Origin of the sequence: Bradyrhizobium sp. S69, from assembly GCF_009766005.1 — a bacterium.
In the GTDB taxonomy this organism is placed as follows: Bacteria; Pseudomonadota; Alphaproteobacteria; order Rhizobiales; family Xanthobacteraceae; genus Bradyrhizobium.
Genome location: NZ_LMUK01000009.1, coordinates 1 through 57,671, shown reverse-complemented (window position 1 = coordinate 57,671; position 57,671 = coordinate 1). Strand labels below are relative to the sequence as shown.

Annotated in this window: 46 protein-coding genes and 1 pseudogene (1 of these 47 running past the window's edge); 27 read left to right on the top strand and 20 right to left on the bottom strand. The window is 62.7% G+C overall.

Translation table 11 applies throughout. The features are described from left to right. On the bottom strand, nt 1-944 hold the 5' portion of the coding sequence (locus GSQ88_RS02315; protein WP_159005770.1) for a LacI family DNA-binding transcriptional regulator. It extends 7 nt beyond the left edge of the window; the window shows 944 of its 951 coding nt (coding positions 1-944); its start codon is at nt 942-944; the stop codon falls past the left edge of the window. Between the two features lie 170 nt (nt 945-1,114). On the opposite strand from GSQ88_RS02315, the gene GSQ88_RS02310 reads away from it, so the two are divergent. From GSQ88_RS02310 to GSQ88_RS02295, 4 genes are all read left to right on the top strand, one after another. Beyond that, the gene (locus GSQ88_RS02310; RefSeq protein ID WP_159005769.1) at nt 1,115-1,984 is read left to right on the top strand and encodes a phytanoyl-CoA dioxygenase family protein; all 870 of its coding nucleotides are present in this window, start codon (nt 1,115-1,117) and stop codon (nt 1,982-1,984) included. An 84-nt stretch (nt 1,985-2,068) separates the two neighbouring features. Next, a complete protein-coding gene (locus GSQ88_RS02305; protein WP_159005768.1) occupies nt 2,069-3,418 on the top strand; it encodes an MFS transporter in 1,350 nt (449 codons plus the stop codon). A gap of 166 nt (nt 3,419-3,584) precedes the next feature. Beyond that, on the top strand, nt 3,585-4,739 hold the full coding sequence (locus GSQ88_RS02300; protein WP_174247896.1) for an iron-containing alcohol dehydrogenase: 1,155 nt from the start codon (nt 3,585-3,587) through the stop codon (nt 4,737-4,739). A gap of 15 nt (nt 4,740-4,754) precedes the next feature. Continuing rightward, nucleotides 4,755-6,305, top strand: coding sequence for an AMP-binding protein (locus tag GSQ88_RS02295; RefSeq protein ID WP_159005767.1), 1,551 nt, complete (start codon nt 4,755-4,757; stop codon nt 6,303-6,305). A 241-nt stretch (nt 6,306-6,546) separates the two neighbouring features. Here GSQ88_RS02295 and GSQ88_RS02290 read toward each other — a convergent pair whose 3' ends face one another. Continuing rightward, the gene (locus GSQ88_RS02290) at nt 6,547-8,916 is read right to left on the bottom strand and encodes a PAS domain S-box protein (RefSeq protein WP_159005766.1); all 2,370 of its coding nucleotides are present in this window, start codon (nt 8,914-8,916) and stop codon (nt 6,547-6,549) included. Nucleotides 8,917-10,047: 1,131 nt separating this feature from the next. On the opposite strand from GSQ88_RS02290, the gene GSQ88_RS02285 reads away from it, so the two are divergent. The 7 genes from GSQ88_RS02285 to GSQ88_RS02255 all read left to right on the top strand — a co-directional run bounded on the left by GSQ88_RS02285 (nt 10,048) and on the right by GSQ88_RS02255 (nt 20,129). Continuing rightward, the gene (locus GSQ88_RS02285) at nt 10,048-11,640 is read left to right on the top strand and encodes an ABC transporter substrate-binding protein (RefSeq protein ID WP_159005765.1); all 1,593 of its coding nucleotides are present in this window, start codon (nt 10,048-10,050) and stop codon (nt 11,638-11,640) included. A 42-nt stretch (nt 11,641-11,682) separates the two neighbouring features. Continuing rightward, entirely contained in the window at nt 11,683-12,630 is a 948-nt protein-coding gene (locus GSQ88_RS02280; protein WP_159005764.1) for an ABC transporter permease, read from the top strand. Nucleotides 12,631-12,642: 12 nt separating this feature from the next. Next, nucleotides 12,643-13,536: an ABC transporter permease gene (locus GSQ88_RS02275; protein ID WP_159005763.1), complete on the top strand. Its 894-nt coding sequence runs from the start codon at nt 12,643-12,645 to the stop codon at nt 13,534-13,536. Then, nucleotides 13,536-14,546 carry an ABC transporter ATP-binding protein gene (locus tag GSQ88_RS02270; RefSeq protein ID WP_159005762.1) on the top strand — a complete coding sequence of 337 codons (1,011 nt, stop codon included), beginning with the start codon at nt 13,536-13,538 and terminating at the stop codon, nt 14,544-14,546. Before GSQ88_RS02275 ends, GSQ88_RS02270 begins: the two co-directional genes overlap by 1 nt. After that, nucleotides 14,543-15,535, top strand: coding sequence for an ABC transporter ATP-binding protein (locus GSQ88_RS02265; protein WP_159005761.1), 993 nt, complete (start codon nt 14,543-14,545; stop codon nt 15,533-15,535). Before GSQ88_RS02270 ends, GSQ88_RS02265 begins: the two co-directional genes overlap by 4 nt. Before the next feature lie 663 nt (nt 15,536-16,198). Continuing rightward, entirely contained in the window at nt 16,199-18,241 is a 2,043-nt protein-coding gene (locus GSQ88_RS02260; protein ID WP_159005760.1) for a TonB-dependent siderophore receptor, read from the top strand. A 298-nt stretch (nt 18,242-18,539) separates the two neighbouring features. Beyond that, nucleotides 18,540-20,129, top strand: a complete 1,590-nt coding sequence (locus GSQ88_RS02255) for an ABC transporter substrate-binding protein (protein WP_159005759.1) — start codon at nt 18,540-18,542, stop codon at nt 20,127-20,129. A gap of 173 nt (nt 20,130-20,302) precedes the next feature. Here GSQ88_RS02255 and GSQ88_RS36120 read toward each other — a convergent pair whose 3' ends face one another. From GSQ88_RS36120 to GSQ88_RS02245, 3 genes and pseudogenes are all read right to left on the bottom strand, one after another. Further along, on the bottom strand, nt 20,303-20,536 hold the full coding sequence (locus GSQ88_RS36120; RefSeq protein ID WP_502706687.1) for a hypothetical protein: 234 nt from the start codon (nt 20,534-20,536) through the stop codon (nt 20,303-20,305). Nucleotides 20,537-20,549: 13 nt separating this feature from the next. Continuing rightward, a pseudogene (locus GSQ88_RS36115) lies at nt 20,550-20,735 on the bottom strand (DUF3551 domain-containing protein); the annotation flags it as partial. Between the two features lie 149 nt (nt 20,736-20,884). Continuing rightward, entirely contained in the window at nt 20,885-21,541 is a 657-nt protein-coding gene (locus tag GSQ88_RS02245) for a glutathione S-transferase family protein (protein WP_159005757.1), read from the bottom strand. A 456-nt stretch (nt 21,542-21,997) separates the two neighbouring features. On the opposite strand from GSQ88_RS02245, the gene GSQ88_RS02240 reads away from it, so the two are divergent. Next, complete coding sequence (locus GSQ88_RS02240) at nt 21,998-23,230, top strand: ABC transporter substrate-binding protein (protein WP_159005756.1); 1,233 nt, start codon at nt 21,998-22,000, stop codon at nt 23,228-23,230. Between the two features lie 347 nt (nt 23,231-23,577). Here GSQ88_RS02240 and GSQ88_RS02235 read toward each other — a convergent pair whose 3' ends face one another. Then, on the bottom strand, nt 23,578-24,366 hold the full coding sequence (locus GSQ88_RS02235; protein WP_159005755.1) for a helix-turn-helix domain-containing protein: 789 nt from the start codon (nt 24,364-24,366) through the stop codon (nt 23,578-23,580). Nucleotides 24,367-24,555: 189 nt separating this feature from the next. Between GSQ88_RS02235 and GSQ88_RS02230 the strand changes: the two genes are divergently transcribed. Together GSQ88_RS02230 and GSQ88_RS02225 are read left to right on the top strand one after the other, a co-directional pair. Further along, the gene (locus GSQ88_RS02230; RefSeq protein WP_159005754.1) at nt 24,556-26,880 is read left to right on the top strand and encodes a marine proteobacterial sortase target protein; all 2,325 of its coding nucleotides are present in this window, start codon (nt 24,556-24,558) and stop codon (nt 26,878-26,880) included. A 200-nt stretch (nt 26,881-27,080) separates the two neighbouring features. Beyond that, nucleotides 27,081-27,650: a class GN sortase gene (locus GSQ88_RS02225; protein ID WP_159005753.1), complete on the top strand. Its 570-nt coding sequence runs from the start codon at nt 27,081-27,083 to the stop codon at nt 27,648-27,650. 18 nt (nt 27,651-27,668) lie between these two features. On the opposite strand, the gene GSQ88_RS02220 is transcribed toward GSQ88_RS02225, so the two are convergent. Next, nucleotides 27,669-28,682 carry a helix-turn-helix domain-containing protein gene (locus GSQ88_RS02220; RefSeq protein WP_159005752.1) on the bottom strand — a complete coding sequence of 338 codons (1,014 nt, stop codon included), beginning with the start codon at nt 28,680-28,682 and terminating at the stop codon, nt 27,669-27,671. Between the two features lie 166 nt (nt 28,683-28,848). Between GSQ88_RS02220 and GSQ88_RS02215 the strand changes: the two genes are divergently transcribed. After that, on the top strand, nt 28,849-29,574 hold the full coding sequence (locus GSQ88_RS02215) for an alpha/beta fold hydrolase (protein WP_159005751.1): 726 nt from the start codon (nt 28,849-28,851) through the stop codon (nt 29,572-29,574). Between the two features lie 265 nt (nt 29,575-29,839). Here the strand turns inward: GSQ88_RS02215 and GSQ88_RS02210 are convergent, their stop codons facing one another. The 7 genes from GSQ88_RS02210 to urtA all read right to left on the bottom strand — a co-directional run bounded on the left by GSQ88_RS02210 (nt 29,840) and on the right by urtA (nt 36,722). After that, entirely contained in the window at nt 29,840-30,181 is a 342-nt protein-coding gene (locus tag GSQ88_RS02210; RefSeq protein WP_159005750.1) for an FmdB family zinc ribbon protein, read from the bottom strand. Nucleotides 30,182-30,347: 166 nt separating this feature from the next. Beyond that, a complete protein-coding gene (gene fmdA, locus GSQ88_RS02205) occupies nt 30,348-31,577 on the bottom strand; it encodes a formamidase (RefSeq protein WP_159005749.1) in 1,230 nt (409 codons plus the stop codon). Nucleotides 31,578-31,654: 77 nt separating this feature from the next. Beyond that, nucleotides 31,655-32,344, bottom strand: coding sequence for an urea ABC transporter ATP-binding subunit UrtE (gene urtE, locus GSQ88_RS02200; RefSeq protein ID WP_159005748.1), 690 nt, complete (start codon nt 32,342-32,344; stop codon nt 31,655-31,657). A 76-nt stretch (nt 32,345-32,420) separates the two neighbouring features. Then, nucleotides 32,421-33,176, bottom strand: coding sequence for an urea ABC transporter ATP-binding protein UrtD (urtD, locus tag GSQ88_RS02195; RefSeq protein WP_159005747.1), 756 nt, complete (start codon nt 33,174-33,176; stop codon nt 32,421-32,423). A 10-nt stretch (nt 33,177-33,186) separates the two neighbouring features. Then, nucleotides 33,187-34,329, bottom strand: coding sequence for an urea ABC transporter permease subunit UrtC (gene urtC / locus GSQ88_RS02190; protein WP_159005746.1), 1,143 nt, complete (start codon nt 34,327-34,329; stop codon nt 33,187-33,189). A gap of 17 nt (nt 34,330-34,346) precedes the next feature. Next, nucleotides 34,347-35,273, bottom strand: coding sequence for an urea ABC transporter permease subunit UrtB (gene urtB / locus GSQ88_RS02185; RefSeq protein WP_159005745.1), 927 nt, complete (start codon nt 35,271-35,273; stop codon nt 34,347-34,349). A 186-nt stretch (nt 35,274-35,459) separates the two neighbouring features. Further along, nucleotides 35,460-36,722, bottom strand: coding sequence for an urea ABC transporter substrate-binding protein (gene urtA, locus GSQ88_RS02180; RefSeq protein WP_159005744.1), 1,263 nt, complete (start codon nt 36,720-36,722; stop codon nt 35,460-35,462). A 167-nt stretch (nt 36,723-36,889) separates the two neighbouring features. Between urtA and GSQ88_RS02175 the strand changes: the two genes are divergently transcribed. Then, a complete protein-coding gene (locus GSQ88_RS02175; RefSeq protein WP_159005743.1) occupies nt 36,890-40,264 on the top strand; it encodes a hybrid sensor histidine kinase/response regulator in 3,375 nt (1,124 codons plus the stop codon). Continuing rightward, entirely contained in the window at nt 40,254-41,183 is a 930-nt protein-coding gene (locus tag GSQ88_RS02170) for a response regulator (RefSeq protein WP_159005742.1), read from the top strand. The genes GSQ88_RS02175 and GSQ88_RS02170 overlap by 11 nt, the downstream gene beginning before the upstream one ends. Before the next feature lie 252 nt (nt 41,184-41,435). On the opposite strand, the gene GSQ88_RS02165 is transcribed toward GSQ88_RS02170, so the two are convergent. Continuing rightward, entirely contained in the window at nt 41,436-42,200 is a 765-nt protein-coding gene (locus GSQ88_RS02165; protein WP_159005741.1) for a S1 family peptidase, read from the bottom strand. Nucleotides 42,201-42,355: 155 nt separating this feature from the next. Between GSQ88_RS02165 and GSQ88_RS02160 the strand changes: the two genes are divergently transcribed. Then, on the top strand, nt 42,356-43,303 hold the full coding sequence (locus GSQ88_RS02160) for an AAA family ATPase (protein WP_159005740.1): 948 nt from the start codon (nt 42,356-42,358) through the stop codon (nt 43,301-43,303). A 5-nt stretch (nt 43,304-43,308) separates the two neighbouring features. Then, entirely contained in the window at nt 43,309-44,676 is a 1,368-nt protein-coding gene (locus GSQ88_RS02155; protein WP_159005739.1) for a vWA domain-containing protein, read from the top strand. A 185-nt stretch (nt 44,677-44,861) separates the two neighbouring features. Here GSQ88_RS02155 and GSQ88_RS02150 read toward each other — a convergent pair whose 3' ends face one another. From GSQ88_RS02150 to GSQ88_RS02140, 3 genes are read right to left on the bottom strand one after another with little or no spacing between them, the layout of a single operon-like run. After that, on the bottom strand, nt 44,862-47,090 hold the full coding sequence (locus tag GSQ88_RS02150) for a xanthine dehydrogenase family protein molybdopterin-binding subunit (protein WP_159005738.1): 2,229 nt from the start codon (nt 47,088-47,090) through the stop codon (nt 44,862-44,864). Beyond that, entirely contained in the window at nt 47,087-47,584 is a 498-nt protein-coding gene (locus GSQ88_RS02145; protein WP_159005737.1) for a (2Fe-2S)-binding protein, read from the bottom strand. The genes GSQ88_RS02150 and GSQ88_RS02145 overlap by 4 nt, the downstream gene beginning before the upstream one ends. Continuing rightward, nucleotides 47,581-48,966, bottom strand: coding sequence for a cytochrome c (locus tag GSQ88_RS02140; protein WP_159005736.1), 1,386 nt, complete (start codon nt 48,964-48,966; stop codon nt 47,581-47,583). Before GSQ88_RS02140 ends, GSQ88_RS02145 begins: the two co-directional genes overlap by 4 nt. Nucleotides 48,967-49,255: 289 nt before the next feature. Here GSQ88_RS02140 and GSQ88_RS02135 point away from each other — a divergent pair, with 289 nt between their 5' ends. From GSQ88_RS02135 to GSQ88_RS02120, 4 genes are read left to right on the top strand one after another with little or no spacing between them, the layout of a single operon-like run. After that, a complete protein-coding gene (locus GSQ88_RS02135) occupies nt 49,256-49,981 on the top strand; it encodes a gluconate 2-dehydrogenase subunit 3 family protein (protein ID WP_159005735.1) in 726 nt (241 codons plus the stop codon). Nucleotides 49,982-49,991: 10 nt separating this feature from the next. Then, the gene (locus GSQ88_RS02130; RefSeq protein ID WP_159005734.1) at nt 49,992-51,767 is read left to right on the top strand and encodes a GMC family oxidoreductase; all 1,776 of its coding nucleotides are present in this window, start codon (nt 49,992-49,994) and stop codon (nt 51,765-51,767) included. After that, nucleotides 51,764-52,138 carry a c-type cytochrome gene (locus GSQ88_RS02125; RefSeq protein ID WP_159005733.1) on the top strand — a complete coding sequence of 125 codons (375 nt, stop codon included), beginning with the start codon at nt 51,764-51,766 and terminating at the stop codon, nt 52,136-52,138. Before GSQ88_RS02130 ends, GSQ88_RS02125 begins: the two co-directional genes overlap by 4 nt. Before the next feature lie 2 nt (nt 52,139-52,140). Next, on the top strand, nt 52,141-52,599 hold the full coding sequence (locus tag GSQ88_RS02120; protein ID WP_159005732.1) for a DoxX family protein: 459 nt from the start codon (nt 52,141-52,143) through the stop codon (nt 52,597-52,599). An 8-nt stretch (nt 52,600-52,607) separates the two neighbouring features. Here the strand turns inward: GSQ88_RS02120 and GSQ88_RS02115 are convergent, their stop codons facing one another. Further along, the gene (locus GSQ88_RS02115) at nt 52,608-52,877 is read right to left on the bottom strand and encodes a phosphopantetheine-binding protein (RefSeq protein ID WP_159005731.1); all 270 of its coding nucleotides are present in this window, start codon (nt 52,875-52,877) and stop codon (nt 52,608-52,610) included. Nucleotides 52,878-53,228: 351 nt separating this feature from the next. On the opposite strand from GSQ88_RS02115, the gene GSQ88_RS02110 reads away from it, so the two are divergent. From GSQ88_RS02110 to GSQ88_RS02100, 3 genes are read left to right on the top strand one after another with little or no spacing between them, the layout of a single operon-like run. Beyond that, complete coding sequence (locus GSQ88_RS02110; RefSeq protein WP_159005730.1) at nt 53,229-54,458, top strand: acyl-CoA dehydrogenase family protein; 1,230 nt, start codon at nt 53,229-53,231, stop codon at nt 54,456-54,458. A 40-nt stretch (nt 54,459-54,498) separates the two neighbouring features. Then, a complete protein-coding gene (locus tag GSQ88_RS02105) occupies nt 54,499-55,443 on the top strand; it encodes an amino acid--[acyl-carrier-protein] ligase (RefSeq protein ID WP_159005729.1) in 945 nt (314 codons plus the stop codon). 21 nt (nt 55,444-55,464) lie between these two features. Further along, nucleotides 55,465-56,349 carry an acyl-CoA acyltransferase gene (locus tag GSQ88_RS02100; RefSeq protein ID WP_502706677.1) on the top strand — a complete coding sequence of 295 codons (885 nt, stop codon included), beginning with the start codon at nt 55,465-55,467 and terminating at the stop codon, nt 56,347-56,349. A gap of 172 nt (nt 56,350-56,521) precedes the next feature. Here the strand turns inward: GSQ88_RS02100 and GSQ88_RS02095 are convergent, their stop codons facing one another. After that, on the bottom strand, nt 56,522-57,397 hold the full coding sequence (locus GSQ88_RS02095; RefSeq protein ID WP_349628198.1) for a branched-chain amino acid aminotransferase: 876 nt from the start codon (nt 57,395-57,397) through the stop codon (nt 56,522-56,524). Between GSQ88_RS02095 and GSQ88_RS35480 the strand changes: the two genes are divergently transcribed. Continuing rightward, nucleotides 57,324-57,506: a hypothetical protein gene (locus GSQ88_RS35480; protein ID WP_246735028.1), complete on the top strand. Its 183-nt coding sequence runs from the start codon at nt 57,324-57,326 to the stop codon at nt 57,504-57,506. The genes GSQ88_RS02095 and GSQ88_RS35480 overlap by 74 nt on opposite strands. Nucleotides 57,507-57,671: the final 165 nt, after the last annotated feature.

Here is a 57,671-nt window from a genome sequence, read left to right as displayed (position 1 = left end):
CTATCGCGCAGCACCAATTCAAAGCCGAGATCGACATGGCGCGGCCCGTCGCGGGTCAGCATCAATTTTGCGGCGGTGCGGCCGATGGCGTCGCCGTGCACGCGCAGGGTGGAAAGGCTCGGCGCGATCAGCCGGCCCATTTCGAGATCGCCGAGACCAATCACGGCAACCGGCTGTACCGAGGCCGGGCCATTTCGCAATAGCCCGGCGCCGCGCAGCGCCGACATGAAGCCGATGGCAAGCGCGTCATTGGCAGCGAACACCGCGTCGACGCCCGGCAAATCCGGCAGCGCAACCAGGCTACCCGAGGCGTGGCGATCCAGGAACAGCCGGCGCGGCGGCTGGAGGCCGGCCTGCCGCGCGGTGTCGCTGAATCCATTCCAGCGCTGCGTCGCGCGCGGATCGTCGCCGCCGATGAACGCCAGGCTCTGCCGGCCCTGCGCCACCAGATAGCGCGCGACGGTGCAACCGGCCTCATAATTATCGAAGCCGGCAACCGCATCGATCGGAGCTTCCGGCATCTCCCAGGTCTCCACGATCGGAATGCCGGCGCGGCGCAGCAGGTGTGCGCCATCTTCCGTCGCGGGCGAGCCCACCATGATGATCGCTTCCGGGCGGCGCGACAGCAGCGCGGCCAGCACGCGATTTTCCCGCATCGGCTCGTAATGCGTCTGCGCCAGCAGCACGGTGTAGCCTAGCGGTTCCAACTCGTCGGACAGGCCCTGCACGGTGTCGGCGAAGATCGAATTGGCGATCGTCGGCACCAATACGCCGACCGAACGGGTGCGCGCGCCGCTCGCCAGCGCGCCCGCGAGCTGGTTCGGCACATAGCCGAGTTCCCGCATCGCGGCCTCGACCCGGGTCCGGGTTTCCGGAGCGACAAGATTGGGCAGCCGCACCACCCTGCTCACGGTGATGGACGACACCCCCGCCAGTTTGGCCACGGCGGATAGCGTTGGCGCGGAATGCGGTTCCACAGAGTGCGGCGCGGCGGTCTCAACTGTGCTCATGCAGCATAAATAGGAACGCAGGTCAGGATTGCACGATCTAGCTTGATCACACTTATGACAGCGCTATCATAGTTAATGGCAGCGCGATCATGGGAACCCGAGGAATGATTTCAGAGCAGGATGTGCAGGCCTACCAGCGCGACGGCGTGATCGTGGTGCCAGAGGTGCTGGATCGGCAAACCCTAGCCGAAGTGCGCTCGGTGATCGCGGAACTGGTGGCGGGATCGGCCGGCACGCTGGAACACACCGAAATCTATGATCTTGAGCCGGGCCATACCGCAGGCGAACCCCGGGTCCGCCGCATCAAGGCTCCGCACAAGGTGCACGCGATCTTCGACGACATCGTGCGCCGCCCCGCGGTGCTCGACATTCTGACTAAATTGATCGGTCCCGGCCTGCGGCTGCACGGCTCCAAGCTCAACATGAAGTCGGCGCGCTATGGCTCGCCGGTGGAATGGCATCAGGACTGGGCGTTCTATCCACACACCAATGACGATTTGCTCGCGATCGGGGTGCTGCTGGACGATTGCGACCTCAGCAACGGCCCGATGCTGGTGACGCCGGTCACCCACACCGGCGAAGTCTGGAATCATCACGGCGATGACGGCTGCTTCGCGGGGCTGATCGATCCTGATCTCATCAGGAACGAAATCGATCGCGCAATGCCGTGCATCGGCCGGGCCGGCAGCATGTCGTTCCATCACGTCCGCGCGTTGCACGGATCGGCCACCAACACCTCGGACCGTCCGCGCAATTTGCTGCTCTATGAAGTCGCGGCGAGCGACGCCTGGCCGCTGATGGGCGTGAAGGATTTCGACGAATTCAACAGCCGCTTGTTGTCGGGCGATCCAGTCGTGGCGCCGCGCATGACCGATGTCCCGGTGCGCCTGCCGCTGCCGCCGGCGAAGCGGCAGGGATCGATCTACGAGACGCAGTCCGCGGCGAAGAAATCCTACTTCACCCGCGCCGCCTGATGACGATGCGTCCGTGCGTGGCACGGGCGGTGACGATCGCGAACAGAACAATAATGACAAGAAGAATCACCCGGGGAAGCGCTGATGGAGAAGACCGCCGATAATTCCATGCTGCCGCGCCTGCGCGTGATCCTGGCGGCCAGCATCGGGTCCGCGCTCGAATGGTACGACTTCTTCCTGTACGGCACCGCCGCGGCGCTGGTGTTCGGCGATCTGTTCTTTCCGAAAAGCGATCCGCTGATCGGCACGCTGCTGTCGTTCCTGACCTTCGGCGTCGGCTTCGTGGTGCGCCCGCTCGGCGGCATCCTGTTCGGCATCATGGGCGACCGGTTCGGGCGCAAGCCGGTGCTGGTGGCGACGCTCCTGATGATCGGCATCGGCACCACCGCGATCGGCTTTTTGCCGACCTACGCCGAGGTCGGATATTGGGCGCCGTTGCTGCTGGTCACGATGCGCGTGGTGCAGGGACTGGGCGCCGGGGCCGAATATGGCGGCGCGGTGATCTTCCTGGTCGAGAACGCGCCGTCGGGCCACCGCGGTTTCTGGGGCGGCTTCGCGCCGATGGGCGTCTCGATCGGCAATCTGCTGGCCGCTGCCGCGTTCGCGCTGGTGGGCATGCTGCCGCGCGAGGATCTGATGTCGTGGGGCTGGCGGCTGCCGTTCCTGGCGAGCTTCCTCTTGATCATCGTCGGCATCTACGTGCGCCTGCGGGTGGCGGAAACCCCGGTCTTCACCGAAGCGGTGCTGGCGCGCGGCAAGGTCGAGCGCAATCCTGCCATGCAGGCCTTGCGCCGGCATCCGCGCAATTTCCTGGTCGTGCTGGGCGCCCGGATGGCCGAGAATGGTCTCGGCTATTTCTTTCCAGTGTTCGGCCTCAGCTATGTGATTACGACGCTGGGCGTACCTAAATCCGAGGCGCTGAGCGCGCTGATGCTCGCTTTCGTCATCGAGCTGTTCGCGATCCTGGGTTTCGCGGCGCTCTCCGACCGCATCGGCCGGCGGCCGGTCTACATGTTCGGCGCGCTGACCGGCATCGCCTTTGCTTATCCGTTCTTCTGGATGGTGGCGACCCGCGAATGGATATGGATCGCGGCTGCCTTCATCATCGCGCGCGCGGTGGTGACGGCGGCGATGTTCGGCCCGCAAGCCGCCTACTTTGCCGAACTGTTCCCGCCGCAGCGGCGATTTGCCGGCTTTGCCTTCGCGCGCGAACTGGGCTCGATCCTGGCCGGCGGCCCGGCGCCGTTCGTCGCGACCGCGCTGGTGGCATGGTCCGGGAACTGGTGGCCGGTCGCCTGCTACGCGGCGCTGCTGTCGGCGATCACCGCGGTCGCGATCTGGTGCGGTCCGGAGACCTATAGGGAGAACATCACGATCGACAACAGTTCCGACGGCGCGCTGCATCCGGCTGTCGCGATGCCGCTGCAAGCGTAGGTGATGGCGCGGCAACCGCGCATCCCGCCATCGCCCCGAGCGATCGAGCCGCGGCCTTCCTGATATCCAGACGGGGCGCGATTTTTTGGTTCCCCTCGCTGCGCTTCCTCCGCTACATTCCCTCGCAAGGCCGCAAAGGCCAACCCGTCCGGGGAGGACAGAATTCGTGCGCAAGGGACGCGTGGTATTCGGCGCCATGGACGAGGTGGTGTTCGGCGTGGCCGCCGCCACCGCGATCCCGGCGCAAATGGACCGCCTGGGCACGACGCGGGCGTTTCTGATGGTCAGCGGCACGCTGAACCGCGAAACCGACGAGATCGCGAATATCCGTGACAGCCTTGGACCGCGCTGCGCCGGAACCTTCGACGCGATGCCGCCGCACACACCGCGCGAAGCCGTGATCGCCGCGGCCGAGCAGGCCCGCGCCGCCGGCGCCGATCTGATCGTGACCGTCGGCGGTGGCTCGATCACCGACGGCGCCAAGGCGGTGCAACTTTGCCTGGCCAACAACATCCGAACCATCGATGGCATCGACGACATCCGCACCCGCAAAGGCGTCGCGCCGCCGATGCGTGAACCCTCGGTGCGCCAGATCAGCGTGCCCACGACCATTGCCGGGGGCGAGTTCGGCGCGGCCGCCGGCGTCACCAATCTGCGCATCCGGGTCAAGGAGATGCTGCGCCACGACCTGACGATACCGCGCGCGGTGATCCTCGATCCGGCCATCACGCTGCACACGCCGCAATGGCTGTTTCTATCGACCGGCATCCGCGCCGTCGATCATTGCGTCGAAGCCCTGTGCTCGCAGGAGGCGCATCCTTATGCCGATGCGCAGGCGCAGAAGGGACTTTCGATGCTGGCGCAGGCGCTGCCGCGGGTAAAGGCCGACCCGCACGATCTCAGCGCCCGGATGGATTGCCAGATCGGCACCTGGCTCTCGATGGGGGCGTCGGCCGCGGGCGTGCCGATGGGGGCAAGCCATGGCATCGGCTATGTGCTCGGCGCCGCGTTCGACGTGCCGCACGGATATACATCCTGCGTGATGCTGCCCGCGGTGATGCGCTGGAACAGCCCGGTCAACGCCGAACGGCAGGCGCTGGTCTCGACCGCGATGGGACAGCCCGGCAAGAATGCCGCCGACGTGCTGGATGATTTCATCCGCGGCCTCGGCATGCCGCGCAGCCTGCGGGATGTCCGCGTCGGCCCCGAGCATTTCGAGGCGATTGCCGAGCAGGCGATGAGAACGCCATGGGTTCCGCGCAACCCGCGCAAGATCGACGGCCCGGCGCAGGTTCGCGAGATCCTGCTGCTGGCCGCCTAGAATAACGGAGAGACGATGTACACCGGCAAGCACGCTCACCTTCGTCCGCTTCAGCCCGCCTTCATCATGGCGAATACCGGCGAGACCGTGACCTATGCCGAGTTGGAGGCGCGCAGCAACCGGCTGGCGCATTTGTTTCGCCAACGGGGGCTGAAGCGGCTCGACCATTTTGCGATCTTCATGGAGAACAACAGCCGCTACCTGGAAGCCTGCGGCGCCGGCGAGCGATCCGGTTTGTATTATACCTGCGTGAATTCGTACCTCACCGGCGGCGAGCTTGCCTACATCATCGCCAATAGCGAATCGCGCATCCTCATTACATCGGCGGCGAAACTCGAGGTCGCGCGCGAGGCGCTCATGCAATGCCCGAAAGTGGAGCTCTGCATCGTCGTCGACGGCGCGAGCGAGGGCGAGCGCATCATCGGCTTGCAGGAAGCGACCGCCGGACTGCCCGGCACGCCGATCGCCGATGAGAGCATCGGCACCGCCATGCTGTATTCGTCGGGCACCACCGGGCGACCCAAGGGCATCCTGCGTCCGCTGCAGGAACAGCCGCCGTCGGAGCAGATGCCGCTGTTCAATTTTCTGCAAAAGCTCTGGCACTACCGCGAGGGCATGATCTACCTCTCGCCGGCGCCGCTGTATCATTCGGCGCCGCAGGCCGCGGTCAACCTCGCGATCCGGATCGGAGGCACCGTGATCATCATGGAGAGCTTCGATCCCGAGCGTTATTTGGAGCTGGTCGAGAAATGGCGCATCACCCACAGCCAGTTGGTGCCGACCATGTTCTCGCGGATGCTGAAGCTGCCGGAGGCGGTACGACAGCGCTACGATTTGTCTTCGCTCGAAATCGCCATTCATGCCGCGGCGCCCTGCCCCGCGATGGTCAAGGATGACATCATCAAATGGTGGGGGCCGATCGTGCATGAATATTACGGCGCGACCGAAGGCCTCGGCTTCACCGCCTGCGACAGCGCCGAATGGCTCGCGCACCGCGGCACCGTCGGCAAGGTGCTGTTCGGCGAACTGCATATCCTCGATGAGAATATGCAGCCGAGTCCTAAGGGCGCGCCGGGCACGGTGTGGTTCAAGACTGCCTCGCCGTTCGAATATTTCAACGATCCGGACAAGACCAGCGAGGCCCGCTCGTCCGACGGCAGCATGAGCACGGTTGGCGATGTCGGCTATGTCGACGACGACGGCTTTCTCCATTTGACCGATCGCGCGACCTTCATGATCATCTCGGGCGGGGTGAACATCTATCCGCAGGAATGCGAGAACCTCTTGGTCACCCATCCCAAGATCGCCGACGCCGCAGTGTTCGGCGTTCCCAATGCCGATCTCGGCGAGGAAGTGAAAGCGGTGGTGCAGCCGATGCCGGGGATTTCGCCGGGCCCGGATCTCGCCGAGGAGCTGATCGCGTTTTGCAGCCAGGCGCTGTCGCGCCAGAAGGTGCCGCGCTCGATCGACTTCGAAGCGGAGTTGCCACGACTGCCAACCGGCAAGCTCTACAAGCGCCTGTTGCGCGACCGCTATTGGGGCAACAAGACGTCGCGCATCGTGTGAGGCGAAGCGATAGAGCGGATGTTTTGAGGGCCGCGAAGCTGTCTCAGACGTCATCCTGAGGATGACGGAAGCAGGCAATTCGTCATCCTGAGGTGCGCGCACTTTCTTGCGCGCCTCGAAGGATGGCCGCACGCACAGCGCTGAACACCATCCTTCGAGGCTCGCAAGGGCTCGCACCTCAGGATGACGTTTGAGATAGCGTCACCGGCTCTGATGTCAGCGACTTTCTTGTAACGGGACTTCACTCCGCCGGGCGTCGTTCGGAGATGGCCTTGCGAAGGGTTCTCGAAAGCGCTTCGACCGAATAGGGTTTCTGGATCAGCTCGAAGCCGCGATGGGCGTTTTCCGCGAGCACGCTGCTGTAGCCGCTGGTCAGAACCACCGGGAGGCCGGGGTATCGCTCGCGAATCACGGTGGCGAGTTCGACGCCGTTCATTCCGGGCATGATGACGTCGGAGAACACCAGATCGAAGGCGAGTTCGTTCTCCGTGAGGACCGCGAGCGCCTCCCTGGCATTGACGGCCCATTTGACCACGTAACCCAGATCCTTGAGTAATTCGGTCGAGAACTGCCCAACCTCCACATTGTCCTCGACCACCAGGACATGATGGCCGCGTCCACTCATGGCCGCTTCGGCGCGGGTATCGGCGACTTCCACGCCACCGACCGCGCTCTCGGCCTGCGGCAAATAGATGGTGAAGGTCGAACCCTTGCCCACCACGCTGGTCACCTTGATTTCGCCGCCCGACTGCTTGGCAAATCCGAGCGCCTGGCTGAGGCCGAGGCCTGTGCCTTTGCCGACGCCCTTGGTGGTGAAGAAGGGTTCAAAGATCGCATCAAGCTGATCGGCCGCGATGCCCGATCCATTATCCGTCACCGAGATGGCGACGAAGCGGTCGATCAGGCTCACCTCTCCGTGCAGCGTGGCAACGGCCTCGACCGCGGTAACGCGGATCGACAGATAGCCCTCATCCGCCATCGCGTCGCGGGCATTGACCGCGAGGTTGACCACCGCGGTCTCGAATTGGGCGACGTCGGCCATCGCGAAACACTCGGGCTCGCACAGATCGAGCTCGATCTGAATCCGGCCGCCCATCAGCGGGCGGATCAGCTGCGCGATGCTTTCGACCTGCGCGCCGACATTGAACACCTGCGGCGTCAGCGGCTGGCGGCGCGCGAACGCCAGCAATTGCCCGGTCAGTTTCGAGGCGCGGTCGACGGTGTCCGAAATCGCGTCGATGTAACGGCGGCGGCGATCCTCGCTCAGTTCGCGGCGGCGCAGGAAATCGGTGGCCGAGCGGATGATCGTCAACAGATTGTTGAAATCGTGCGCCACGCCTCCGGTGAGCTGGCCGACCGCATCCATCTTTTGCGATTGCCGAAGCGCTTCTTCGGAGCGCCGCCGTTCGGTGATGTCGACCGCTTCGGGCAGTACGGCGGAGACCACGCCGTATTGGTCAAACACCGGACGCATCGTGAAATCGAAAAACCGATCGCCCGCCGGCAGATGCAGCCGCATTTCGGCGTGGACGCTCTCGCCGGTCAAAACCGCTGCAAAGGCACCGTGAACGATGTCGCGCGCGCCCTCGGTGGCCGAGAACCATGGCGTATCCCAGAACGGCTTTCCCGCCACATCCGACAGGCGGGCACTGACGCTCGCCAGCATGGTCTTGTTGGCGTAGACGACGTTGCCCGCGAGATCGAGCAAGCCCTGATACTGGTTGCTGGTCTCGATGATCGTGCGCATCTGCGCTTCATTGGACTGCAGCTGCGCGGTGCGTTCCCGGATGCGCTGCTCCAGCGTTTCGTTGAGACGGCGAAGCTCGACTTCGGCCTGCTTGGCCACCGTCACATCATGCGCGACCCCGATGAAGCCGATATGTTTTCCGGCGGGGTCCCAGCGCGGTTGCGATTCCGACCGCATCCACCGCCATTGCCCGTCGGCCCGCCGATAGCGCGCTTCCAGCGCAAACGGCTTGAGCGACGCTTCGCCGGCGATGCTTTCCTGGACCACACGCGCTCCGTCATCCGGATGCAATATTTTTCGCCAATCGAACGCCAACGCCGCTTCGTAAGCGACACCGAGAAACTCCAGATAGGCCTGGTTGGCGAAAGCGCGGGTGCCATCGGTCTTGCTGACCCACATCGGAACCGGCGCGCTATTGGCGATCAGCCGGAACCGCTCCTCGCTTTCGCGCAGCGTTTCCTTGGCGACCACGAGATCGGTGATGTCGATATGGGCGCCGACAAACCGCAGCGGCTTTCCGTCCGGGCTTCGTTCGATCCGCGCGTCGGTGGCGAGCCATCGCACCTGCCCGTCGCTCGGCCTGACGATGCGGTACTGATAGGAAACCTGTTCCGCGCCGCCGCTTACCGCATCCAGCAAAACCTGTACTGTGCGGTCGCGATCTTGCGGATGCAGCCGCGCAATCCAATCCTCGTGGCTATCCTCAGCATCGGCGGCCAGACCGTGGATCGCCCGGTATTCCGGCGAGCGCGGTTCGTTTCGAAAGCCGTCCCGCAGATCGATCACAACCCCGGCGACCTTGGCCAACCGTGGCAGACCGGCCGGTTCGCCCTCGCCATCCCTGTCTTGACCGGAATCCGCCATCGGCGCACCCCCTTAAGGTTCCGAGATTATCCAATCGTCGGGGCCCATCATGCCTGACGTTGCTCGCGGCAGAAAGGTGGTTGCTTGACTTCACCCTCCCCTGGAGGGGGAGGGTCGGCTCACATGGAGCGCAGCGAAATGTGAGACGGGGTGGGGTGGCGACGCTACGGAACGAGGTCTCGCCTAACACCACTCGCGGCTTCGCCACCCCACCCCGCTCGCTACGCGAGCGACCCTCCCCCTCCAGGGTAGGGTAAAGAAAACACAACTCCGCGATCTCGCGACAGCATTCGCCCGAGTTTTGCAAATTCATCGGCCCTCAAAAAGAAGAGGGCGCACGCGACCCTCAAGAGAGGGCGCGGGGAAGACCGGGTGCGCGCTGCACCCGCGGTCTCATGTGCAAAGGTAGACAAAAAAACGCACATGAGCATACAGGTTCAGCGGAAACACTCCGGCCTTCCCTGCGCAATGGTTTTACAGCTTATTCCGTGCTCTCCCCGGCGAGACCAGGCTTGTTTGTCACCGTCGCTCCAAGAAGCGTGAGCTTCTCAAGAGCTTGACACCGGCCATTGGGGCGTCAGGACCACACGACTTTGCCGTCCGCGAACGCTTGCGATCGTCTTTCGCAAACTCCGCGTCCACCGCATCCCACCGCGCGTTTCGTGACGTGCGCAACGCCCCTCTTGTCGGGTGGGACGCACGCAATACGCAACTGAGTTGGGTCAAAAACAAAGCGAAATATTTTTGCGCGGAGGGCTGGACAGGATTCGGCGCGCGAAGGTGATTTGCCCGTCGGGCAGCGGATCCGTTAGCGCAACCGTCATCCTGAGGTGCTCGCCGTCTTCGGCGAGCCTCGAAGGATGGCTGCACGCACTGCGCGGAACAACATCCTTCGAGGCTCGCAAGGGCTCGCACCTCAGGATGACGTGAGCGGTTGTTGCGAGCCTGGCTGTAGCCACAAGCTCAGTGCTCGCGGCTAACTCGCCAAAACGTCGCACCTTGCGGGATCGTCGCCTTCATCCGAAGTGTGCATGCCGGCCGCCGTCCTTGCTGGTTGCCTGCACGCCTTGCCATGCTATCCTTGTGCCATCTACGGCCCGCGATGAGGCCGGGATGCTGAGGGAGGGAATCATGCGGAGCGTGCGAACGCTTGTCGCCGCCATGTTGTCGTTGCTGGCGGCTTTGGGTCCCGCGCTCGCGGCCGAGAAGCAGGGCGGCATCCTGCGGCTCTATCATCGCGACAGCCCGGGCAGCGCCTCGATCCACGAAGGCGCGACCTACTCGATGAACGTTCCGTTCATGCCGGTCTTCAACAACCTCGTCATCTACAATCAGACCATCGCGCAAAACAGCATGGACGACATCGTCCCTGATCTTGCCGACAGCTGGGCCTGGAGCAGCGACAACAAGACCCTGACCTTCAAGCTTCATCAGGGCGTCATTTGGCATGACGGCAAGCCGTTCACGTCGGCCGACGTCAAATGCACGTTCGATATGCTGATGGGCAAGTCGCCGCAGAAATTCCGGCAGAACCCGCGCAAATCTTGGTACGATCAGGTCAACGAGGTCACCACGAACGGCGATTTCGAGGCGTCGTTTCATCTCAAGCGGCCGCAGCCGGCCTTGCTGGCGCTGCTCGCCTCGGGCTACACGCCGGTCTATCCGTGCCATGTGTCGCCGGCCGACATGCGCACCCACCCGATCGGCACCGGTCCGTTCAAATTCGTCGAGTTCAAGGCCAATGAATCGATCAAGCTGGTGCGCAACGAGAACTACTTCAAGAAGGGCCTGCCGCATCTCGACGGCATCGAGTTCACCATCACGCCGAACCGTTCGACCGCGATCCTGGGTTTTGTCTCCGGCCAGTTCGACATGACATTCCCGACCGAAGTGTCGATCCCGCTCTTGAAGGACGTCAAGTCGCAGGCGCCGAACGCGGTATGCGTGGTCGAGCCGAACAACGTCTCCACCAACATCATCATCAATTCGTCCTCGCCGCCATTCGACAATCTCGACATCCGCCGCGCGCTGGCGCTGTCGCTGGATCGCAAGGCGTTCATCTCGATCATGTTCGAGGGCCAGGGCGATATCGGCGGCACCATGGAGCCGGCGCCGCAGGGCCTGTGGGCGATGCCGAAGGAAATGCTGGAGGCGATCCCGGGTTATGGTCCCGACGTCAACGCCAACCGCGACGAGGCGCGCAAGCTGATGCAGAAGGCGGGCTACGGCCCCGACAAGCACCTCGCCGTCAAGGTATCGACCCGCAACATTCCGGTTTACCGCGATCCGGCCGTGATCCTGATCGATCAGATCAAGAGCATCTACATCGATGCCGAACTCGATGTGGTCGACACCGCGCAGTGGTTCCCGAAAGTCGCGCGCAAGGACTACGCGCTCGGCCTCAATCTCACCGGCAACGCGGTCGACGATCCCGACCAGTCGTTCTACGAGAATTATTCCTGCGGCTCGGAGCGCAACTACACCAACTACTGCAACAAGGACATCGAAAAGCTGTTCGACCAGCAATCGATCGAAACCGACGTCGCCAAGCGCAAGAAGCTGGTCTGGGAGATCGACCAGAAGCTGCAGGACGACGTCGCCCGCCCCATCATCTTCCACGCCCGGACCGGCACCTGCTGGCAGCCTTATGTCAAAGGCGTCACCGTCATGGTGAACAGCTCGTACAATGGTTATCGTTACGAGGATGTGTGGCTCGACAAGTAACGTCCCGCCACCGAAAGCCAGCCGACCAGGGGAGACAACAAGGTGTTTGCTTACATCGTGCGGCGCCTGGTCCTGATGCTGGTGACGCTATTCGGCATCTCCGTCATCATCTTCGTGCTGCTGCGCATCGTTCCGGGCAATATCGTCGACATCCTGTTCGCCGCCGCCGGATATGTCGATCCGGCCGACAAGGCGCATCTGGAGCACGATCTGGGGCTCGATCAATCCATCGTCATGCAATATCTGCACTGGATCGGCGGCCTCGCGCGCGGCGATCTCGGTTATTCCTATGTGTCCGAGAAGCCCGCGCTTGACGAAATCCTGCCGCGGATTCCGATCACGGCGCGGCTCGCGGGCCTCGCTCTGATGTTCTCCGCCTCGATCGGCATTCCCTTGGGTGTCATCAGCGCGGTGCACCAGGGCACGCGGCTGGATTATGCCTTGCGCGTGGTCAGCCTGAGTGGGTTGTCGCTGCCCTCGTTCTGGCTCGGACTGCTGATCCTGATGGCGTCGGTCTCGCTGTTCGGCACCATGCCGATCTTCAATCCCCATCCGAAGACCTGGAGCGAGGCGATCGCGATCTATTGCGTGCCGGCGATGGCCGTGGGCTTTCGCAGCGCCGCGTTGACCATGCGCATCACGCGCTCCTCGATGCTCGAAATCCTGCGCCAGGACTATATCCGCACCGCGCGCGCCAAGGGCGCCTCCGAGGCGTCTATCAACTACCGCCATGCCCTCAAGAACGCCATTCTTCCCGTCATCACCGTGATCGGTATCGAGGCGGCCTTCCTGATCGGCGGCCTGATCGTCACCGAGACCGTGTTCAATATTCCCGGCATCGCCCGCTACCTGGTCGAGGCGCTGCGCTGGCGCGACTATCCGATCGTGCAGAACCTCGTGATGCTGATCGCGGTGGTCGTGGTGTTCACCAACTTCACGGTCGACATGCTCTACGCCGCGATCGATCCGCGCATCCGCTACACCGATTAGGAGAGCCGACGTTTGGCCGTGGTCAATTACGATAGCGAACTGAGGCGCGCCGGCGCCCAAGCGACCCATGGCTGGCGCCGGCTGGTGTTTTTGGCGCAACGTCATTTGCTCGGCACGATCGGCCTTTGCATCATGCTGCTGTTCGTCTGCACCGCGATCTTCGCCAACCTGATCTGCCGCTTCGATCCGCTCAGCATCGATTCGGCGCATCGGCTGGCGGCTCCCGGCATGCTGCACTGGATGGGAACCGATTCGTTCGGCCGCGATGTCTGGAGCCGGATCGTCCATGGCGCGCGGATCTCGCTGGCCGTCGGCATCGGCTCGACCGCGCTCGGATCGTCGATCGGGGTGATGATCGGTCTGGCATCGGGCTATCTCTCCGGCTGGGTCGATTTGGTGTTCCAGCGGGTGACCGATATCCTGCAAGCGCTGCCGCTATTGGTGCTGGCGTTGGTGATGACGGCGGCGCTGGGGCCGTCGCTGCCGAATGTGATGCTGGCGATTGCGATCCCGCTGATTCCGACGGTTGCCCGCGTGATCCGCGCCAACACGCTGGCGCTGCGCGAGCTGCCGTTTATCGAGGCCGCCAAGTCGATCGGCATGAGCGAGACGCGGATTGCGCTTCGTCACGTATTGCCGAACACGATCGCGCCGCTGATCGTGCTGGCGACCGCCCAACTCGGCTCGACCATCCTCACCGAAGCCTCGCTGTCGTTTCTCGGCCTTGGCATCCCCGAACCGTACCCGTCGTGGGGACGCATGCTGTCGGAATCGGCGGTGGAATATGTCCGCACCGCGCCGTGGCTGGTGATTTTCCCGGGCATCGCCATCAGCCTTGCGGTGTTCGGCACCAATCTGTTCGGCGACGCGCTGCGCGACATCCTCGATCCCAGGCAGCGCGGCTGATGACCGAAGCTGTGGCGCAAGACATCGTTCTCGACGTCAAGAACCTGCACACGGTGTTCTTCACCAATTCGGGACTGTTCAGGGCGGTCGACGACGTCTCGTTCCAGGTCCGCCGCGGCGAGACCCTGGCGATCGTCGGCGAATCCGGCTGCGGCAAGAGCGTGACGGCGCTTTCGATCATGCGGCTGGTGCCCGACCCACCCGGCCGGGTGGTCGGCGGCTCGGTGACGCTGGAAGGCACCGACCTGCTCGAACTCGACGAGGCCGAGATGCGCAAAATTCGCGGCAATCGCATCTCGATGATCTTCCAGGAGCCGATGACCTCGCTCAACCCGGTGATGCGGATCGGCGACCAGATCACCGAAGCGGTCCGCCTGCATCGGCCGATCAGCGCCAGGGAGGCCTGGAAGCAGGCCGTCGATATGCTGCGGCTGGTGCGGATTCCCGAACCGGAACGGCGGGCGCAGGAATATCCGCACCAGATGTCCGGCGGCATGCGTCAGCGCGCCATGATCGCGATGGCGCTGGCGTGCCGGCCGGCGCTGTTGATCGCGGACGAACCGACCACCGCGCTCGACGTCACGATCCAGGCACAGATATTGGCGCTGATCGTCGATCTGCAGACCAGGCTCGGCACCGGCCTGGTCCTGATCACCCACGACCTCGGTGTGGTGGCGCAGACCGCGCAGCGCGTCATCGTGATGTATGCCGGCAGGAAGGTCGAGGAAGCCACCGTCGAGGATTTGTTTAGACATCCAAGACATCCCTATACGCGTGGCCTGATGGCCTCGATGCCCGCGGTGATCGGGCTCGACGCAAACAACGATGCGCGGCTGACCGAGATTCCCGGCATGGTGCCGTCGTTGACCAACCTGCCGACGGGCTGCGCCTTTGCACCGCGCTGCGGGCTCGCGGTCGAGCGTTGCCGCGCCGAATATCCGCCGTTGCAGGATTTCGATGGCCATCTCGCGGCGTGCTGGCGCGCGGGAGAACTGGTGGCGGCGCCATGACCGACGTAAGTCCGTTGCTCGAGGTCACCGATCTGGTCAAGCATTACGCGGTGCGCGGCGGCGTGTTGCGCCGTCGTATCGGCACCGTGCATGCCGTCGACGGCGTCAGCTTCTCGCTGTCGACCGGCGAAACGCTTGGACTCGTCGGCGAATCCGGCTGCGGCAAATCCACCGTCGCGCGCAGCGTGCTGCGGCTGATCGAACCCTCCAGCGGCGCCATCAGGCTGGATGGCACCGACATCACGCGGCTCGGCAAGACCGCACTGCGCCCGCACCGGCGATCGATGCAGATCGTATTCCAGGACCCGTTCGCCTCGCTCAACCCGCGCATGACCGCCGGCGACATCGTCGGCGAGCCGCTCGAGGTGCATGGCCTCGCAACCGGCCAGCGAAAACGCGACCGCGTCGGCGAATTGTTCGAGCAGGTGGGGTTGCGGCCCGACCAGATGAAAAACTATCCGCATCAATTTTCCGGTGGCCAGCGGCAACGCATCTGCATCGCGCGCGCGTTGTCGCTGGGGCCGAAGCTGATCGTGTGCGACGAGCCGGTCTCGGCGCTCGATGTTTCGATCCAGGCCCAGGTGATCAATCTGTTGATCGACCTGCAACGCCGGCACGGCTTCTCCTATCTGTTCATCGCGCATGATCTCGCGGTGGTGGCCCATATCAGCCACCGCGTCGCCGTGATGTATCTCGGGCGCATTGTCGAGATCGCCGAGAAGCGCGAACTGTTCGCCAACCCGCGCCATCCCTACACCCAGGCGCTGTTGGCATCGGTGCCGGTGGCCGATCCGAAGGCCAAGCGCGTCGCGCCGCTGATCGACGGCGACGTGCCGAGCCCGATCAACCCGCCCTCCGGCTGCGCCTTCCACACCCGCTGCCGCCACGTGATGGACCGCTGCAAGGTCGAGCGGCCGGTGCTGGCGGAAACCGCCACGCAGCATCAGGTGGCGTGCTGGCTGAATGAGGGCACGGGGCGCGAGGCGTAGGAGCGGTCTTGTTGCACCCCTCACTCACTCCGATCGAAACCGCGCCGTCATCCTGAGGTGCGCGTCGTCTTCGACGCGCCTCGAAGGATGGTGTTCAGCTCGGTGCTTGCGGCCATCCTTCGAGGCTCGCAAGAGCTCGCACCTCACGGGTGAACGCAATTGCGTTCACCCCGGGGACGACGATGCCACTGTTGCCTTCATCGAAATGACGCTGCGTTCAACGAGGCAACGCTTAGACCCGTTCTAACAATTCAAGTCTCGATAGCTTCTAAGCCTATCTCGATAGCTTCTAAAGCCATCCGCATGTCAGCGACAAACCCGATGAGTTAGACGTTCCCCCGAAACAATGTTGATACATTTTGGGGAATATCGGTGGGGACTTCGAAGGAATGGCCGAGGCTCGTGTGCCTCGGCGCTGTCGGCACGCTTGCTCTGAACATTTGCAGCGCGGAAAGTTTTGCGCAAACAGCCGGCGGCGCGGCGCCGGCCGGCGCCGGTTCAAACGAACTGCCTCCGGTGGTGGTGCAAAGCCTCGCACCGAAACGGGTCCAACGCAGTGCGCCGCGGACAAACGCAGCCAATTCGCGCCATGCGAGCGGCCCCAAGCCAGGACGACAGACGTCGGCCGCGTCCAGTGGTGCTGCGGCCGCGGGCGCCACGGCGATGACGGGATCGCCGATCCAGGGTTACGTGGCGCCGACCAGCGCCGGCGCGACCAAGACCAATACGCCCTTGATGCAGACGCCGGCATCGGTGTCGGTCGTAACCCATCAGCAAATCGTCGACCAGAACGCACAAAGCGTCTCGCAGGCCTTGCGATATACGCCGGGCGTGGTGGCGGAGCAGCGCGGCATCAACGAGGATTCGCTGGAATATCTCTACAGCCGCGGCTTCCAGGCCAGCACCTTTCTCGATGGCCTGCCGATCGCCCCGCCGACATCGACCGGAACCGGCGTCGGCTTCAACTTCGCAACCCGCGATCCCTACTTCATCGATCGCATCGAGAGCATCCGCGGGCCGCTGTCTGTTCTGTTTGGCCAGGTTCCTCCCGGCGGATTCTTCAATCTCGTCAGCAAGCAGCCGACCGACACGCCGTATCATGAGGTGTTCGTCCAGACCGGCAGTTACGGGCGCGCGCAAGGCGGCTTCGATTTCAGCGGACCGCTCACGGACGACAAGCAATGGCTCTATCGCCTGACCGGCATCGGGCTCAACACCGGCACCCAGACCGATTATGTCGATCAGCAGCGCGTCGCGATTTCTCCGGCGATTACCTGGCGGCCAGATCAGGACACCAAGCTCACCATCATCGCGAACTACCAGAACGACCCGAAAGCCGGCGCCTATAATTTCGTGCCGGCGGTCGGAACGGTGTTGCCCGGGCCGGTGAAAATCGGCCCCTCCTTCGACACCGGTAACCCCGGCTTCGATCAATTCAAGAAGCAGGACACCTCGGTCGGCTATTCGTTCGAACATCAGATCGACAACATCTGGCAGGTCAAGCAGAACGTCCGCTATTCCTACGATCAGATCTACATCCAGAACGCCGCCGACGGTGCTGCGAGCACCAACGGCGGCACCGCGATCGAGCGCGCGCCCTACATCAATTCGGGAACGCTCGGCACCTTCGCGATCGACAATCAGGCGATCGCGAACTTCAATACCGGCTGGTTGAAGCACCAGGTTGTTTTCGGTGTCGACTACCAGAACTACCAGTACAATCACCAGTTCCTGGAAGGCTATAATACCGCGCCCAATCCGCCGGCGCTGAGCCTGACAAATCCGGTCTACCAGACGATCGCACTGCCCGATTTCCTGTTGGGGTCGTCGACGAGACAGAGCACCGATCAGACCGGTCTGTATGCGCAGGATCAAATCGGCATCGGCAAGCTGACCATCGTCGGCGGCCTGCGCGAGGACTGGTCCGCCTCGCATATCGTTCCCTACAAGACCGGTGCGACCGCGACTGACCAGGACAGCAATTCGCTGACGGGGCGGATCGGTGCGATCTACAATTTCGACAGTGGCGTAGCGCCCTATGTCAGTTATGCGACCTCGTTCCAGCCCCAGCTCGGCACCAACGCCGCGGGCGTGGCGTTTAGCCCGACCGAAGGCGAGCAGACCGAGGTCGGCGTCAAATACCAGCCGCTCGGCACCAAAAACCTGTTCACGATCTCCGCTTTCGACCTGACCCAGACCAATGTCGTCGTCAGCCTCGGCGGCGGCGCATCGGCCCAGATTGGCGCGGTGCGATCACGCGGTGTCGAGCTCGAGGCGCGGACCTATCTGACCGATAATCTGCAGATGATCGCCGCCTACACCTTCGACAAGGCCGAGAACGTTGACGGCATTCCATCGACCGTCGGCCTCGTGCCCAACGGCATTCCGCGCAACATGGCATCGACCTGGTTATCCTACGACATGCCGACCAATATCGCGCCCGGCCTCAAGATCAGCGGCGGCGTGCGCTATCTCGACGCGACCTGGGATACAGCCAATGCCTTCAAGGTGCCGCCGTTCACGCTGGTCGATCTCGGCGTGCAGTATGATCTCGGACGGCAATTCGCCAACCTCAAGGGCTATTCGACGGGCATCTCGGTGTCCAACCTGTTCGACAAGGAATACATCGCCTCCTGCCTCAGCGCGGCCTATTGCATCTACGGCCAGGGCCGCCTCGTGCTCGCAAACCTGAAGTATCGCTGGTGAACGTCGCGGCTCGCCGGCATCGAGGTCCACGATGCCTCGGCGGGCGTGAAAACGAGGGCGTAGCAAAAGCGGTCTAATTTCACTCAAAAGCGCACCGTCATCCTGAGGTGCGCGTCGTCTTCGACGCGCCTCGAAGGATGGTGTTCAGCATCGTGCATGCGGCCATCCTTCGAGGCTCGCCAAGAAGCTCGCACCTCAGGATGACGGCGAAGCCGTTGCCGGGGAACCGTCACCCTTTCCCGGGCACGGGAATTGCAATACCTATGGCAATAGCTTTTGACATCGTTAGGAGCGCGCCATGACCCTTTCTGCTCGACGTGTTCTGTATTTGGCCGCGGGCGCGCTCGCGGCCGGGCTGGCCGTCTCCGCGCCGGCGGGTGCCAAGACCATCACCGCGGTGATGCATTCCGACTTGCGGATCATCGATCCCGAATTCACCACCGCCTACATCACGCGCGATCATGGCTACATGGTCTACGACACGCTGCTGGCCATGGATGCGAACTTCCGGATCCAGCCACAGATGGCGGACTGGAAGATCTCCGACGACAAGCTCATCTATACGTTCACGCTGCGCGACGGACTGAAATGGCATGACGGCACGCCGGTCACGGCGGAAGACTGCGTGGCGTCGCTGCAGCGCTGGGCCAGGAACGATAGCATGGGCCAGAAGCTGATGGATTTTACCGCCAGCCTCGAAGCCACCGATACCAAGACCATCACCTTGAAGCTGAAGCAGCCCTACGGGCTGGTGCTGGAGTCGATCGGGAAGCCTTCATCCTATGCGCCGTTCATGATGCCCAAGCGATTGGCGGAAACCCCACCCGGCCAGCAAATCAAGGAACAGATCGGCTCGGGCCCCTTCAAGTTTGTGCAAGCCGAATTCCAGCCGGGCGTGAAGGCGGTTTATGAGAAGAACAGGGACTACGTTCCACGCTCGGAGCCCCCGAGCTGGACCGCCGGCGGCAAGGTCGTGAAGGTCGACCGCGTCGAATGGATCACGATGGCGGACGCCCAGACCGCGGCGAACGCGCTGCAATCTGGCGATATCGATTTCATGGAAGCTCCGGCTTTCGATATCTTGCCGATGCTGGAGGCCGACAAGGACATCAAGGTCGATACCCTGAGCAAGCTCGGCTTCCAGACCGGCGGGCGAATGAATTTCCTCTATCCGCCGTTCGACAACGTCAAGATACGCCGCGCCGCGTTCATCGCCTTGAACCAGAAGGACGTTCTCGACGCGCTGGTCGGCAATCCCGAATACTACCGGATTTGCGGTGCCGTGTTCATCTGCGACACACCGTTTGCCACCGATGTCGGCTCGGAGACGCTGGTGAAGGGTGACGGGATGGCGGAGGCAAAGAAGCTGCTCGCCGAATCCGGCTATGACGGCACGCCCGTCGTGATCCTGGCGCCCGGCGATGCGGTGCCGCTGAAGGCGCAGCCGGTCGTTGCGGCGCAATTGCTGCGCCAGGCCGGCTTCAAGGTGGATCTGCAGGCAACCGACTGGCAGACCGTGGTCTCCCGCCGCGCCAGCCAGAAGCCGCCGAAGGAAGGCGGCTGGAATATGTTCTTCACCAATTTCACCGGCGCCGACGCGGCGAACCCGATCGCCAGTGTTTACGTCGGCGGCAGAGGCCGGAACGGCGGCTGGTTCGGCTGGCCGGAAGACGCCCGGATCGAACAGTTGAAAGACGCTTTTGCGCGCTCATCGTCACCGGAGGAGCAGAAGAAAATCGCGGCCGATATCCAGAAGGAAATCTACGATCAAGTGCTTGTCATCCCGCTCGGACAATTTCTCCAGCCCAGCGCGTGGCGGAAATCGCTCACCGGCATGCTCGGCGGACCGGCAACGCCGATCTTCTGGAATATCGACAAGGCCGAGTGAAACGACGCTCGATGCGGCCGATTGCATCTACGGCCAGCGCCGACTGGTGCCTGCCAACCTGAAGTACGGCTGGTGAGGGTGCCTGGGCGGCCCGACTGAAAACCGTCTTATTGCACCGAAAACGTAAACGTCATCCTGAGGTGCGCGCTCTTGCGCGCCTCGAAGGATGCTGTTCAGCATCGTGCATCCGTACATCCTTCGAGGCTCGCCAATAAGGCTCGCACCTCACGGGTGAACGCAATTGCGTTCATCCCGGGGATGACGTCCGAGATAGCGTCACCGCGCGTGGTGATGCCGCCGGCCATGCCGGTGATGCGCTCCGTCATGCCGGTGAGGCATGCGCGCGTAGCTTTGAAGTGGTTGGCCGTCCCGAGGGGCTGCGAATGCAAATCGGGGATTTTGGCCACAATACGAGTTCGTTCCTGACGCCGTGGCCTGGCACTGCGCGTAGCTGGTGAACTCGCACAACCCCGGCAAGCCGTAGTCTCTGCCTTGCAGGCAGTAGGCATAATCGTAGGGATCATAGGGATCGTATGGTTGAGCGGATGCCGGCAATGCCGTGAGTGCGACGCCCACAAACGCCGCGGCTCCAATGAGCTTGAACATTTTATTTTTTCTCCTTTTGGCGGCAATCCACGGCGCGCTCCCCTCGGGTGTTATTGTCGAGCGCACCGGCCTGCCACGAGAGGCGGCATATCAAAAGCCGCCCCGGCGGGGTGTCACAAGGCCGTGTGCTGAGCTGGCAGCGCAGTACCTCAGTCTCGAACGCGCGGCGAGACGTTTTGTTCGATCCCGGCTTGCTGTTCGGCGGCGACCGCGCGCCGGTAGCCGTCGCGGGCTTGCAGGCGTTGCCAGTAGGCTGCGACATTCGGCCCGAAATCCTTGGCCAGCCCGATATTGTCGGCCAGCCGCAAGGCATAGCCGATCGCGATATCGGCCGCGGTAAACCTGCCGGCGCATAACGTCTCCGCCTTGACGGTCGCCGCTTCGACCGCGCGCAGCCGGCCGAAAAACCATTTGGCGTAATCGCCGGCGACTTGCGGATTGCGCCGCTCCTCCGGCTCGAGCTGGCTGTAGCGCAGCACCAGTGTCTGCGGAAAGGTCAACGTCGCATCGCTGAAATACATCCAGTTCAGGAACGCGCCGAAATCAGCCTCGTCGGCGCCGACCATCAGCGGCGTCGGTCCATGACGGGTGCCGAGATAATGACAGATGCCGGTGGACTCCGTCATCCGGGTCTCGCCGTCGATCAGAAAAGGAATGGTGCCGAGCGGATTGAGCGCCAGATAGGACTTGGCGAATACCCGCGGCGGGAACGGCAGCATTTTCAGCTCGTAAGGAAGACGCAGCTCTTCCAGCATCCAAAGCGGCCGAAACGAGCGTGCTGCATCGCAATGATAGAGCGTGATCATCGGATATTCCTTCTGGCAGAATGCGCCGCCTTAGCCGTACTTGAAGCCGCGCTTGAAGCCGTCCTTGGCCGCATCACCGGCCGATGGCGCGGATCAAGCCACGTTGCTGCCCCTCAAGGCAAGGCGTCCTAAAAGCAAGACGTCCCAAAAGCAAGGTGCCCCAAAAGCAAGGCGGGTAATCTTAACGCGGCTCCAGCCGGCTATGCCCAAAAGTCCAGCTAGCCAGCCCGCCCCGAGTTGGGCATGTTGCGCGGCACAGGCCCGATCAGGGACCAAGCGGCGCCAGACCGCTGACAGGAGGAGTATTACCAGTTCGCGCCAGCACTGGATCAGACGCCTTGGCCGCCGGACGCCGGATCATCGGCCGCCGAATTCTCGGGCCGCCATCCGGTACGCCGGCCCACCATTCATCCCGAATATCCAATCTCGATCTCCGTTCAACGAAGGGTACATTCCATGACCAACAAGCTTGCCTCCAGGCTGATTTCGGCTGCCTCTGCCGCAGCCGTCATCGCGCTGACCAGCCACGGCGCGCTAGCGCAAAAGGTTTACGACACCGGCGCCTCCGATACCGAAATCAAGCTCGGCAATATCGAGGCCTATAGCGGCCCGGCTTCCGCCTACGGCGTGATCGGCAAGACCGAGGATGCCTATTTCAAGATGGTCAACGATGCCGGCGGGGTGAACGGCCGCAAGATCAACTTCGTCAGCTACGACGATGCCTACAGTCCGCCGAAGACCGTCGAGCAGACCCGCAAGCTGATCGAAAGCGACGAAGTGTTCCTGATCTTCAATGCGCTGGGCACGCCGACCCAATCGGCGGTGCAGAAATATCAGAACACCAAGAAGGTCCCGCAACTGTTCGTCGCCACCGGCGCCAGCAAGTGGAACGATCCGAAAGATTTTCCCTGGACCATGGGCTTTCAGCCGAGCTACCGCGTCGAGGCCCGGATCTTCGCCAAGTACGTCTTGAAGAACAAGCCGGGCGCCAAGGTCGCGGTGTTCTACCAGAACGACGATTTCGGCAAGGACTACGTGGCAGGCATCAAGGACATCTTCGGCGACCAGGCCTCCAAGCTGATCATCGCGGAAGAAAGCTATGAGACCAGCGAGCCCTCGATCGATTCCCACATCGTCAAGCTCAAGGACACCGGCGCCGACGTGTTCATCAACATCTCGACGCCGAAATTCGCGGCCCAAGCCATCAAGAAGATGGCCGAGATCGGCTGGAAGCCGATGCACCTGATGACCGACGTTTCGATCTCGATCGGCGCGGTGATGAAGCCTGCCGGCTTTGAGGCCTCGGAAGGCGTGCTGTCGGCCGGCTACCTCAAGGACGCGTCCGATCCGCAGTGGAAGAACGACGAGGGCATGAAGAAGTTCTTGGCGTTCGCCGACAAGTACATGCCCGGTTCGAACATTGCCGACGCCAACATGGTCTATGGCTATGCCGCCGCCCAAACCATGATCCAGGTGCTCAAGCAGTCCGGCGATACCCTGACCCGGGAAAACGTCATGAAGCAGGCGGCCAGCCTGAAGAACTTCGCGCCCGATACCCTGGTCCCCGGCATCACCATCACCACCAGCCCCACCGACTTCGCGCCGGTCGAACAGCTCAAGATGATGCAGTTCAAAAACGGCCAGTGGGAATTGTTCGGCGACATCATCAGCGCCGAAACGGGGGGTTAGGATTATTCTCCCTCTCCCCGCTTGCGACCGCTTGCGGGGAGAGGGAGCGCATATGTCGTCCCTGCCTAGCGCGCAATTGCGCGTAAGGCGCCGGGACACACCGGAACCGTCATCCCCGGGATGAACGCAATTGCGTTCACCCGTGAGGTGCGCGCTCTTTCTTGCGCGCCTCGAAGGATGGCCGCAAGCACGATGCTGAACACCATCCTTCGAGGCTCGCACCGGACAGCGCAAGTGCGCTGCCGGGAGAGCTCGCACCTTGGATGACGGCGTCCATTGTTTCACGGCCTCTCAGGATGACGGCCGAGATAGTTTCACAGGCTCGTTCGCAGGGACGACCCGCTGAGCTACCCCGGCAACAAAATCGCGAACGGCTCGTCGATGGTACGGCGCAGATACTCGCGATAGAGCGCGTAATTGACGTCGCCGGATGAAATCCGCCCGACGGTCGGAGACGGGATCATCCTGGCCGGCAACAACACGATCGGGGCTGCGATCGGCGTCAGCACCGAACCGCGTCCGGCCAACAGCGTGGTGATGATGCCGTACATCTCGCCCGAGATGGTCGGACGCGATACCGTGATCAGGCGATGCTGACCGTGCTGGTTGGTGACCAGATAGATAAAGCCGGATTGGTGCGGCACCGCGACCGAACCGAACTGCGTGTAGGCCGCGTCGGTTCGCTCGCCTTCGCGGAATACCAGCGACGAGGCCGCTTCATCCCAGCTGATCTCGGTGCGATAGACGTAGATCGACTCTTTGTCGCCGAACGACGGCCGCAGCGTCACATAGCCGCCTTCCAGATGCGTCACCGCGCGGCGCGAATACGCCCCCAGACTGTCCGGCGCGACGTCGCCGCTGACGGCGATGACAGGCGCGGCCAAATCCCGTGTCTTGTCCGGTGTCTTTTCCTGGGCCTTGCGCAGCGAAACCCCCAGCGCCTGTTCGAGCCGCACGGTGGTTGCCAAGGTGAACGGGCGGCGGCCGCCGAGCACTTTTTCCAGCGTGGAAAGACTGAGCTTGGCCTGCTCGGCCAGCGCTTGCCGGGAGATGCGGCGGCGCGCGATTTCCTCGCGAATGGTCTCGGCCACCTGCTGGCTTTGCTCGTCAGAAAGCGGCTTGTCCGTCGTCTGCATGGTCACCCCTGCTAACTCTTCCCGTAGTGTAGCAGACGCACATCTCCGCACAAAGCCGCACAAAGCCGCCATCGGCCGCGGCGTTCCAAGCCGGACAACGCCGGAACTAGGCCGATCATTCCGCTCGCGCCACGACGGCCGTTCCGCACAAATCGACGCGACGAAGATGTCCTTCGGGGAGTGACGAAAATGACCACCTGCGACGAGACGACTTGCGACGAGAGTGAGACTTACCGGCACGCCAACCTCGCAGCCTTGTCTCTGCGGGCCCTGAATCTCGGGCCCTCTAACCTGGCGAGCCTGACACGGCTGCTGCTGTTCGTGGTGATGCAATGCCTCACCGTGATCCTGATTGGGTTTGCCGCGCTGTTTGTCAGCTTCGAGCCGGTGTGGTCACAGGAAGCGCCACAGGTGTTCGCGCGACCGGGCGATGCGCACACCGGCACGCTGCTGCTCAAGACCGACGACGGCTATGCCGATGCTATCAGGCTCGGCGTCGATGTCGACCTCACGGTGTCGGGGCCGACCATCCGCGCCCGCGTCACGCAGATTTTTCGCAACCCGACGCAAAGTTGGGTCGAGGCGACTTACGTCTATCCGCTGCCCGACGGCGGCGCCGTCGATACGCTCAAGATGGTGGTCGGCGACCGCGTCATTGTCGGCGACATCAAGGAGCGGCAGCAGGCCAAAGTGATTTACGAACAGGCGCGCGCCAGCGGTCGCAAGGCGGCGCTGACCGAACAGGAACGGCCGAATATGTTCACCAATTCGGTCGCCAATATCGGTCCCGGCGAAACCGTGCTGGTGCAGATCGAGTACCAGGAGCCGGTGCATCAATCCGGCAATGAATTCTCGTTGCGGGTGCCGCTGGTGGTCGGGCCGCGCTACACGCCGGCGCCCGTGGTGCAGAGCGTCGATCTGCGCGCCGACGGCGGCGGCTGGGGTGCGACCGTCTCGGATCCGGTGCCGGATCGCGACCGCATTACGTCGCAGGTGCTGGACCCCGCGCTGCATGCGCCGGTCAATCCGACCACGATCACCGTGCATTTGCAGGCCGGCTTTCCGCTTGGCGACGTCAAGAGCCCGTTCCATGCCGTCAAGATCGATAGCCCCGATGCGGCCACGCGAACCATCACGCTCGCCGACGGTCCGGTGCCGGCCGATCGCGACTTCGAATTGACCTGGAAGCCGGCGGCGGAACAGGCGCCATCGGTCGGGCTGTTCCGCGAGCATGTCGGCGATGCCGACTATGTGCTGGCTTTTGTCACGCCGCCCGCGGTCGAGCAGGCCGAACAGAAACCGCTGCCCCGCGAGGTGGTCTTCGTGATCGACAATTCCGGCTCGATGGGCGGCACCTCTATCACGCAGGCCAAGGCCAGCCTGATCTACGGCCTCGGCCGCCTGCAAGCCGGTGACCGCTTCAACGTGATCCGCTTCGATCACACCATGGACGTGCTATTCGCGGATTCGGTGCCGGCCGATGCCGCGCATATCGCCGAGGCCACCGCGTTCGTCACGGCTTTGCAGGCGCAAGGCGGCACCGAAATGGTGCCGGCGATGCGCGCGGCGCTGACCGATCATTCCGGCGCCGATAGCAATACGCTGCGCCAGGTGGTGTTCCTGACCGATGGCGATATCGGCAATGAAGAGCAATTGTTCGAAACCATTAATGCGATGCGCGGCCGCTCGCGGGTGTTCATGGTCGGGATCGGCTCGGCGCCCAACACCTATCTGATGACGCGCGCCGCCGAACTCGGACGCGGCGCCTTCACCCATATCGGTTCGGTCGACCAGGTCGAGGAGCGCATGCGCGGCCTGTTCGCCAAGCTGGAGAATCCCGCGGTGACGAATCTTGTCGCCAAATTCTCCGACGCCGCCGCGGACTTTACGCCGGCTGCGATCCCCGACCTCTATCGCGGCGAGCCGCTGGTGCTGGCCGCAAAACTCGACAAACTCAAAGGCTCGGTCGAGTTCAAGGGGCGCATCGGCGACCGGCCCTGGGTCGTGACCCTTCCGCTGGCCAATGCGGCCGAAGGCAAGGGCCTCTCCAAACTATGGGCGCGTCGCAAGATCAGCGACGCCGAGATCGCGCGCACCACGCGCCAGGTCAGCCCCGAGGATGCCGACAAGACCATTCTGGCGCTCGCGTTGCAGCACCAATTGGTGACCCGGCTGACCAGCCTCGTCGCAGTCGACACCACGCCGAGCCGTCCCGAAGGCGAGCCGCTGAAGCTGACCGATCTGCCGCTCAATCTGCCGGCGGGCTGGGATTTTGCCAAAGTATTCGGCGACCGCCCGCAATTGCCTGCACCGTTGAAAGAGCGCCGCGCCGACGCCGGCGATGTCAAAGGCCAGACCGCGATGAAACGCGCGCTGCCCGCGCCGATGCCCGACGCGGTCAAGTTGCCGAAGACCGCGACCGACGCTGAACTCAGGATGATCGCGGGCTCGATCCTCTTGATGCTGGGCCTGATGTGGCTGCTGTTGAACCGGCGTCAGCGGTTTGCGAACTGACGTCGCGCGAGATGGAGGAGGCGCCCCACCCTCCTCCTGCAAAGCGCGCGCGGCCCTCCGTCCCCCAAGGGCCGCGCGCGCGAGTTTTTGTCGAATGACCTCTCCACCGTCATTGCGAGGAGCGAAGCGACGAAGCAATCCAGCTCTTCCTTGTTGCCCTGGATTGCTTCGCTTCGCTCGCAATGACGAAAGTGAATCACATGCCCCGTTTCATCACTCCCCTCCTGCTCACGCTCATCGGCCTCCTGCTGCTCGGCCAGGGCGCTTACATCCACGCCAAGGCGTTGCTCGCGCAGGTTCTGCTGGAGCGGGCGTTTGATGCGACCATCGCAACCGGTCATCCGACAAAACCCTGGTCGTGGGCGGATACCTGGCCGGTTGCGCGCATCGAGGTGAAGCGCATCGGCGCCAGCGCCATCGTGCTATCGGGCTCTAGCGGACAGGCGCTTGCTTTCGGCCCCGGCCATGTCGAACTGACACCCGATGCCGGCGAACGCGGCGTCGCGGTCTATTCCGCCCACCGCGATACGCATTTTCGCTTTCTGCGCAACGTCGCCATCGGCGACGAGATCGACGTCACGCGCAGCGATGGCCGGATGTTCCGCTATCGCGCGGACTCTAGTTCGGTGGTGCGCTTCGATGCCTCTGATATCGATCCGCTGGCCGACGGCTACGGGCTGGTGCTGTCGACCTGCTGGCCGTTCGATGCGCTGACGTCGGGCCCCGAACGCTATCTGCTGCACGCCACCATGATCGAACCCGATCGATGAGCCTTGTGAATCACAGCGCTAGTGTGCTGGCGCAGCCGGCCGATGGCGCCATTCGCCGGGTGTGCATCCAAAGCGTTGCTTGAAGCGCCGCGTGAAGTGCGACAAATCGGAAAAACCCCAGTCGAACGCAATCGCTCCCGCGGTCCGCCCCGCCAACGCCGGACGTGTCAGATCGGCCGCCGCGCCATCGAGGCGGCGATCGATCACGTAAGCGGCAAACGTGCTGCCGGTTCGCTCGAACAGCTTGTGAACATATCGTTCGCTGATCCCGACCACGGCGGCAACCGTCGACGGTGAGAGACTGGGCTGCCGGAGTCGGTCGTGAACCGCACGCTGCAACGCCAGCACCGTCGCGTCGGCAAAGTTCGCCGCCTCCGCCGTGCGGGCCCGGCTCTGTCGCGACAGGCTCAAGGCCACGAGGTCGAGCATGACGTCGAACAGCCGGACGCTGTCGCTCTCGGACGCGGTCTGCGCGGTTGAGTTCAACGTCCGCGCCGTCTCCGCGATGAGATGGCCGACGAACGGATCATCGGAAAGGCGCGTCGCCGCGAAATCGAACGAACCCGGCAGGCGGTCGTGCAGGTCCTGATACGGTACCCAGAACGAAGCCACCTTGAACGATGCCGCCCCGTCGTGATGTAGCGCGAACAACTGCCCGCTGTCGAATATCCCGACCTGCCCCGGCGACAGCACCACATCGCGCCCCGCCTGCTGGATATGGCTGCGGCCCGCCAGCTTCAAATTGAGATAATAGCAACGGCTGCGGGATGCGGCGATGTCGGCAGGCGTACGCCGGACGATGTGCTGCGGAAACGACACCCGATTGAGCGCACCCTGGCCAAGCCGGACCGATTCGACCTTGGCCCGAAAGCGCGCCGCGGCCGGTGGCTCCGGCGTCAGATTCATGAACGCCTGGCATATCGCCTCGCGATAATAGGCGAACTGTTCGACCGGCCTGGCTTCATTGGTCTCCCAGACGAACTGGCGGGGTCGTTCCGGAGGCGCGCTGCCGGTGTGAAGGCCGTGTCCCATCGAGTGCACTCCCAGACCAATCTTGTTCAGCCTCGGCCAAGCGCGGGCTTGGCGCCAATCCTAGGATGCGATCAGGCAATCGACGGACCGCCCCCAATTTAAGGGAATCCGGGCAAGCGCGCCTGCCTGACAACCATCTAACCACAACCGACCAAGGGGCTTCAACATGTCCACCTACGTCCTCGTCCACGGCGCCTGGCATACCGGCGCGGAATTGGAGCCGGTCGCGACTGTGATCCGGGCTGCCGGCCATACCGTCTTCACCCCCACCCTGAGGGGCAACCGCCCCGGCGACGCCAAGACCAGCGGGCTTGACGAAGCGATCCAGTCGATCGTCGATTATCTCGCCGAGAACAACCTGAAAGACGTCGTGCTGGTCGGGCATAGCTATGGCGGGATGGTCATCACCGGCGTGGCCGATCGCGCCGCCGAGCGGATACGCCGTCTCGTCTACTGGAATGCGTTCGTCCCCGACAATGGCGAGTGCCTCAACGATATGGTGCCGCCGCAATATGTCGGGCTGTTCGACGCCGTCTTTGCCGAGCGCGGCGACGGCTCGGTGGTGCTGCCGTTTCCGATCTGGCGCGAAGCCTTCATCAACGATGCGGATCTGGAAACCGCGCAGCGGGCCTATGACATTCTCAATCCGCACCCGATGAAGACGTTTACCGACAAGATATCGCTGCGCACCAATCCTGCCGAAATGACGATGCCGAAGTCCTACATCAACTGCACCGAGGACACCGCACTGCCGCATGGCCTGCCCTGGCATCCGCGGCTGTCGCAGAAGCTCGGACTGTTTCGCCTGGTCCAGGTGCCGGGCAGCCACGAATTGTGCTTCTCAAATCCGGCACGCCTCGCGCAAGCCATGATCGAGGCCGGCCGGGATTGAGGACCAAAGCCCGGTGAGATGAGATTAGATCAAGCGATAGCAGCAACGGGAGCGCGCTGCCTCTCCCACCCAACTCGGGTTTACCCGAGTTGGGCATCATATCGATCGAAGTCGGATATATCCGACTTCGATCGGGAGAGGGTTGGGGTGAGGGGTTACGGCCTCTCGTTAAGTGCCCCTCACCCGATTTGCTGCGCAAATCGACCTCTCCCCGGCGGGGAGAGGTGGTCCACGACGCTGCGCCGGACCTATTCCCAATCACCCGCTAGTGGCTGATCATCCACGGTCGCGCGGTTGGAAAACTCTTGGCGCCGCTTTTGGTCTTGGTCACCAGACGCGCCGGCTTGCCGCTCGAACAGCAGCCGCAGCCCGGGCCATGCGACGCCTTGTATTGATCGACCGTCTTCGGCGCGTTGGAGCTGCGTTCGTTGGTGGCGTGCGCCTTGCGCTTGTCGGACGACATGCAGAAAAAATTCGGCGCGGTCAGGATCGCGCGCGGCGCTTCGCTGGCGCATTGTGGACAATCCTGCGGCTCGTCGCATTCCGCCATCGGGCGCATATCGGTGAACGGACCGCACTCGTTACAGAGATAATCGTAAACAGGCATTTTATTCTCCCCAGCGCTTCGATCTCTTTATTTTGAGCATGATCTCCGGGCAAACCCTTCGCGTTTGTCCCGAGGAAAACCGGTGTCCACTTTTCCGGATCATGCTCTACATGCGAGTGGATGTGGGGCGGCAAATACGCACCGCCCCACGCCCCGTCGCAGGGAGCTACTTGTCCTGTGAGAGCGGCATCTGGATGTCGCCCTTGATGTGTTTGATCGGACCGCCCGACGACGGCATGATGTCGAAGTCGAATATCTCCGTCGGCAGCCACAACGTCGCGCAGGCGTTCGGGACGTCGACCACGCCCGAGATGTGGCCCTGGCACGGCGCGGTGCCGAGGATCGAGTAAGCCTGGGCGCCGGAATAGCCGAACTTCTTGAGATATTCGATCGCGTTCAGGCAGGCCTGGCGATAGGCAATGTGCACATCGAGATAATGCTGCTTGCCTTGCTCGTCGACCGAGATGCCCTCGAAGATCAGATAGTCCTTGTAGTTCGGCGTGATCGGCGACGGCTTGAACACGGGATTCTTGATGCCGTATTTGGCGACGCCGCCCTTGATGAGGTCGACCTTGATGTGCAGCCAGCCCGCCATTTCGATGGCGCCGCAGAAGGTGATTTCGCCGTCGCCCTGGCTGAAATGCAGGTCGCCCATCGAGAGACCGGCGCCAGGCACATAGACCGGGAAGTAGATCTTCGAGCCGCGCGACAGATCCTTGATGTCGCAGTTGCCGCCATGTTCGCGCGGCGGCACCGTGCGGGCGCCTTCGGCGCCGATCTTGGCCTTGGCGTCGCCCTTGGCCTGGCCGGCATGCGCGGTCGGGGCGAATGGCGGGTTGGCCAATCCGGGCACCCGGGTCGGATCGGTCGCGATGAGCGCGGCCTCGCGCTCGTTCCAGGTCGCCAGCATCTTCGGATCCGGCAGACAGCCGATCAGGCCCGGATGGATCAGGCCGGCGAAATTCACGCCGGGGATATGGCGCGACGAGGTGTAGAGGCCCTTGATGTCCCAGATCGATTTCTGCGCCAGCGGGAAATGATCGGTCAGGAAGCCGCCGCCATTTTGCTTGGAGAAGAAGCCATTAAAGCCCCAGAGGCTTTCCTTCAGCGGACCGACATCGAGCAGATCGACCACCAGGAGATCGCCGGGCTCCGCGCCCTTGACGCCGATCGGGCCGGACAGGAAGTGCACGATCGATAGATCGATGTCGCGCACGTCATCGGCCGAATCGTTGTTCTTGATGAAGCCGCCGGTCCAGTCGACGGTCTCGATGATGAAGTCGTCGCCCGGACTGACCCACTCCACGATCGGGATATCGGGATGCCAGCGGTTGTGGATCTTGTCGTTTTCATAAGCCGACTGCGTGAGATCGACCTTGATCAGTGTATCTGGCATCAATTAGCTCCCCTTGTTTACGCGTTTTGGCAGGACTTCAAAGATTAGACTTCAGAGATAGGACTTCAGGTTAGGACTTAGACCGACAAATATTTCGAGATCTGCGCCGCATCGACGCTGGCCCGCGGATCGTCGCGCACGATCTCGCCATTCTCGATGACGAGCACGCGATCGGCGATATCGAGCGCGAAGCTGAGAACCTGCTCGGAGACCACGATCGATAGCCCGCGCTGGTCGCGAATCCGCTTCAAGGTGCGCGCCATCTCCTGGATGATCGACGGCTGAATGCCTTCGGTCGGCTCATCCAGCAACAGCACCTTGGGCTTGGTGGCGAGCGCACGCGCGATCGCCAGCTGCTGTTGCTGACCGCCGGACAGATTGCCGCCGCGGCGCCCCTTCATCTCCAGCAGCACCGGAAACAGCTCGTAGATGTCGCCCGGCACTTCGCTGTCACCCGATGTGACAAGGCCGGTCTCGATATTTTCCTTCACCGTCATGGTCGAAAAGATCATGCGGCCCTGCGGGACGTAAGCGAGACCCTTGGAGACCCGCTCGAAGCTCTTCAGCTTGCTGATCTCCGCGCCTTCCATGGTCACCGAGCCGCTCTTGGTCGGCACGATGCCCATCAGCGACTTCATCAGCGTGGTCTTGCCCATGCCGTTGCGGCCCATGATCGCAACGATTTCGTTGGGCGCGACCGCGACGTTGAGGCCATGCAGCACCTCGCTCTGGCCGTAGGCGACATGCAGATCCGAGATAGCCAGCATTAACGTGCTCCTTGTCCTGTAGCGCTAGGGCATGATCTCCGCGCAAACGCTTCGCGTTTGTCGCAGGGATCCTGCCTTAGTGCCCGAGATAGACTTCGATGACTTTCGGATCGTTCTTGACGTGATCCATGGTGCCTTCCGACAGGATCTGGCCCTGATGCAGCACCGTGACCTTGTGAGCGATGTCCTCGACGAATTTCATGTCGTGTTCGATCACCAGCACCGATCGGTTCTTGATGATGGTGTTGAGCAATTCGGCGGTCTTGACCCGCTCGCTGACGCTCATGCCGGCGACAGGCTCGTCGAGCATCAACAATTCCGGATCCTGGATCAGCAGCATGCCGATCTCGAGCCATTGCTTCTGGCCATGGCTGAGCAGTTCGGCCTTTACGTTGAGTTTGTCCTTCAGGAAGATCATCTCGGCGACTTCATGGACGCGGTCACGAACCGTGGCGTCGCGCGTGAAGGTCAACGCGCCGAACACGGTGCGGCCGCGCGGAAATGATATTTCGAGATTCTCGAACACCGTGAGATCGTCGTAGATCGACGGCGTCTGGAATTTGCGGCCGACCCCGGCCTGCACGATCTGGTTCTCCTTCATCTTCGTGAGGTCCTTGTCACGGAAATGAATCGAGCCGGAGGTGGCTTTGGTCTTGCCGCAGATCAGGTCGAGCACCGTGGTCTTGCCGGCGCCGTTGGGCCCGATGATGACGCGGATCTCGTTTTCCTCGACATAGAACGACAGGTCGTTGACGGCCTTGAATCCGTCGAAAGAAACCGTCAGCGCCTCGACTGAGAGCAGGAATTCCTTGGGTTGATGACCGATGATCATGATTGTCTCCTCACTCGGCCGGCGCGCCGTCGGCGACGGAGCTGTCGATGGACGCGACCCAGCCTGGCTTGCGCGAGCCGACCAAGCGATCGATGCGCGGCTGCACATAATCGGCCCAGATGCCGGCGATACCGTCCGGGAAGGCCAGAACGACCGCAATGAACAGGCCGCCGAGCCCGAACAGCCACAACTCCGGAAAGGATTCCGACAGGCTGGTCTTGGCGAAGTTGACCAGCAGCGTGCCGTAGACTGCGCCGAGGATGGAGAGGCGTCCACCCACCGCGGTGTAGATCACCATCTCGATCGACGGCACGATGCCGACAAAGGAGGGCGACATGAAGCCGACATTGAGCGCGAACATGGCGCCACCGATCGCGGAAAACACCGCGGCGACGGTGAAGGCGAAGATCTTGAAGTTGGCGACGCTATAGCCGGAGAACCGGACCCGATCCTCCTTGTCGCGCATCGCGATCAGGATGCGCCCAAGCTTCGAATGCCGGATGAACTGGGCGATGAAGATGCAGGCGAACAAACAACCTACTTCAAAGAAATACAGCACGATCTTGGCGTGATCCGGCCGGATGTCCCATCCCTTCAGGGTGCGCAGGTCGGTCATGCCATTGATGCCGCCGGTGTAACCTTGTTGTCCCACGATCAGGATGGTCAGGATGGCCGCGACCGCCTGGGTGATGATGGCAAAGTAGGTGCCGCCGACCCGGCGCTTGAACATCGCGGCACCGATGATCAGGGCAAAGATACCGGGCACCAGGATGATGGCGGCGATGGTGAAGGTGAGACTGTGAAACGGCCGCCAGAAGTACGGCAGCGAAGTGATCTGATTCCAGTCCATGAAATCGGGAATGCCGGGGGTCGACTGGATCTTGGTGTTTTCGACCGAAGATGCCTCGAGCTTGAGGAACATCGCCATGCAGTAACCGCCGAGGCCGAAGAACACGCCCTGCCCCAGGCTGAGAATGCCGCCATAGCCCCAGCAGATCACCAGGCCCAATGCGACGAAGGCGTAGGTCAGATATTTGGCGACCAGGTTGAGCCGGAAGACATCGAGGCAGAGCGGCAGGATCACCACGAGGAAAGCGGCGAGGACCAGAATTCCGATAAGCTCCGATCGATTGACAAAGCGATTGGCGGTCATGGCTTCAGCCCCTTTTGTTATTTTCGGACCTTGAGGGCGAACAGACCCTGCGGCCGCAGCATCAGAATTCCGACAACGGCGAGCAGTGTGATGACTTTCGCCATCGATCCCGACAGGAAGAACTCCAGCGTCGATTGGGTCTGCGAAATGCTGAAGGCGGATGCGATGGTGCCAAGCAGGCTGGCGGCGCCGCCGAACACCACCACCAGGAAGGTGTCGACGATGTAGAGCTGGCCGGAGGTCGGCCCGGTCGAGCCGATCATGGTGAAGGCGCTGCCGGCGATACCGGCGATGCCGCAGCCGAGGCCGAAGGTGTAACGGTCGACCTTTTCGGTGTTGATGCCGACCGCGCCGGCCATGATGCGGTTCTGCACCACGGCGCGGACCTGACGGCCCCAGCGCGATTTGTACATGAGATAGCCAACCACGGCCGTGATCAGCAATGTCAGCGTCATCACGAAGATGCCGTTGATCGGGATCTGAATGCTGTCGCTGAGATTCAGCGAGCCGAGCATCCACTGCGGCAGTTCGACACCGACTTCACGCGCGCCGAAAATCGAGCGATAGGCCTGCTGCAGGATCAAGCTCAAGCCCCAGGTCGCGAGCAGCGTATCCAGCGGGCGCTTGTAAAGATGGCGTATCAGTGCCCATTCCACGAGCATTCCGAGCGCACCGGAGACGATAAACGCCAATATCATCGCGAGGAAGAAGTAGCCGGCGAACAATCCGGGAAGATAGGCCTGGAAGAAATTCGAGGTCATCCAGGTGACGTAGGCGCCGAGGATCATGAACTCGCCATGGGCCATGTTGATGACGCCCATCTGGCCGAAGATGATCGCAAGACCGAGCGCCATCAGCACGTAGACCGAGAACAGGATCAGGCCGGCGAAGCCCTGCATGACGAAGATCGAGCCGAGATCACCAATCGAATAGTCGCCAAACATCGATGTCCTCCGTCAGGGAAAGTCCCGCGTCAGGGATAAGTCCCGCGCCGCGAGCCCATTCGCGGCGCGGGGTCTTCAAGCGCGGACTGCCAAACCATTTACAAAACGATTTGCAAAATCCGCGCCAGGGAGAGACGGCTCGGGAAGAACGCACGCGAGAGACCGCGCGTTCTTCCCGTAGCGCTCTTACTGGTAGCCCTTGGGGAACGGATCCGGCTCGACCAGATCCTTGGTCTCGAACACCAGTTCGAACTGACCATCGAGCTTGGCGCGGCCGACGCGGGTCTTCGACCAGAGATGATGGTTTTCATGGATCCGCACGTAACCTTCCGGCGCGCCCTTGAATTCGATACCGGGAGAAGCCGCCGCGATCTTGTCGACGTCGAAGCTGCCGGCCTTCTCAGCGGTTAATTTCCACAGCCACGGGCCCAGATAGGCAGCCTGTGTCACGTCGCCGATCACGGTCTTCTCGCCCCACATCTTCTTGAAGGCGGGAACGAACAGCTTGTTGTTCGGATTGTCGAGCGACTGGAAGTACTTCATGCAGGCATAGGCGCCAGCGATGTTCTCGCCGCCGATGCCGTCGATTTCGTCCTCGGTCACCGAGATCGTCAGCAGCAACTGCTTCGACAGGTCGATACCGGCCGCCTTGAGCTGCTTGTAGAATGCCACGTTCGAACCGCCGACGACGTCGGTAAAGATCACGTCGGGCTTGGTCAGCTTGATCTTGTTGATGACCGAGTTGAACTGGGTGTTGCCGAGCGGATAATATTCTTCGCCGACAACCTTGCAGCCCGTGAGATGTTGTTCGACGTGCTTGCGCGCGATTTTGTTCGAGGTGCGCGGCCAGATGTAATCCGAACCGACGAAGAAGAACGTCTTCGCACCATGCTCCTTGTTGATCCAGTTCAGGCCGGCAAGGATCTGCTGGGTGGCTTCCTGGCCGGTGTAGATCACGTTCTTGGACTGCTCGAGGCCTTCATAGAAGGTCGGATAGTAGAGCATGCCGTTATATTGTTCGAGAACCGGCAGCACCGCCTTGCGCGAGGCGGAAGTCCAGCAGCCCATGATCGCCGCGACCTTGTCGTTGACCAGAAGCTTCTTGGCCTTTTCCGCGAAGGTCGGCCAATCGCTGGCGCCGTCTTCCTGGATGATCTTGATCTTGCGGCCGAGGATGCCGCCGGCTTCGTTGATCTGCGCGATCGCGAGCTTTTCGGACTCGATCGAACCGGTTTCCGAGATCGCCATGGTGCCGGTGGCCGAATGCAGGATGCCCACGGTCACTTCAGTATCGGTAACCGCGAGTCCGGTGGTGTTGATCGCGGAGGTTGCCGGCGTGTCTGCAAAAGATGGGCGAGGAAGCATGGTGAGGGCGGGAATCGCCGCCATTCCCATCAGCAGCTTGCGGCGAAATGCCGACTGCAGCCCCTGTTTATTCTCGTCTGACATATCTACCCCGTTGATGTTCGAGTACGCACAATTGGCGGCACAAGAATTGCTGAGATTGTGCAGTGCACAGATACGCAAGATCGCGTATACTGCACCGCAAAATAGCGACGTAGATTTTGCGGCGGGGATTTTGCGCGCTTTTCCGCGCGGGGTTGAGGAGTTCAAGAGTGGCAGGGCGGCAGCGGATAGACCGCGTCAGGCGCCAATATAATCAGTGGGTTGCCAACCAGACGTTGGAAGATTACGCGCTGCGCTTCACCGCCAAGAGCGCACGCCGCTGGTCCGCCGCCCGCGTCGCCAACACCGCGCTGGGCGCGATCTCGTTCCTGGCGCTGGAGGCGATCGGCGGCACCATCACCCTCAATTATGGCGTCACCAACGCCACCGCTGCTATCCTTGTCGTCAGCGTCATCATTTTTTGCTGCGGGCTGCCGATCGCCTATCACGCCGCCCGATACGGCATCGACATCGATCTTCTGACCCGCGGCGCCGGGTTCGGCTACATCGGCTCGACCATCACGTCGCTGATCTACGCCTCGTTCACCTTCATCTTCTTCGCGATCGAGGCGGTGATACTCGCGACCGCCCTGGAGTTGTGTTTCGGAATCCCGCGCCCGATCGGCTATCTCATCAGCGCCATCGTGATCATTCCGCTGGTCACCTACGGCATCACGCTGATCAGCCGCTTTCAGCTATGGACGCAGCCGCTCTGGATCATTCTCAACATCCTGCCCTTTGCGGCGATCGCCTATGCCAATCCGCACTCCTTTGGCGAATGGCGTAACTTTACCGGCGAGCACGGCGATCCGACCGGTCATCTCGATCTGCTGCTGTTCGGCAGCGCCGCCTCGGTGGTGTTCGCGCTGGTGGCCCAGATCGGCGAGCAGGTCGACTTCCTGCGCTTCCTGCCGCGCGACCGCCGAACGTCACGCAAGGCATGGTGGATCGCGCTGCTCAGCGCCGGGCCGGGCTGGATTTTCGCCGGCGCGCTCAAGCTGATGGCCGGATCGTTCCTGGCCTTCTTTGCGCTGAGTCATGGCGTATCCGCCGAGCATTCCGCCGAGCCGGCGCACATGTATCTCGAGGCGTTTCGTTATGTGCTGTCGCAGCCGGATCTGGCGCTGGCGCTGACCGGCACGTTTGTGGTCCTCTCGCAGGTCAAGATCAATGTCACCAATGCCTATGCCGGCTCGATCGCCTGGTCGAATTTCTTTTCCCGCCTGACCCATAGCCATCCCGGCCGCGTGGTCTGGCTGGTGTTCAACGTGCTGGTGGCACTGCTGTTGATGGAGATCGGCGTCTACAAAGCGCTGGAACAGACGCTCGCGCTGTATTCCAACGTCGCCATCGCCTGGGTCGGCGCCCTGGTTGCCGATCTCGTCATCAACAAGCCGCTCGGCCTGCGACCGCGGCACATGGAATTCAAGCGCGCGCATCTCTACGACATCAATCCGGTCGGCGTCGGCGCGATGACGATCGCCACCGTGGTGTCGATCAGTGCCTTCTACGGCCTGTTCGGGCCGATGGCCAAAGCGCTGTCGCCGTTCGTGGCGCTCCTGGTGGCGCTGATTACCGCGCCGTTGATCGCTTACGCCACCGGCGGAAAATACTATATCGCGCGCAAGCCGAAGCGAAGCTGGCAAAATCTCGAAACCATCCAGTGCTGTATTTGCGAGCATTCGTTCGAGCCTGAGGATATGGCGTCGTGCCCCGCTTATGCCGGACCGATCTGTTCGCTGTGCTGCTCGCTTGACGCGCGCTGCCACGATCTCTGCAAACCGCATGCGCGGATCCAGTCACAGATCACCGAGACGCTCGGTTCATTATTACCGAAGCCGATCTACGCCACGATCAACTCGCAGCTCGGGCATTACCTCGGCGTGTTCGCCATTTCCGCCGGACTGGTCGGACTGACGCTCGGGATGATCTATCTGCAGACGTCCGCGGCCGCGATCCATGGCGACGATCCGCAATTGTCCGCCGTGTTGTGGAAAGTGTTCTTTGCACTGACGATCATCATCGGCGTGGTCGCCTGGCTGTTCGTGCTGGCGCAGCAAAGCCGGCGCGCGGCAGAGGAAGAGACCAAGCGGCAGACCTCGCTGTTGATCCAGGAAATCGACGCCCACAAGCGCACCGACATCGAATTGCAGCGCGCCAAGGAGGTCGCCGAGTCGGCCAATCTCGCCAAGAGCCGCTACGTCGTGGGCCTGAGCCATGAACTGCGCTCGCCGCTGAACGCCATCAGCGGCTATGCGCAATTGCTGGAGCAGGATTCAAGCCTGCAATCCAAGCCGCGCGATCAGGTGCGGGTGGTACGCCGCAGCGCCGATCATCTGTCGGGGCTGATCGACGGCATTCTCGATATCTCGAAAATCGAGGCCGGCCGGCTCTATCTGTCGCGCGACGAGGTTCGCCTCGGCGAGTTTCTCGATCAGCTCGTCGGCATGTTCCGGCTGCAAGCCGCGGCCAAGGGCATCGATTTCGTCTTCACCCGGCCGCCGGTGCTACCGGTCGTGGTGTACGCCGATGAAAAGCGGCTGCGCCAGATCCTGATCAATCTGCTGTCGAACGCCATCAAATTCACCCAGGCCGGCAGCGTGCGGTTTGTCGTCCACTATCGCAGCCCGGTCGCCGAATTCGAGGTGATCGACACCGGACCGGGAATTCGGGCCACCGACCTGGAGCGGATTTTCGCACCCTTCGAGCGCGGCGAACTCGGCGTCTCACAGCCACAAACCGGGACCGGCCTCGGGCTGACCATCAGCCGGTTGCTCGCGGGCGTGATGGGCGGCGACATCCAGGTCTCCAGCCTGGTCGGCAGCGGCAGCACCTTCCGCGTCAAGATGCTGTTGTCGGAAGTGCTCAATCCAACGCGGATCGCGCCGGTCGATGCCCCGGTGTTCGGCTATCACGGGCCGCGCAAGACCATCCTGGTGACCGACGACGATCCGATCCAGCGCGATCTCTTGCGCGAGGTGCTGACGCCGCTGGGCTTCATCCTGCTCAGCGCACCGGATGGACCGGCCTGTCTGGCGCTGGCGCAGCATTGCCGGCCCGATCTGTTTTTATTGGATATCTCGATGGCCGGCATGACCGGATGGACGGTCGCGGAAACACTGCGTTCGAACGGCCATCATCAGGCCCGCATCCTGATGGTTTCGGCGAGCGCGCTGGAGGCGCACGGCGCGCCGCTGGCGCAGCCGTTCCATGACGGCTATCTGATGAAGCCGATCGATATTCCGCGGCTTCTGGAAATGATCCGGCAGTTGCTCAAAATCGAGTGGCAATATGAGACCGACCAGATCGCGGCGCCACGCTGGACGCCGGACAGGGGTTCGCGGCCACCAGTGAAAGATGTGGAAGAACTGATTGATCTCGGGCAGATGGGCTACATTCGCGCCATCCAGGTCAAGCTGGACACACTCGGAAAAGAACACCCCGAACATGCCGCCTTCGTATCGCAAATGCGCATGCTGATCGACCGCTTCGATCTCGATCAGTACATGGCAACCCTGAAGACGCTGTACAGCTATGACCACTGAATCCAAAAAACGCGATGTCGCGCTGATCGTCGATGATTCGCCGGAAACGCTGCGGCTGTTGACCGACGCGCTGGATGGCGCCGGCATGACGGTCATGGTGGCGATGGACGGCGCGGCGGCGATGCGGATCGTCGATCAGATCACGCCGGACATCATTCTGCTCGACGCGGTGATGCCCGGCATGGACGGCTTTGAGACCTGCCGCCGGCTCAAGCGCGACGCCGGCCTGAGCAATGTGCCGGTGATCTTCATGACCGGATTGGCGGAGACCGAGCATATCGTGCACGGGCTCGAAGCCGGCGGTGTCGATTACGTCACCAAGCCGATCGTGATCCAGGAAATGCTGGCGCGGATCAGGGTGCATCTGGCCAATGCACGGCTGACCCAGAGCGCCCGCGCCGCGCTCGACGTCTCCGGACGATTTCTGTTCGCCGTCAGCCGGCAGGGCAAGATCATGTGGGCGACGCCGCAGGCCCAGAAATTGTTGTCGGATCACCTTCCCGCCGCCACCGATGACGAACTCGAGCTGCCGCCCTCGATGCTGCAATGGCTCGAACAGACTCAGAAAAGCAGCACCGGATCGAAAGCCCAGGCCACGGCGTCGTTTCCCGACAACCCGCAGCTCCAGTTGCAATACATGGGAAAATCCGGGCCCAACGAATTCCTGCTGCGCCTGGCCAAGGATTCCAGCCCGGATTTGCCGGCAAAATTCAGCAGCGAGCTCGGCTTGACCACCCGCGAAGGCGAAGTGCTGTCGTGGCTCTCCAAAGGCAAGACCAACCGCGACATCGCCCAGATCCTCGGCCTCAGCCCACGGACGGTCGACAAGCATCTCGAACAGATCTACGCCAAGCTCGGCGTCGAAAACCGCACCGCGGCGGCTGCCATTGCGACCAACGCGAGCCGACGGAATTCGTGAGGGACAGAAAACAAACTGACGTCGTCCCGGCCTTGAGCGTGTGGCGCTATCTCGGACGTCATCCCCGGGATGAACGCAATTGCGTTCACCCGTGAGGTGCGAGCTCTCCCGGCAGCGCACTTGCGCTGTCCGGTGCGAGCCTCGAAGGATGGCCGCGAGCACGGAGCCGAACAGCATCCTTCGAGACGCGGCCAAGTGGCCGCTCCTCAGGATGACGGTTCCGGTGTTTCCCGACGACCGCGAGGGGAAGTCCTACGGCACCGCCAACACCGAACCCCATTGCTTCGCCGTCTTCTCGATCCAGTCGCGGTACAGCGTCAGTGGCGTTACGCCGGTGAGGCCGCCGCAGCCGCCGGTGTTGTTGGGGCCGGTCGACCAGCTGATGATCCCGATGATCACCAGCTTGCCCCCTTGATCCTCGAATACCGGGCCACCGGAATCGCCGGTGCAGGCGCCCAATCCGGCGCGCGTGCCGCCGCCGGCCGGATCGACCAGCCGGATCTGCAACGCGCCGGGTTGGCCGGTCGCGACCAGAGCGGCGGATCGCACGACCCCTCCGCTTTTGCCGTCGCCGCGAATCGTAACGCCGATACCGGCGATGGTGAACGAATGGCCGGCCGCGAGCGGCAGCGTCGGCGCACCGATTGGCAACGGATTCTTTTTTGGTGTTTCGAGCTGCAGCAGGCTGACATCGGCCGTGGCGCGATGCGCCAGCATGGTCTGCATGTTGAAGCCGGGATGATCGGCGATGTTCTTCACGTCCCGTAGTTGCGGCTGGCGGTCCGCGCCGTAGTCGACGATCTTGTAGGTCGCGCCCGGCCCGACGCAATGCGCCGCCGACAGCACCAGATCCGGTGCGATCAACGTGCCGGTGCAGAAATTACCGCGCGAGCCCACAATGGTGACGACCGAACGGCCGACGCCGTCGGCCAATGGCGGCGCGTCGCCAACGATGGCCCAGGCGGGGCTGGTTGCGGCCAGCGCCAGTCCCGCGATCAATCCAGTGAAATTCCTCATCGCGGGAGAAATAGCCGTCAACGCGCCGATCGCCAAGGAGGGACACGGAATACAGGGGGTAATCCGCGACCTCTCATGCCCGAACGAGGCTTGTTCTTTGCCGGGAACGCAGGCAGAACCTACTGAAAATTGGGAAACATCCGGAGTTGGAACTGGTGGCTGAACTCAGTCCTGCGGCCTCGATCGAGGCAGTCGAAAGCGGTCTTGCGGCGCAGGGCTATATCGCGAGCCGGCAGATCGCGACCGCGGTCTATCTCGCCCAGGAGATCGAGAAACCGATCCTGGTGGAAGGGCCGGCCGGCGTCGGCAAGACCGAATTGGCCAAGGCGATCGCCGCATGGCGCGGGCTCAAGATGATCCGCCTGCAATGCTATGAGGGGCTCGACGAAGCCAAGGCGCTGTACGAGTGGAAATACGCCAAGCAGCTTCTGTACACGCAAATCCTGAAAGACAAGCTCGGCGAAGTGCTCGGCGGCGCCGACACGTTGCAGGCCGCGCTGGCGCAATTGCATGATTTCGGCGACGTGTTCTTTTCCAAGGAATTCGTCGAGCCGCGGCCGCTGTTGCAGGCGCTGGAGCAGCCGAAAGGCTGCGTGCTATTGATCGACGAAATCGACAAATCGGATGCCGAGTTCGAATCGCTGCTGCTCGAAATCCTCAGCGACTTCCAGGTCACCATTCCGGAGCTTGGAACCATTTCCGCGGTCGCCGCACCGACCGTGATCCTGACCTCGAACAGCGAGCGCGATCTCGGCGACGCGCTGAAGCGGCGCTGCCTGCATCTGCATATCGGCTTTCCCGAACAGAAGCTCGAAGAGCGCATCGTCGAGAGCCGGGTGCCCAACATTTCGCAAACCCTGCGCAAGCAGATGGTCAGTTTTATTCATGACGTCCGCACGCTCGATCTCAAGAAGCAGCCGTCGGTCAGCGAGACCATCGATTGGGCGCGCGTGCTGGTGCTGTTGCAGGCAAGTGAGCTCGGCCACGAGATGGTCAAGGACACGCTCAACGTGCTCTTGAAGTACGAGGCCGACATCGAAGCCACGCTGCCCCAGGTCACCAGCTTCGTTGCCAAGGCTTTGCGCCAGAACGCCTTCGGCTGAGCGCGATGAGAGAGAACCTGCACCGGTTCTTTCGCGCGGCGCGGGGAGCCGGCGTCCGGGTCTCGCCGGCCGAGAGCATCGACGCGATGCGCGCCGTCGCCAATGTCGGCTTTTCCGATCGGACCATCCTGCGCGACACCTTCCTGCTGACGCTCGCCAAGACCCAGGACGAGAAGCGCGCACTGGGCGAGTGTTTTGACTTGTTCTTCGATCAACCGGAGCTTTCGCAAAGCGCGCCCGAAAGCAGCAGCGAGGACGAATCCGACGCCGCCGAACCGCAAACGGCCGAGGGCGCGGCGGGAGAAGGGCAACCGGCGGAAGGTCTCGGCTCGCTGGCGCAGATGCTGCTGGCGCAGGATCGCAACGCGATCGCGGCTGCGATGGCCAATGCCGCGAGTGCGGCGTCCTTGTCCGATATCCGCTACTTCACCCAGCGCGGCATCTTCTCCGGCCGCATCCTCGACCAGATGGGCATCCAGCGCCTGCGCGACGATCTCGATGCGTTGACGGTATCAAATCCGGCTACGGCAGAACGGTTGGCGACGGCGCTGGAAGGGCTGCGCGATGCGGTGCGTGAAACCGTCTCGCAGGCGCTGTTGCTGTACGGCCGCGAGGAAACCGAAAATCTGCGCAACGAAATCCTGCGCAACGCGCCGCTGTCGCGGATCGAGCCACGGCAGGTCGAACAGATGCGGCGCCTGATCCGGCAGATCGCGCGGCGCTTGCGCGAGCGCTACAGCAAGCCGCGCAAACGACAACGCCGCGGCCATCTCGATGTGCGCCGGACCATCCGGCGCAATGCGGCGTGGGGCAGCGTTCCGTTCCTCACCGCCTGGAAGCGAAAGCACCGCGACCGGCCCAAGATCGTCGCGATCTGCGACGTCTCGGGGTCGGTGGCGCGGGTCTCCGATTTCTTCCTGCTGTTGATCCACAGCCTGCATGAGGTGGTGTCCGACGTCCGCTCGTTCGCCTTTTCCGGACATTTGATCGAGGTCAGCGACATCCTGGAATCGAAAACGCCGGAAGAGGCGATGGCCGACATCATGGCCAAGGTCGGATTCGGCTCATCGGATTACGGCAGTTCGTTCGCCGATTTCGAGAAGCAATGGATGAACTCGATCACGCCGCAGACCACCGTGATCGTGCTCGGCGATGCCAGGTCCAACAACCTCGATCCGCGCGCCGACATCCTGCGCCGCATCGGCGAACGCTCGAAACGGCTGGTCTGGCTCAATCCGGAAGGGCGCATGGCCTGGGGTTTTGGCGATTCCGAAATGCCGCGCTACCAGACCTTCTGCACCGTCGTGCGCCAATGCGCCACCGCGAAACAACTCGAACGCGCGGTGTCGGATATCGTGGCGACGTATCAGTAGGTTTGCCCCGCCTGTCGTCCCGGCGAAGGCCCGGACCCACCGGAACCGTCATCCTGAGGAGCGGCCACTTGGCCGCGTCTCGAAGGATGGTGTTCAGTTCGGCGCTTGCAGCCATCCTTCGAGGCTCGCAAGAGCTCGCACCTCAGGATGACGTCCGAGATAGCCTTCGCAGGGACGACAAAGAGCTACGCGTCGATCGCATCCTTGATGCGGCGGCGGGTCAGCGGCAGGTTGCGCAGCCGTTTTCCGGTGGCGTTGGCGATCGCATTGGCGATCGAGGCTGCGGCCGGCCCCTGCCCGGTCTCGCCGCTGCCGAGGAACGGCAGTCCGGGCCGGTTGATGATGTGGACGTCGATGCGGTCGGGCACCGAATTAAAGCGGGCGATCGGATAGGTTTGCCAGTCGATGCTGGTGATCCTGGTATCGTCGAAGGTCACGCTTTCAAACAGCGTCCAGCTCATCGACTGCACGATCGCGCCCTCAACCTGGTTTTTCAGCCCGTCCGGATTGACGGCCTGGCCGCTGTCGACCGCGGCGACCGCGCGCACCAGGCGCGGTTGTCCGGTTTCGCTGTTGATCTCGATCTCGGTGGCGATGGCGCAATAGGCCGCGAGATTCTTGTAGCGCGCGAAGGCAAAGCCATAGCCGCGCCCTTGCGGAGCCTTCTGTTGCTTCCGCCAGCCAAAACCTTCGGCCGCCTTGTTGATGACATCGCGGCCGCGACTATCCGCCAGATGCTTCAGCCTGAACTCGACGGGATCGGCTTCCGCCGCGTGAGCGAGTTCATCCATAAAGCTCTCGATCGAGAACACGTTGTGATAGGCGCCGAGCGCCCGCATCGCGGAGATCCGCAGCGGCATCGCCGGAATGAAGTGATGCACGACATGGGCGTTCGGGAAGGTGTAGATCGGGATCGCATTGCGGTCGCCGCCGCCTTCCGGCAGCGGCAACGGTTTGGGATCGGGCACCGCGAACGGCTGCGCCATGTGCTGCGCCGCCAGCATCGATCCGGCGCCGCCCGGCCGCATCGAATGGGTGTTGCTCCAGACCTCGAAATTCCAGTCGGCGATCGCGCCGTTGGCGTCGAGCGACGCCTTGAGTTTGGTCACCATCGCCGGGCCATACGGCTCCCAGCCATGTTCCTGGTCGCGCATCCATTGCACGCGGACCGGCACACCCGGCATCGCGCGCGCGATCAAGGCGGCATCGGCAGCGGCATCGTCGGCGCCGTTGTGGCCGTAACATCCGGAACCCTCGACATGGATCAGCCGAACGCGTTGCAGCGGCACGCGCAGCATTTCCGCGATGCCCTGGCGGTCCGGATAGACTCCTTGCGTGTGGGTCCACACCGTCATGACGCCGTCGGTGGATTGCGCGACCGCGCAGGACGGTCCGATCGAGCCATGCGACTGATACGGCCGCGTATAGGTCGCCTCGATGGTCTTGGCGCCGACGGCGGAGGGATCGTTGTGCTGGAAGATCGTCGTATCCTGCGACGGCAAACGGGTGAGAACGCGAAGCAAATCATCCTGCTTCGGCAAAGACGCCGTCTCTTTCCATTGCGCGGCCGCCGACAGCACGCGCATCGCCTTGACCGCCTGAAATTCTTTCTGAGCGACCACCGCGAGGAAATTGCCGTCGCGTACTACCTTGACGACGCCCGGCATCTTTACGGTCGCGGAAATATCGCACGCGGTCAATTGCGCGCCGTAGCTCGGCGGCCGCACGATGCGGGCGTGCACCATGCCGGGCAATCGCATATCCTGCACATAGGCCGCGCCGCCGGTGACCTTGGCCGGAATATCGAGCCGCGGCACCGGCTGGCCCATCACCTTGAATGTCGCGGGATCCTTCAGCTTCGATGTCGGCTGCGCCTGCACATGCAGAAGGTCGCCGGCGACCAGTTCGCCGTAGCCGATCCTGCGGCCATCGAATGAAATCACCGCGCCGTTCTCGGTGTGCAAACTTTCTTCCGGCACCTCAAACCGGCGCGCCGCTTCCGCCACCAGCAGCGCCCGCGCCTGCGCCGCCGCATTCTGGATCGCGGTGCCGCTGTCCTGCATCGAATGGCTGCCGGAGGTGTAACCCTCATTGGCGGTGCGGCCGGTATCGGCGGTGATCACCGTCAGCGACGCAAACGGAACATCCATTTCTTCCGCCGCGATCTGCTGGAACGCGGTTTTAAAACCCTGGCCGAGTTCGGCCTTGCCGGTGAACGCGGTGATGGCGCCGTCGGCGTCGATCCGGATCCAGGCATCCAAAAATGGCGCGTCTTTCAGGCTGCCAGGCAGCTTTGGCGGCGGAGCGGCGGGCGCGGGTTGATCCGCCGCATAGGCACTGGTCATCGAAAAACTGACGATCAGCGCGCCACCCCCGGCGAGCACGCGGCGGCGATCGATCACGGACGCGTTCATCGGACGCTCCCATCGATGGTTGACGATGCGTCAGCGGTCTCCATCAGCCGCGCGGCGCGATGCACCGCGCGCAGGATGCGCATATGCGTGCCGCAGCGGCACAAATTCGGCTCCAGCTCGGCGCGGATCTGTTCGTCGGTCGGCCTGGAATTCCGCTGCAGCAACGCCTGCGCGCGCATCATCATGCCGGCGATGCAATAGCCGCATTGCGCGGCCTGCTCCTCGATGAACGCGCGTTGGATCGGCGCCGGCGCTTCGATGGTCCCCAACCCCTCCAGCGTCGTCACCTGCTTGCCTTCGAGCAGCAGCAGCGGCGTCACGCAGGACAACACCGCCTTGCCGTCGACGATCACGGTGCAGGCGCCGCATTGGCCGAGCCCGCAACCGAATTTTGCGGCGTTGAGCTTGATTTCATCCCGTAACACATAGAGCAGCGGTGTATCCGGATCGGATTCGATCTGATGATCGCGACCATTGACCTTCAATGTCATCATCGTTTTTCTCGCCGCATTGATTCACGGGGCGCGTCGTGCGACCCCGATGATGTCTGGAGAAGTACGGGCTGGCTTTGTCTGGCGTCCGCCACCATCTTTTCAACGCCGGACCATGGCGGTTGGTTACTGAACCGGTCGCGCAGAAACTGCAAAAGCGTTGCGATCTGGCCGTCGTTCATGCTGGCGGCAAAGCCCGGCATGATCGGGCTGCGCTCGCCTTCGACAGGACGAATACCCGACAGCACGATGTTGATGGCATTGCGCGGATCAGGGCTGCTCAGCGCCGTCGAGAGGGCGAGATTGACCCCGCCATAGGGCAGCGCCCTGCCGGTCTCGTGGCAGGTCGCGCAGGCCGCCGCATAGATCGAGGCGCCGGCGGCGTTTACATTGGAATCCAAAGTCAGCGGTGCCGGTGACCTGGCCTGCGCCAGCACCGCTTCGCCGCGTTTCCTGTCGTCGATCGACGGCGCGCCGAAGACATCGGCCATATAGATCGCAATCGCGCGCACGTCGCTTTCGTTCACCGAGGACAGATTGCTGACGACTTCAGCCATCGGACCGCGCGCGGTGCCGTGATCGGGATGGAAGCCCTGGCGCAGATAGACATAGAGCGCCTCGGCATCCCACGGGACCGGCGCCGGCGATTGCTTGTTCAGGGCGAAGGCCTGCCAATTGTCGACGTCGCCGCCGGCGAACTGGGCGTTGCTGCGCTCCGCGCCCAGGCCGTTGCGCGGCGTGTGGCAGGCGCCGCAATGCGCCAGGCCTTCGCCGAGGTAGGCGCCGCGATTCCATTCCGCGCTCCTGGTGCTGTCAGGCTGATAGAGCCCGCGACGCAGGAACAACAGCTTCCAGCCCGCGATCACAAAGCGCTGGTCGAGCGGGAAGGACAATCGGTTGGCGCGCGGCGGCGCGTCGACCGGCGGTCGTGTCATCAGGAACGCGTACAGCGCCGCATCGTCCTCATCGCTGACATTGGTGAAGTGATCATAGGGAAAGGTCGGATAGAGATGCTGGCCGTCGCGATTGACCCCGGAGCGCATCGCACGACGGAAGGCTTCTTCCGGCCAGCGCCCGATCCCGGTCTGCACATCAGGCGTGATGTTCGACGAGTAGATCGTGCCGAACGGCGTCTGCACCGGCAGGCCGCCGGCAAAGCTGCCGCCGCCTTTCACAGTGTGGCAATCGTTGCAATTGCCGATCGCCGCAAGCTCACGGCCGCGTTTGACCAGGGCCGGATCGAACGAAGACGGCGCCGGCAGCTCGATCGCCGCAATCGCCGGCCGCCACGCCACCGCGAAACCGGCCGCCGCTCCGACCACAACGACGACGCCAATGACGCCTGCGATCATGCGCGGCAACCCCAGCGGCCTGTTACTTTGCATGGGGTTGTTTTCGATATTTTGGCAGCACGCCCGTCATTCGTCCCGTAAGCCTTTTATGATTGTCTAACGGCAAGCGCTGCTTAGCATAGATCCGCGCCATCGACCTTGTCGCCAGACGCCGATCACCGCCTGTTGACCTTGTTCGCTTGGGGTCCGATGGCCGCGCGTTCCTGCATCGCACAAACAAGGCTGAAATCTCGCCTTGCCGGGTTCAACCAAAAGCAGCATGCTGACAAAAAACAGCATGTCCTCTGGGTCGAGCTGACCTTGGGGGCAGGGGGAAGAAACCATGAAAAAGCCAGAGCTCGACCGGCGCGACTTCATCAAGGGCGCCGTGGTCGGCGGCGCCGCCGCCGCGGGCGCGACGACCGCGATAACCCCCATCGACATCGCCCAGGCCGAGCCTGCACCCGCCGCGCCAACGGCTGCGCCGCAGGCCGCCGGATATGAATTCCTCAACCTCGACGAAGCGGCCTTCATCGAGGCGATGGTCGATCACATGATCCCGGCCGACGACATCAGCCCGAAAGGCACCGATCTCGGCGTCAACATCTATATCGATCGCGCGCTCGCCGGCAGCTGGGGCAAGGGCGACCGCCTCTATATGCAAGGGCCCTGGAAGCCTGGCGCGCCGAGCCAGGGCTATCAACTGCCGCTGACGCCGGCGCAGCTTTATCGCGCCAGCATCGAGGCGGCCAACACGCATTGCCGCAAGACCTACGGCCAATCGTTCGACCGCCTTGAAGCGGCGCAGCGCGAGGAAGTGCTGGTCGGCCTCTCCACCGGCAAGATCAAATTCGACAGCGGCCTGCCGGTGCGGACCTTCTGGACCACGCTGTACCAGACCGTGATCGAAGGCATGTATTCCGATCCGATCTACGGCGGCAACCGCAACAAGGCGGGATGGGCGATTATCGGCTTCCCCGGCGCCATCGCGGTGCATCGCGACCATGTCGAGAGCTATCGCGGCAAGCCGTTCCCGAGCAAGCCGCTCGGCATCGCGGACCTGAGTTGAGGGGCGAGCTATGACCACGAAACTTAGAGAAGTCGACGTCGTGATCGTCGGTCTCGGCTGGACCGGCGGCATTCTGGCCAAGGAACTGACTGAGGCCGGCATGAAAGTGGTGGCGCTGGAGCGCGGCGGCATGCGGACCAGCGAGAACGACTATTCGCTGCCCAACATCCGCGACGAGCTGCGCTATGTGGTGCGCCACGACCTGATGCAGAACACCGCGCGCGACACCCTGACGGTGCGCAACAATCCGCAGCAGGAGGCGCTGCCGATGCGCCGGCTGGGATCGTTCCTGCCCGGCGAAGTGGTCGGCGGCTCCGGCGTGCACTGGAGCGGCCACACCTGGCGCTGGACCGACATGGAATTCAAGATCCGCTCCAACTACGAGGAGCGCTACGGCAAGAAATTCATTCCCGACGACATGACGATCAAGGATTGGGGCATCAGTTACGCCGAACTGGAGCCCTATTACGAAAAGTTCGAATATACCGCGGCGGTCTCCGGCAAGGCCGGCAATCTCGCCGGAACCATTCAGGCCGGCGGCAATCCGTTCGAGGCACCGCGCGCCCGCGACTACCCGCTGCCGCCGCTGACGCCGATCCTCGCCAGCGAGATGTTTTCCGATGCCGCGCGCAACGCCGGCTATCATCCGTTTCCGCGGCCGTCGGCCAATGCCTCGCAGCCCTACACCAATCCGGACGGCTCGAAGTTCGGCGGCTGCCAGTATTGCGGCTATTGCCAGCGTTTCGGCTGCGAGGCCAACGCCAAGGGCAGCGCGCATATGACGGTGATTCCGATTGCGATGCGCAATCCGAATTTTGAGCTGCGAACGCATGCCTGGGCCACCCGGGTCAACAAGGACTCCGACGGCAAGCGCGTCACCGGCGTGACCTACACCAATGTGCTCAACGGCGAAGAATTCGAGCAGCCGGCGAGCATCGTCTTGCTGTGCGCCTATGTCCTCAACAACGTACATCTGTTGTTGCTGTCAGGCATCGGCGCGCCGTACGAACCGGTCGCGCAAACCGGCGTGGTCGGCAAGAACTACTGCTACCAGACCGGTGCAGGAGCAACTCTGTTCTTTGACGGCAAATATTTCAACCCGTTCATGAACGCCGGCGGCTCCAACGCCACCATCGACGACTTCAACACCAATTGGGCGTTCGACCGCGCGCCGCATGATTTCCTCGGCGGCTTCAATGTCTCGGGCGGCTTCAACACCGCGCTGCCGATAGGCTACCGCCCGGTGCCGTCGGGCACGCCGCAATGGGGCACGGCCTGGAAGCAGGCGACCGCGAAATGGTATCAGACCGCGATGACGATCAATGCCAGCGGCAGCGTGATGGCCAACCGCTATAATTGCTTCGACCTCGACCCGACCTATCGCAATGCGTTCGGCCAGCCGTTGATGCGCATGACGTTCGACTACAAGGACAACGAGCACAAAATGGGCGTCCACGCCGCTGGCGTCATCAACGACATCGCCAAATCGATGAATCCGACCAAGCTCAATTCGGCGACCGCGCGCACCGATCCCTGGACCGTGGTGCCCTACCAAAGCACGCACAACACCGGCGGCGCCATCATGGGCAGCAATCCCCGCGACAGCGTGCTCAACAAATATCTGCAGAGCTGGGATTGCCACAATCTGTTCGTGATCGGCGCCAACGCGTTCCCGCATAATTCATCCTACAACCCGACCGGACCGGTCGGCGCGCTGGCCTACTGGACCGCGGACGCGATCAAGAACCACTACGTGAAAAATCCCGGCCCGCTGGTGCAGGCATGATCAACGCTAGCCGTGCGACGGCGGCGCTGTCGGTGTTGCTGCTGTCAGGGGCTGCCCGCGCCGACGGCGATGCCGCGCGTGGCGAAGCCCGTTTTCAGGATTGCGCCGCCTGCCACAGGCTTGAGGCCGGCGCTAATAATGTCGGACCGAGCCTGCATGGCATTTTCACGCGCAAGGCCGGCGAGATCGCCGATTTCAGGTATTCGCCGGCCATCAAGCGCAGCGGCATCGTCTGGACACCGGAGACGCTCGACAAATTCATCACCGATCCGCAAGCTTTGGTGCCCGGCAATCGCATGCCCTATGCCGGCATGGCCAATGCCAGCGACCGCGCCGATCTCATCGCCTATCTCACAAAGGCGTCGCAATAGGAATGAGTACCGATCAAGGTAGCGGCGATCATAATCGCACGACCTTCGCCGCGCATTTCGGCAGCGCCGCGATGGCGCCTTACGGGCTTTTTCTGCTGCGCGTGGCGATCGGTATCGACTGGATCGTACATGCGTTCCTGAAAACCAGCCGCGGCATGAACACCCACGAGGCTCTGCTGGCGAAGAACGGCATCACGCCGCTGCTGGCCTGGCCGACATTCAGCCTCGAGGTGATGGGCGGACTGGCGATCCTGCTCGGCTGGTACACAAGGCAGTGGGCCGCGTTCCTGCTAATATTTTTAGGCGTCGTGGTCTGGATCAAATGGCCGGTGGGCTGGACCTATTCCAACCCCGGCGGCGGCTGGGAATACCCGCTATTCTGGTTGATTGCCCAGGCGACATTGGCGTGCGCCGGCGGCGGTGCCTTCGCGCTGCAACGGACAACGCCCCCGCAAATCTGATTTTCAGATCAGGCCGCCGCCGACTGGAGCTGAGCGACGATCATCCGTTCCAGTGTTTTGACCGACTGGAAATTCTCGGGCGTGATCTCCGATTGCGGAATCGTGAAATCAAACTCGGCCTCGACGCCGAGCATCAGATTGACCATGTCCATCGAGGTAAATCCGACATCCACCAATAGCGAGTCCGGATTGATTTCCACGGTCATCGCATTTTGCTGAAGGATCGTCTTGACCAGCGCCAGGATGCGGGTTTGAACGTCGTCACGAAAAGCTGTCATCTCGATATTCCATCTGCCGTCGCATAGTCGGACAATGCCGCGTTGGTGGTACTATTAGCGTCGGCTATCTTTGAAAAATAGTAAATCTCGTTTGACGCAAACCGTCATTCCAGTCTTAACGCTAATGGCGATTACGCAAACGTTTACGCGGTTGCAGAAATATGCGGGTATTAACGCACGGTTGATTAACCGACAATTTTGAAATGAAAACCGTTTACCCTGAATTTCGTCGACGCATTTGAATTAAATCCTTAGCCTTACACGGTATCGGGCGCTGCAAGCGATCGATGTGACACCGAGCCAAACTCAGCGCCGGTGCTCCGCACCGATAGAACCTGGAGACATACCGGCATGAGCGTGCAAGAAGCCAGGCTCCGCGATTCCGCCGCGGATCATTCCAGCGAACAATTCCTTCTCGATCGAAACTCGTCGTTTTTGCCGCGCACGGCCGCGGTAGCCGCGGTCGCGGCGGCCGAGGCCGTCGATGTCGATCGCGCCGCCCGCTTTCCGCAGGCTGCCATCGACGCCGCGCGACAGCAAAAACTTCTGGGAGCCCAGATCCCGACCGCGTTCGGCGGCTACGGCGCCTCGGTCTTCGACATCACCGACATGTGCTACACGCTGGGCCGCGCCTGCTCGTCGACGGCGATGATCTTTGCGATGCACCAGACCAAGGTGGCTTGCCTGGTTCGGCACGGCACCGGCAGCGCCTGGCACGAAGCGCTGATGCGTCGGGTGGCATCGGAACAAATGTTGCTGGCCTCTTCGACGACGGAAGGTCAGAACGGCGGCAACATCCGTTCCAGCTCGGCCGCCATCGAGGGCGGCGCGACCGGCATCTCGCTGGTGCGCAACGCGACCGTGATTTCCTACGGCGCGCAGGCCGATGGCATCGTCACCATCGCCCGCCGTGCCAACGATGCCGCCGCATCCGATCAGGTGCTGGTGGCGTTCACCAGGGACGATTACACGCTCGAGCGCAGCCTCGAGTGGGAAACGCTCGGCATGCGCGGCACCTGTAGCGCCGGCTTCGAGCTGAAGGCGACCGGTTCGTCCGAGCAGATATTTCCGGAATCCTATGACAAGATTCACGCGCAGACGATGACGCCGATCGCCCATCTCTGCTGGTCCTCGGTCTGGGCCGGAATTGCCGCGGCCGCGGTCGAACGCGCCCAGATGTTCATTCGCAAGGCCGCGCGCGGATCCGGCGGCCAGATGCCGCCCGCGGCCGCACACTTTACGGCCGCCAAGATGAACCTGACCAAGCTGCGCGCCATCGTCACGTCGGCGCTGGATAGCTATGCCGTCCATGAGCATGACGAACGCGGACTGTCCTCGCTCGACTTCCAATCGTCGATCAACCTGCTCAAGGTCGAGGCCTCCGAACTGGCGGTCACCACCGTCATGAGCGCGATGCGGGCCTGCGGACTTTCGGGATATCGCAATGACGGCGACTTCACCATCGGCCGCCAGCTTCGCGACGTGCTGTCGGCGCCGGTGATGATCAACAACGACCGCATCCTCAGCAACATCGCCACCGCGAGTTTGATGAGCAGCGTACCGACCAGCCTACGTGATTGATTGATTGAACTGGCATAGCCGCAACAAGGGAAGCCCGATCATGAATATTGTCGTTCGGACCACATCGCCGGAAACCGCGCCGCAGCCGGCCGATCCGCTGGATCATCTTGCCGATATCCTGTTCCACAAGATGGGAACCGACGGCGTTTACGCCCGGACCGCGCTTTACGAGGACATGGTCGAGCGGCTGGCCGCGCTGATCACGCGGAATCGCGAGCCCAATACCGAGGTGATGCGCTTTCCGCCGGTCATGAACCGTGGCCAGCTGGAGAAATCCGGCTATCTGAAGAGCTTCCCCAACCTGCTCGGCTGCGTTTGCGGCCTTCACGGCACCGAGCGTGAAATCCATTCCGCGGTCAGCCGTTTCGATGCCGGTGGCGACTGGACCACATCGCTTTCGCCCGCCGATCTCGTGCTCTCGCCGGCGGCCTGCTATCCGGTCTATCCGATTGCCGCGGCGCGGGGCCCACTCCCCCCCGGCGGCCTTCGTTTCGACGTCGCCGCCGATTGTTTCCGCGCCGAGCCGTCGCGTCATCTCGACCGGCTGCAATCGTTCCGGATGCGCGAATATGTCTGCATCGGCAGCCCGGACGACGTCTCAGATTTCCGCGAACGCTGGATGGTGCGCGCCCAGGCCATCGCGCGCGACCTCGGCCTCAGCTTCAAGGTGGATTATGCCAGCGATCCGTTCTTCGGCCGTGTCGGCCAGATGAAGGCGGTCAGCCAGAAACAGCAATCGCTGAAGTTCGAGCTGCTGGTGCCGCTACGCTCCGAGGAACAGCCGACCGCCTGCATGAGCTTCAACTATCATCGCGACCATTTCGGCACCACCTGGGACATCACGGATGCGAACGGCGAACCGGCGCATACCGGCTGCGTCGCGTTCGGGATGGATCGGCTCGCGGTGGCCATGTTCCATACGCACGGAACCGATCTCGCCAAGTGGCCGGTCGAGGTGCGCAAAATGCTCGACCTCGAGCCGTAACATTGCTGCAAGGCTGACCCGTTGACGATCGTGGCGCAAAAACTTCGATGCCGGGAGATTTCCGAAGCCGATATCGATGCGGTCGCGGACCTGTTGACACGTGGGTTTGTCGGCCGCCCGCGTGACTACTGGATACGGGGATTGCGCCGCCAGGCCGCGCGCGAGGTTCCCGACGGCTACCCGCGCTTCGGCCACATGCTCGACTGCGACGGCCTGCCGGTCGGCGTTCTCCTGTTGCTGTATACGGCGCGCGCCGACGGCGCGGAGACGTCGATCTATTGCAACCTGTCGAGCTGGTATGTCGAACCGGCGTTTCGGAATTACGCGCCGCTGCTGACCAAGATTGCGCAGAAGAACGCGGAAGTCACCTACCTCAATATCAGTCCCGCGACCTGGACCTGGCCGATCATCGAGGCGCAGGGTTTTGTGCCCTATTGCCGTGGATTGTTCTTCTCGTTGCCGGCGCTATCGCGCATCAAACCCGGCATGACCGTGGAGACCGTCGCAGCCGACGCCCGAACCATCGAAGGGCTATCCAGCAGCGAGGCCGAGCTACTGACCCGGCACGCGCGCTATGGCTGCCTCAGCCTGATATGCCGCACGGCTGGCGGCGACGCGCTGCCCATTATCCTGTTGCCGGTGCGAATCCGGCGCGGATGGATCGCACCGCCGGCGATGCAACTGATCTATTGCCGCGACATCGCCGACTACGTGCAATGCGCCGGCGCCATCGGCCGTTTCCTCATCCGCCATGGCAAGATCTCGGTGCTGCTGGATTCCAACGGCGCCGTACCGGGCCTGATCGGGATCTATACCGAAGCGCGCGGCCGCAAATACTTCAAAGGCCCGCATCGCCCGCGCCTGGCCAACCTGACCGACACCGAACTCGTGCTGTACGGACCTTAGTGCATCACAACGGGCTATCCCCCTCATCCTGAGGAGCCGCGGAGCGGCGTCTCGAAGGATGTAGCCGGGAAATCGACACTGGAGCCATGGTTCGAGACGGCGCTTACGCGCCTCCTCACCATGAGGGTTTAGCACCGGTGGCTGACGGGTTTCGCGAAGAGCTCAACCCAACCTACAGCCTATCGATTCGAGCGTGGGCGAACGCCCAATAGAGCTTGCGGGCGCGGTGATAAAACGGTCCCGGCTGCAGCGATCGGTCGTCGATCCGGATCACCGGGGCGACCTTGGCGAAATTTCCGCTGGAGAAGATTTCATCGGCGCGCAGGAAATCATCATAGCGGAGCGTCGTCTCGATCACCGTAACACCATCGGCACGCAATAGCCCCACCACACGCTGCCGCGTGATGCCGTTGAGAAACGTGCCGTTCGGCACCGGGGTATAGACCACGCCGTCCTTGGCCATGAAGACGTTCGAATTGCCGAATTCCGCGACATTGCCGAGCATGTCGAGCATCAGGCAGTTGCCAAATCCCCTCGCCTGCGCCTCGATCAGCGCACGCGAATTGTTTGGGTACAGACACGCCGCCTTGGCATCGACCGGTGCGCTCTCCGCGGTGGGCCGGCGGAACGGCGACAATGTGATCGCATTGCCGGTCGGCTGCGGCATCGGCGCCGCATAGATGCAGAGGCACCAGTTGGTCGTTTCCGGGTCGAACAGCACGCCGCCACCGCTGCCGTTCTGCGCCCAATACATCGGCCGGATATAAAGTTCCGCGTTGGCGCCGAAGCGCGCGATACCCTCCCGCGCGAGACCGAGCCAGGTTTCGGTTTCGACAACCGGCTTGAGCTTGAAATTGATTGCGGATTGATTGATCCGCGCGCAATGCCGGTCGAGATCCGGCGCCACGCCCTCGAAAGCGCGCGCGCCGTCGAAAACCGTCGAGCCCAGCCACGCCGCATGGGTGCGCGGTCCCATGATCGGCACATTGCCTTCGTGCCACGCCCCTTCGAAGAAGGTCCAGGTTTCTGAAAATTTCGGCTCTGAGATTTTGGGCTGCGAAGAATTAACCGTTGCCGCCGTTTCCGCCATCATTGCCACCACGCCCTGCGCCGCCGGTACCGGCGGAAATCCACGGCACTATCGGCGAAATTGCTAAGAATTTCGTTTCGGGCTTACGCTCGACGTCGCGACGAACCGCGAGCGTTCGCAGGTCCAGCCAGGCCCGGTTACCGGCGTCGACACGACGTTACCGAATCGCAACTTTTCAATTAAAATTTTAATCAATTGGTTCGTCTCCATTAGGGTTATTTCATCAATCTAT

Bases quoted from the DNA above. Each gene is read 5' to 3' on its own strand.
- GSQ88_RS02310 (WP_159005769.1), top strand. From the start codon at position 1,115: ATGATTTCAGAGCAGGATGTGCAGGCCTACCAGCGCGACGGCGTGATC.
- GSQ88_RS02305 (WP_159005768.1), top strand. From the start codon at position 2,069: ATGGAGAAGACCGCCGATAATTCCATGCTGCCGCGCCTGCGCGTGATC.
- GSQ88_RS02295 (WP_159005767.1), top strand. From the start codon at position 4,755: ATGTACACCGGCAAGCACGCTCACCTTCGTCCGCTTCAGCCCGCCTTC.
- GSQ88_RS02290 (WP_159005766.1), bottom strand. From the start codon at position 8,916: ATGGCGGATTCCGGTCAAGACAGGGATGGCGAGGGCGAACCGGCCGGT.
- GSQ88_RS02285 (WP_159005765.1), top strand. From the start codon at position 10,048: ATGCGGAGCGTGCGAACGCTTGTCGCCGCCATGTTGTCGTTGCTGGCG.
- GSQ88_RS02270 (WP_159005762.1), top strand. From the start codon at position 13,536: ATGACCGAAGCTGTGGCGCAAGACATCGTTCTCGACGTCAAGAACCTG.
- GSQ88_RS02265 (WP_159005761.1), top strand. From the start codon at position 14,543: ATGACCGACGTAAGTCCGTTGCTCGAGGTCACCGATCTGGTCAAGCAT.
- GSQ88_RS02260 (WP_159005760.1), top strand. From the start codon at position 16,199: ATGACGGGATCGCCGATCCAGGGTTACGTGGCGCCGACCAGCGCCGGC.
- GSQ88_RS02255 (WP_159005759.1), top strand. From the start codon at position 18,540: ATGACCCTTTCTGCTCGACGTGTTCTGTATTTGGCCGCGGGCGCGCTC.
- GSQ88_RS02245 (WP_159005757.1), bottom strand. From the start codon at position 21,541: ATGATCACGCTCTATCATTGCGATGCAGCACGCTCGTTTCGGCCGCTT.
- GSQ88_RS02240 (WP_159005756.1), top strand. From the start codon at position 21,998: ATGACCAACAAGCTTGCCTCCAGGCTGATTTCGGCTGCCTCTGCCGCA.
- GSQ88_RS02235 (WP_159005755.1), bottom strand. From the start codon at position 24,366: ATGCAGACGACGGACAAGCCGCTTTCTGACGAGCAAAGCCAGCAGGTG.
- GSQ88_RS02230 (WP_159005754.1), top strand. From the start codon at position 24,556: ATGACCACCTGCGACGAGACGACTTGCGACGAGAGTGAGACTTACCGG.
- GSQ88_RS02225 (WP_159005753.1), top strand. From the start codon at position 27,081: ATGCCCCGTTTCATCACTCCCCTCCTGCTCACGCTCATCGGCCTCCTG.
- GSQ88_RS02220 (WP_159005752.1), bottom strand. From the start codon at position 28,682: ATGGGACACGGCCTTCACACCGGCAGCGCGCCTCCGGAACGACCCCGC.
- GSQ88_RS02215 (WP_159005751.1), top strand. From the start codon at position 28,849: ATGTCCACCTACGTCCTCGTCCACGGCGCCTGGCATACCGGCGCGGAA.
- GSQ88_RS02210 (WP_159005750.1), bottom strand. From the start codon at position 30,181: ATGCCTGTTTACGATTATCTCTGTAACGAGTGCGGTCCGTTCACCGAT.
- fmdA (WP_159005749.1), bottom strand. From the start codon at position 31,577: ATGCCAGATACACTGATCAAGGTCGATCTCACGCAGTCGGCTTATGAA.
- urtE (WP_159005748.1), bottom strand. From the start codon at position 32,344: ATGCTGGCTATCTCGGATCTGCATGTCGCCTACGGCCAGAGCGAGGTG.
- urtD (WP_159005747.1), bottom strand. From the start codon at position 33,176: ATGATCATCGGTCATCAACCCAAGGAATTCCTGCTCTCAGTCGAGGCG.
- urtC (WP_159005746.1), bottom strand. From the start codon at position 34,329: ATGACCGCCAATCGCTTTGTCAATCGATCGGAGCTTATCGGAATTCTG.
- urtB (WP_159005745.1), bottom strand. From the start codon at position 35,273: ATGTTTGGCGACTATTCGATTGGTGATCTCGGCTCGATCTTCGTCATG.
- urtA (WP_159005744.1), bottom strand. From the start codon at position 36,722: ATGTCAGACGAGAATAAACAGGGGCTGCAGTCGGCATTTCGCCGCAAG.
- GSQ88_RS02170 (WP_159005742.1), top strand. From the start codon at position 40,254: ATGACCACTGAATCCAAAAAACGCGATGTCGCGCTGATCGTCGATGAT.
- GSQ88_RS02165 (WP_159005741.1), bottom strand. From the start codon at position 42,200: ATGAGGAATTTCACTGGATTGATCGCGGGACTGGCGCTGGCCGCAACC.
- GSQ88_RS02155 (WP_159005739.1), top strand. From the start codon at position 43,309: ATGAGAGAGAACCTGCACCGGTTCTTTCGCGCGGCGCGGGGAGCCGGC.
- GSQ88_RS02150 (WP_159005738.1), bottom strand. From the start codon at position 47,090: ATGAACGCGTCCGTGATCGATCGCCGCCGCGTGCTCGCCGGGGGTGGC.
- GSQ88_RS02145 (WP_159005737.1), bottom strand. From the start codon at position 47,584: ATGATGACATTGAAGGTCAATGGTCGCGATCATCAGATCGAATCCGAT.
- GSQ88_RS02140 (WP_159005736.1), bottom strand. From the start codon at position 48,966: ATGCAAAGTAACAGGCCGCTGGGGTTGCCGCGCATGATCGCAGGCGTC.
- GSQ88_RS02135 (WP_159005735.1), top strand. From the start codon at position 49,256: ATGAAAAAGCCAGAGCTCGACCGGCGCGACTTCATCAAGGGCGCCGTG.
- GSQ88_RS02130 (WP_159005734.1), top strand. From the start codon at position 49,992: ATGACCACGAAACTTAGAGAAGTCGACGTCGTGATCGTCGGTCTCGGC.
- GSQ88_RS02125 (WP_159005733.1), top strand. From the start codon at position 51,764: ATGATCAACGCTAGCCGTGCGACGGCGGCGCTGTCGGTGTTGCTGCTG.
- GSQ88_RS02120 (WP_159005732.1), top strand. From the start codon at position 52,141: ATGAGTACCGATCAAGGTAGCGGCGATCATAATCGCACGACCTTCGCC.
- GSQ88_RS02115 (WP_159005731.1), bottom strand. From the start codon at position 52,877: ATGACAGCTTTTCGTGACGACGTTCAAACCCGCATCCTGGCGCTGGTC.
- GSQ88_RS02110 (WP_159005730.1), top strand. From the start codon at position 53,229: ATGAGCGTGCAAGAAGCCAGGCTCCGCGATTCCGCCGCGGATCATTCC.
- GSQ88_RS02105 (WP_159005729.1), top strand. From the start codon at position 54,499: ATGAATATTGTCGTTCGGACCACATCGCCGGAAACCGCGCCGCAGCCG.
- GSQ88_RS35480 (WP_246735028.1), top strand. From the start codon at position 57,324: ATGATCGGCACATTGCCTTCGTGCCACGCCCCTTCGAAGAAGGTCCAG.